The following is a 56,382-nucleotide window of genomic DNA, read 5'->3' as shown; positions in this document are numbered from 1 at the left end:
GGTGCTCGGCCAGTGGTTTCTCGCCGATTGCCGCCAGCAGTTACCGGCCCTGAGCCTGGCGCTGATGGCGCTGCTGTTGGCGCTGGCGGCGAACATCGGGGCCGGCAGCATGACCGCCGGTTTTCGCCAGACGTTCAGCGACTGGCTGGAACAACGGCTGACCGCCGAGCTTTACCTCAATCCACAAAACCCGACCCAGGCCCGGGAGCTGCACGGCTGGCTGATGCAGCAGCCGCAACTCACGGCGGTATTGCCCAACTGGCAAGTGCCGATTCAATTGCAAGGTTGGCCGGCGGATGTGTTCGGGGTGATCGATCACCCGACCTATCGTCAGCACTGGCCACTGCTCGAAGCCTTGGGCGACAAGCCCTGGGAGCAGCTGGCGACGGACGACGCGGTGATGCTCAGCGAACAGCTGGCCCGGCGTTTGAAGGTCGGCTTGGGCGATCATCTGTCGATGGCGACGCCCAATGGCCCGTGGTCGCCGCGCATCATCGGGATCTACGCCGATTACGGAAATCCCAAGGGCCACGTGCTGGTGAACATCAATCATCTGTTGCGTGGTTGGCCGCAATTGACGCCGAACCGTTTCAATCTGCGCATCGAGCCGACGTTGATTGCGCCGTTCGTACAGGCCTTGCAGGCGCGCTTTGACCTTGAAGACAGCCGCATCGTCGACCAGGCGCGGCTCAAGGGATGGTCCACGCAAGTATTCGAGCGAACGTTCGCCGCCACCGCCGCCCTCAACAGCCTGACCCTGTGCGTGGCCGGCGTGGCGTTGTTCATCAGCCTGCTGACCCAGAGTCAGAGCCGCCTCGGGCAACTGGCGCCATTATGGGCGCTGGGGGTGACGCGACAGCAATTGATGCGGCTCAACCTCGGGCAAACCTGGTTGCTGGCAGTGCTGACCCTGGCGCTGGCACTGCCGTTGGGCATTGCGTTGGCCTGGTGTCTCGACACGGTGATCAACGTTCAGGCGTTCGGCTGGCGCTTGCCACTGCGGGTGTTCCCGCTGCAATTGCTGCAGTTGATGGGGCTGGCATTGCTGGCAACGTTGCTGGCGTCGGCATGGCCGCTTTACGCGTTGTACCGCACGCAGCCAGCGGACCTGCTGAGGACTTTTGCCCATGAGGATTAAGTGCGTCGTGTGCCTGTTGGCAGTCTTGTCGAGCGGTTGCGAGCAACCGGCGCCATCGGAAAAAGGCTTTGCGGGGCTGGGCAATCAAGCGAGTGCATTCACCAAGGTGGTGCCCGGTCGAGTGTTCAGCTTCCCGGCGGATCACGGCCCTCATGACGGTTTCCGGATCGAGTGGTGGTACGTCACCGCCAACCTCAAGGACCCGCAGGGTCACGAATTCGGCGCGCAGTGGACATTGTTTCGCAGTGCCTTGAAAGCCACACCCGAGGTCAAGGGCTGGGAGAATCAGACGATCTGGCTCGGGCATGCAGCAGTGACCTCGGCGACGGCACATCATGCAGCCGAACGTTATGCCCGGGGGGGCGTCGGTCAGGCGGGCGTCAGCCTGACGCCGTTCAGCGCGTGGATCGACGACTGGGTGTTCAGCAGCCAGGCCCCTGCTGAAAACCCATTGACCGACCTGCAACTCAGTGCCCGGGACAAAGCCTTCAGTTATCGATTGCGGCTGACGTCGACCCAACCGCTGGTGTTGCAAGGTGACCAGGGGTTTAGCCAAAAATCCGAGCAAGGCCAGGCGTCGTATTACTACAGCCAACCGTTTTTCCAGGCCAGCGGCACGCTTGAGATCGACGGCAAGCCGTATCAAGTCAGCGGCCCCGCGTGGCTCGACCGCGAATGGAGCAGCCAGCCGCTGACGGCCAATCAGACCGGGTGGGACTGGTTTTCCCTGCACCTGGAGAGTGGCGAACAAGTGATGCTCTATCGCATGCGGCACAAGGACGGTGAGCCCTATTTGACTGGAACGTGGATCGATGCCCGAGGCCAGACGCAACTGCTAAGGGCCGGCGACATCCGCCTCGTCCCGCAGGACACCGCTTCGGTGGCAGGGCGCGAGATGCCGGTGCGCTGGTCGATCCGGATTCCCGACAAACACCTCGACATCGTCATCAACGCCCTCAATCCCGGGGCCTGGATGGATTTGCGCATTCCTTACTGGGAAGGCCCGGTGCGCTTGAGCGGCAGCCATAAAGGGCAGGGGTATCTGGAAATGACCGGGTATTGAGCCGGAACTCTCTGATGTTCGCGGGCCTCCTAAATCAAGAAGGCCACAGACCGGAGACTGTCATGCGCGAAGACCTCACCCCACCCGACCTTGACGCATGGCAGCGCCTGTTTGAAGACCAGGCTTACTGGCAACAATCCCCGGACGCGCATTACATGGAATTGCTGCGTCTGGCCGACGATTTGCTGGGTCAGGGCGCGGTTGACCTTCAACAGTGGCAAGACTTGCGAGCCAAAGCGGAGCAGTCCCACAAAGACTCACCGGCCATCAACGTTGCCCGGGAAGTCGAAGACCCCGAGGCATGAGGAATACGCCATGAAACCGACACCGGAATCAGAAAACCCCGACGAGCCCCGTCCACCGGGGGAAACAGAACGCGACAACGATGCCCTGCGTCCAACCGATCCGACGCGGCGCGAGGAAAGTGGCAAGGGCACCCGCAGCGGAGAGTCGACAGCGCAAGAAACCGCGAAGAATGCAGATTAGCGTCGAACTCGCGCAACAGCGTCTATGCTCATTCGCACGCGGCTTTTAACCCGGGTTCAAAGCCGTTTGTCGCCAATGATCACAGGGAATGTTCTGCCTATGAAACTTCACGCACTGACCAAAGCCATCACCCTTGCCACCTTGCTCTCTGCCACCAGCCTGAGTGTCATTGCGGCTGACATCCCGCTGTCTGCCGTCGTGGAAGCAGATCAAATCACCACCAAAGTCGTGTCGGTCGATGCCGCCAATCATCAAGTCGTGCTTGAGGGGCCTGAGGGCAATCAGGTGCATGTGCAATTGACCGAGAAGGCCAAGAACCTCGGCAACCTGAAGGCCGGCGACCAAGTGGACATTGAGGTGACCCGCGCTGTGGCGGCTTACCTCGACACCGATATCGACAAAGGCTTGCCGGGCAGCATCGAGCGAACCGGTGAAGCCCGCGCCGCGCCCGGCAGCGCCAATCCGGGGGGGGAAGCCTACCGTCAGGTACAGGTACAACTGAAGATCACCGACATCGATGTGAAGAACAATCGGGTGACCTTCGAGAACCCCAAAGGCCAGTCCAAGACGATCGATGTCGTAAGACCTGAAATGCAAGCCAAGCTAAAGGATCTGAAGAAAGGCCAGACGGTGAATGTGGTTTACACCGATATACTCAAGGTCACTACACGCAAAAGTTGAGTATCTGCTCTATCGGTTGAATGTTCCTGTACAACTTGTACAGGGATATTCACTGTTTTTAACGAGCTGGTGAGTTCAGTGAGTGATGCAAATTATATTGGAGTCGACATTTGATAAATATGTATCTGTAAATTTCATGTTTATATTCGCGGACAACTTCCAGGCGTTGATTTAATATGCGTCTCGTTCGCCCAGTGTTGCGGCTCTTTACCGGTGCAGGGATGCCGAGGCCATTGCACTGGGCGAACTCTTCTTTGCGTATGGGGCTTCTCCAATACGATCTATAAATTAGACCGGAAAAAAGCGGTTCGATAGTTATTGCACGAGCACATCAGCCTGCCGGCGAGCGCCAGTCATCGGAGCCCGAAGTACCACTTACTTCGTGGGTCCAGGTTATTTTTCGATAGGTAAAGTGCACGTCTTGTAAATGCGTGAAATGCGAATTCGCCGGATCCTGGCAGTTGTGCATGTAATCTTTGATATGGACGATGATCGCATCTTCAAGCTCGGTGGTGTAGTAGTGCTCTTGAGTCCCCTTTATCGATATGCGGTACCATTTGATCAGGACAGATGTCATCACTTCACCCGTCGTCAACGCCTGCAGTAGTAAGGGCGAAGATTTGTCGAAGACCTTCGTGATTATTACCGGTTTGTGAATGCGTAGGCCTGTTGTTTGACCAGATTGCGGATCGCGCGGCATTGTCAGTTCGTGGCTGAAACCTTGAACCATGACCTCATTTTCACGACCTTCCTGAAAGATGTTGCCAACGGAGTCAGCCGTGAAAGCACCGTCAGTGATCAAGCCTTGTGTCACGCCATTCACATACATATACGCGGGTGTAGCCATGGATGCTCTCCTTGCTAGAGTAAAGTGAGGCTCCCGAAAGGCACGTTCGCCTGATGGGGGTCTCACGATTAACAAGGTCCGTGCCATAAGCCGCGAAGCCCCTGAGGCCGCAGGTCGAGTCAATTCAGGGGAACGTTCTTTCGCTAAAACACCTCGATATCTGCGCAGGTTGCTGCGCAATACAGGTCGAATTGTGGCGCACCTTGTCGAATCGCCCGACAGACCGAATGATCCACCTCGCGCCGAGAACCTGCAGCGTGCCAAGCGGGCAGTTTTCGGCGCATCACGGCTATAAGCCACCATTGCAGTCCCGAGACGGAGTGACGACATGAAAATCCTGATGGTTTTAACGTCCCACGATCAATTGGGTAACACCGGCAAGAAAACCGGATTCTGGCTGGAGGAATTCGCGGCACCGTATTACGCCTTCAAGGATGCCGGCGCTCAGTTGACCCTGGCTTCACCCAAAGGCGGGCAACCACCGCTGGACCCGAAAAGTGACGAACCGGATGCACAAACTGAAGCCACCGAGCGTTTTCGCAAGGACACGGCTGCGCAGTCGGCCTTGGCATCCACCGTGCTGCTCAGCTCGGTCAAGGCCAGCGATTACGATGCGATTTTCTATCCCGGAGGCCATGGTCCGCTTTGGGACCTGGCCGAAGACAAGCATTCGATTGCCCTGATCGAATCTTTTTACAACGCCGGCAAACCGGTCGCGACCGTTTGCCATGCCCCGGGTGTTTTACGGCATGCCAAGAGCGCCGACGGCCAGCCCTTGGTCAAAGGCAAGAAGGTGACGGGGTTCACCAACAGTGAGGAGGACGCCGTGCAATTGACCAACGTCGTGCCGTTTCTGGTCGAAGACGAGCTCAAGGCCAAAGGCGGGATTTTTTCCAAGGGCCCGGACTGGGCAAGCTATGTGCTCACGGATGGTCTGTTGCTGACCGGGCAGAATCCGGCGTCGTCACAGGCAACGGCTGAAGCGCTATTGGCGAAACTGAAATAACCCACTCTGCGGGAGCGAGCGTGCTCGCTCCCGCAGTCAGTCCAGTGTCAGTGTACGAACGAGGCAAAACACTGCTCGATCGAGCGCCGCTGGGTCTCGGCATACAACCCCAATTCATCAATGGTCGGGCGCCCCAGGGCTCTCTCGAACGCTTGCTGATTGGAATGCACGCCATAGTGGGTCTGCGCCGCGTCCCCCAGATTTGACTGAAAAATCCCCGCCGCGCTGACCGGCAGGAAATCTTCGTACACCAACGGTTCGACTCGCAGATAACCACCGCTGACCAGATCTTCCAGTGGCAGGGTTTTCAGTTCGGCTGCTGCCAGGCCTTTTTCTGTCACAAAATAGCGAAAGTACGCCAGCTCCTGACGGCGCATGTCTTCGTAGGTGTCGGGAAATTCGCTGAAGTGTTGCGCCATCAGCGTGTTGTAACGCTTGGCATTGGCTTCATTGGGGAAATCCTTGAGTTCATCCCGCGCCGCATTGAGCAGGCGGTCATACAGCGCCCGGCCTTTGGGCGTGAGCGCAGCGCCACGTTGTTCGATCTCACCAAAACGGGCGCTGTGACTGCCGCGTGTTTGGGCTTGGTCGATGAACGCGACCGGTTCGTCGAGTGCCTTGAAACTGGTCTGGCGCAGCAGAATAGGGCACTGACGACGGGGCGGACCTTCGATTACCGCTTTGGGGGTGATGCCATGGGCAGGCATTTGTGCCTGGACGATGTCGATGTCCAGGGTACGCGGAGTCAGGTGATTGATATGCGGCCCCTTGAAAGCCACGACATCGGCGATCAGGCGATGCTGGGCGCTGAGCTTCTGATATTGCTCGGCGGTCACAGTGGCACTGTGGTGCCAGCGGAAGGTTTCCAGCGCCTGCTCGACGAATGTTACCGCCTCTTGTTCGGTGAGACCGCCCTGGGTCTCGGCGCGCTCGATCAACGTGAGCGCAGTCGGGGTGAAGATCGACCGTTTATCCAAAACCGACTGGGCGAAGGCCCGCAACTCAAGATCTTCGATCAGTTCCAGGCGCAATAGCGAGGTGAAAACACGGAACGGGCTGACCTGCAACGCTGCTTCATGCACGGCACGAAATGCCGTGGAGTGCACGGGGACGCCGGCCGGGGTCAAATCGTAATAACCCACGGGTTGCATGCCCATCACCGCGAACAGGCGGGCGAGGGTGGCCAGTTCAGCGGCCGTGCCGACCCGGATCGCACCGTGGCGCTCCAGGTCCAGGCGTTCGATTTCGCCAGTGCTGTTCAACTGCTGCGCCACTTGCGGATCGCTGTCGAGCACGTGACGGTTGGTCTGTTCCACCAATTCCATCAACGCGCCGTACAGCGGCACTTCTTCGCGGTACATGTCGGACATCGCTCTGGAAAAGCGTTGGCGGATCAGGTCAGGGCTGACGAAGCTAGGGTGGTTCATGAACAGAATTCCTGGCGCGGTAACGAGAAGGATGGATCAAAAGATCGCAGCCTTGGGCGTCGCCGACAAACGAAGTTTCTGACGAACTTCATTCTGCAAAGGACTGCATCTTCAGTGCAGTCGTTGATCCTGTGGGCTTTCCGAGCGCAGCGATGCCAAAAACTCCCGATACAGGTGGGCTGAACCGGCCGGTGCCTCGACCATGGGCATATGGCCGACGCCTTCCCAGATTTCTACCCGTAGATCAGCGATGCCTTTGCTCCAGATCGCCACACTGCTGACATCGATCAAACGGTCCTTGCGTCCCCAGAGCAGCAGGGCCGGGGCTTTGATCGAAGGGAGTTTCGGCTCCATCGGCGGGCTGGCGCGGAAGTCGCGAAAAATCTCTTCCAGTTCGTCCCGCGACTGTTCATAGCGATGGGCAAAGGCATCCAGCACCACGCGCGGCACCCATGGTGGATCGGCCATGGTCATGGCATAGAGGTATTTGAATTCTTCGCGGGAGTTGATCAGGAAAGGATTGTGGCCCCGGGCCAGATGCCGCTCCAGATCACTGGGTTCGGGCGCGGTCACGCCCGCCGGATCAATCAGGGCGACCGAAACGATGCGTTCCGGGTAAGTTGCCGCCAGCCATGCCGCCAGATACCCGCCCATCGAGTTGCCAATCACATGAACCTTGTCCACGCCGCACACATCCAGCAATTGGATGATGCGCTTGGCCTGCAACGGGATGTCATAGCCGCCGCCGGCCTTGAAGCCGGTTTCGCCATGACCGGCGATGTCGGGGATGATGACCCGATAATTGCCGACAAAATATCGGGCAAAGCGCAGCCAGATATTTTTATCGGCGCTAAAACCATGCAGCATCAACACATTGCTGGATGCTTCGTAGGGGCCACCTTGCCAGGTCGAGACGGTCATTTCGGCGATGGGCACGACAATCTTGTGCAGCTTGTACAACTTGGCTTCGGCGGCCGTGCTCAATTCATAGATCCAATAGCCGATGGCCGGGTAGCTCAACCAGCTCCAGGCGGCAAAAACCGCGATTGCGACAACCAGTAAAAGCATCAGGCGCCTTCCTTCTGACGAATCAGGACAAAATGTGATCGGCCGGTTTCAAGGTTCGGGTCAAGCGGTGGAAGCTGAAACTGAACCCCGGAAACATGGCAATCACATGACCGCTCTTGCTTTGATACCAACTGTGGCAGCCTCCCGACTTCCACACCGTGCGCTCCATTTCTCTATGGATCATTTCAGTGTAGGTACGTTCTGCTTCCGGGCGAACTTCAATGCTGCGCAAACCTTGTGCTTTTAACGTTTGAATGCAGTCGAGGATGTAGTTCATTTGCGATTCGATGATGAACAGCGCCGAGGTGTGGCCGATGCCCGTGTTCGGGCCGGTGACGATAAACAGGTTGGGAAAGTCCGGCAGGGCAGTGCCGAGGTAGGCTCGGGGGAATTCGCGCCAGACATTTCGCAGTTTCGTGCCGTTCTTGCCGCTGACCGGGTAGGAAATCACCCCGTCGGTGGCGTCATAACCGGTGGACCAGATAATCAGATCGAGATCGATGTGTTGGCCGTCCTGCATGACGATACCGGTTTCGTCGATAGCGGCGATGGCCTGTTCGCGGCTGTGCAGCGTTACGTTGCTGCGGGCCAGCGCCGGGTACAGCGTGCTCGATAGAATCACCCGTTTGCAGCCGATGGTGTAGTCCGGCGTCAGTTTTCGCCGAAGTTCGCCGTCGGGAACCTGGCGCCTGATGAAGCGCAGGGCCTTTTGCTGGACCATGTGCAACGCCGGTTTCGAGTATTTGAAGGCGATCACCCGGGTTTCAAACTGCCAGTAGATCATCCAGCGCAGCAGCTTGTAGGCCGGCCTGATGCCGAGCAACCAACGCTGGAAACGCCCGAATGTGCGGTCAGCCCGAGGCAGCACCCAATGCGGCGTACGCTGGAACACATGCAAGTGCCCGACGTCCGGGGCTATCGCCGGAATCACCTGCGCCGCGCTGGCACCGCTGCCGACAATGGCCACGCGTTTTTGCCGGTAATCGTAGGAATGGTCCCAATTGTTGGTATGAAAGGTTTTGCCCTGGAAGCGTTCCTGCCCCTCGAAATGCGGAATTACCGGTTGGCTCAAGGGACCCGTGGCGTTGATCAGAAATTGTGCGTGAAACGTGCCTTTGGCGGCAGTGTGCACGGCCCAGCGTTTGCCGGCATCGTCCCATTCGACACGCTCGACATCGGCTTGCAATTCCACTCGTTCGCGCAGGCCAAAGTGCTCGATCACATGACCGGTGTAGCGATGAAGTTCGGCCTGTTCGGCAAACATCTGCGTCCAGCGGTAGGGGGCAAAGGACAGTGAATACAGCGGTGAAGGCACATCGACGGCGGCGCCGGGGTAGGTGTTCTGGCACCAGGTGCCACCGAAGAAGTCCCGCCGCTCCAGCACACGGAAGTCGGTAATGCCGGCCTTGAGCAAATTGACGGCGGCGCACTGACCACCAAAGCCGCTGCCGATGATCAGCACTTGAAAGGTCTGCATGGGCCTCCTGTTTGCTCGTGGTTTAGCGAACGCTTCTTTCATGTATAGCCAAACGAAGCGGTATTGCGCGTGATCTTCATCAAGTGGGCGCGAACAGACTCGCACACAGCGCTCGGTTTATGCGCCGCTAGCCGGTGATGGCTATTTGACGTTGCCCTGTTAGACTCCGACAGTACCTGCACCACCGGTGTAATCAGGTTTTGTTCCGTGCGGCAGAGGTCCCAATGGGAAAGATGGGAGGAAAAGGACTTTCACTGGCCAGGAGGCTCTACACATCGCGCATCCTCGGCCTCGGGTTGGGCTTGTTATGCGTGAGTGTGGCGATGTTCCCATTGAACCCGGCGCCTTGGGTATGGGGCCTGATGTTGTTCAATGGGTTGCTCTGGCCGCACCTGGCCTACCATTGGTCGCGTCGGGTTGCGCGTCCCTACCACGCGGAACAGCGTAACCTGTTGGTGGACGCCTTTATGGGTGGGTTCTGGGTTGTCGCCATGCACTTCAATCCTTTGCCTGCCGCCACCACCCTTTCGATGATGGCGATGAATAATGTCGCCATTGGCGGTTTGCGCTTTCTGCTGACGGGGACCGCCGCGCAGGTACTCGGGATGGGCGTCGGCTGGCTGTTTTTCAGCCCCGTCGTGGTTCCCGAAACCAGCCAGATCCAGCTCTACGCCTGTTTGCCGCTGATGTGTCTTTATCCGCTGGCGCTGGGCTGGATCTGCTATCGCCAGGCTTATACCCTCGGGCGGCAAAAACGCGAGTTACTGGCCCTGAGCCGCACCGACAGCCTGACCGGATTGCTCAACCACGGCGCCTGGAAGGACCAGCTGGAAGTGGAATTCCAGCGCTGCCAGCGGCAACGCCAGGGCGGGGCGATTGCCCTGATCGACATCGACCATTTCAAAATCATCAACGACACCTACGGTCACGTCGCCGGAGACATCGTGTTGCGGCAACTGAGCAAGATGCTCAAACACAACCTGCGGGCCACGGATGTCGCCGGGCGTTATGGCGGCGATGAATTTTGCGTGATCCTGCCGGACCTGCCCCTGAGCAGTGCCGCTGCTGTCATGGAGGGCTTGCGTGATCGCTTCGCCACCCTGGGTTATGAACAGAATCCGACGTTGAAGGTCAGCCTGAGTATTGGTCTTGCGGCGTTCAATGCAGGCCACACCGACGCGACCCTGTGGCTCAATGATGCGGATCAGGCGCTGTATGAAGCCAAGAGCACGGGGCGTAATCGGGTGATCTGTTGCCGTGACGACAGGCCACGGCATGAGCTGCTCGGCTCGGTTTGATCCCCTGATCCCACTGTCGCCGCCTGACTACCGCCTGCCCATCACTCCTTGACGCTCATGAATTCCTCCGCATAGCGGATGTACTCTTCAGGCTGAGTGTAGGTGTGAGTCAGTTCGGTAGCGCTCAGGTCAGAGGCCTGGGTGAAGATCTGGCGTTGCTCGCGCAGGCTGTCGTAGGTCGCCTTGATGGCGGCGAAGTAGGCGCCGTGGCCGTCGATTACCACGCGCACGCCAAGTTCGGCCAGACGTTTGTCGTCACGCAGCAGCGGGTTGCCGTAGGTCACCAGCATCAACGGGACGCTCAGGTGTTCGGCGATTTGCTCCAGATGATCGAAATCCTTTACCCCTACCATGCAAATACCATCGGCACCGGCGCGCTGGTATTGCTTGGTGCGGCTGATGATTTCCTGCACCGGCAGGATCCCTGCGTTGGTGCGGGCAATGATTGCCATTTCCGAATCGCAGCGGGCTTCCAGTGCCGCGCGGATCTTGCCGACGCCCTCGGCGACGGTAATCAGGTCGGTGGATTTACGGCCGAATTGGGCGGGCAGCAGGGTGTCTTCGATGGTCAGGGCCGCGATGCCGGCACGTTCCAGTTCGACAATGGTACGCATCACATTCAATGCATTGCCGTAGCCATGGTCGGCGTCGGCGATGACCGGTAACTGGGCGACACGCCCGATACGGGTGGCCTGCTCGGCGAACTCACTGAGGGTGATCAAGGCAAAGTCGGGGGCGCCCAGCACTTGTAACGATGCAACCGAACCTCCCAGGATGCCTACCTCAAACCCCAGGTCGGCGGCGATGCGCGCCGACATCGGATCGAAGACCGATGCGGTGTGATAGCAGGTTTTGGACGCGAACAGCTGGCGAAAATTGTGGCGCAAATCTTGATGAGACAGCCTGGACATATGAGTTCCACCAATGGAAATGGAAGGGCTTGAGCAAAAGTGTCAACGCCGAAGTTGTAAAAGGCTATCACGCTGGCGAGTCGAGAATGATGACGAATTTGCCGTGATTGCTGCCTTTTGGTGTGTGCCATCGTCTGTTTCAAGGCAAACGCGGGTATGTCTGGGGGATGTCGGCTTGGGGTGAGCGACCAACGGCACGCCAGGCAATTGAGATGTTACGCCGCCACTGCCTGCTGCTGTTGTTTGAGCAAGGGGACGGCTCGAACAGAATCGCCGGGTCGCAATTGCAGGCGTTTGGCGGTGAGACGATCAACCACCAGACTGTGCCCTGATTGTCGAGCCCGGGCAGCAGTGATGCGACAGTTTTCCAGTCGGCGGTTGTGGATCAGCCACAGCGGCGCCTGCTCGTCCGGAGTGCCAATGGCCAAATCAAGCAATTGACTGTCGCGCACGGTGCGAATGCCGGAGGTCGGGGCTTCGATGACCGGGCCGGCGTCGAAAATGTCGATATAACCTTTGTGGTCAAAACCCTCGTCGCTGAGGATTTTCAGTGCCGCTTCGCTGTTGGCGTGAGGTTTGCCGATCACGGCTTGAGCCTGTTCTGTGAGCAGACAGGTATAAATGGGTTGGCGTGGCATCAGTTCGGCGATGAACGATTTGTTGCCCAACCCGGACAGGTGATCGGCGTGGCTGAAATCCATCTGGAAAAAGTGGCGGCCCACGCTGTCCCAGAAGGGCGAACAGCCCTGTTCGTCGGCACTGCCGCGCAGCTCGGCGATGAGTTTGTCGCCAAACAGGCTCGGGAACTCCGCGACAAACAACAGGCGACTCAGGGATAGAAGTCGACCGTGGCTGCCCAGGCGCTGGTCGGGGCGCAGGAACAACGTGCGGAGTTCCGATTGCCCGGTCATTTCATTGCTCAGGAACAAGGTCGGAATGTGTCGCTGGATCCCCAGGTCCGGGGATGAGCTGACCGTCAGACCGACCCGATAGTTGTACCAGGGTTCGCGCAGGCCAACGGCTCCCGCCACGGCACTCACGCCCACCACTTGCTGATCGTCGTCTTCGAGTACGAACAGGTAATCCGCATCGGCACGTTCGACCTGCTCGGCGAACGTTCTTTTTGCCCATCGCAATCGGTAGTTCAGTCGTTCTTCGTCGGCCGGCAAAGTCGTCATCCCTCGACCCGCAAGCCGAACCAACGCGAGCAGGGCAGGCAGGTCGGTCACCTGGGCCGGTCGAACAATCATGATGCCGCTCCTGCTTCGGGTTTGTACGGGGATCGTTGTCGGGCACCGCACACAACGATGCTCACAGGGCAATCAACCGAACCTGACGGCCCTCGGTCACCTTCAACGCTGCACACATCGCGGCATCGAGGGTCACGGGTTTTCCGGGCAGGTAGTCCAGTTCTGCAATGATGACGCGAAAGTTCTCCAGCGAATCATTGCTGACCAGGTAACGCCCTCGAGCGTCGATGAACGCACCGGGGCTGGCCTGGGTGGTTTGGCTTTGGGCGATGGACCGTATGTTGCCCGTGCGGGCCAGCAGGGTTGGACCGCCGTCGAAAAGGTCGACGTAGTGATTGGTTTCGAATCCCTCGCGCTGAAGAATGTCGAAGGCTTCCTGGCCATCGGGGTGGATCCGGCCGATGCAGTCCTGTGCGGCTTGGGGCAGCATGGGCACGTAGATCGGATATTGCGGCATCAATTCGGCGAGGAACGCCCGGCTTTCCAGGCCACACAAGCGCTCTGCTTCGACGTAGGGCAGGTCGAAGAAGTGTTTGCCCACGGCATCCCAGAAGGGTGAATGTCCCTCATCGCTGCTGTAACCGACGATTTCGGTAATCACTGTGCCGCAAAAGCGCTGGGCATGGGCGGCGATGAACAGCAGGCGCGCTCGCGACAACAGTTCGGAGGCGGCCGTTCCTGTCCATGCGCCATCAATGTGAAAACCGCGCAGCAATGTGTGGCCACTGAGGTCCTGGCACAGCGACAACGCCGGCACGCCGTGCTCGATGTTCAACTCTCGCGAGGCACTATTGAAGTGGCGATTGCGCAGGCTGTAGAACGGTTCGTCGAACCCGGCAGTCGCCAGAATCTCCGAGCATCCGATCAGAGACCGGTTTGTCAGGTCCTCGAGTACGAAGAAATAATTCTCCGGCCCGGGGTTCTGCACGTTTTGCTCGAAAGATGTGCAGGAATCGAGGATTTTATCGCGCAAGCGCTCGCTGTCGTCCGGCAAGGACGTGACGCCCACCAGGCTTTCGCGAGCAAGGCGCTGCAACTGGGGCAGGTCGGTTAACTGCACTGGGCGCAAGACCAGCATGGATGCACTCCTGTCTCAAAGGGCTGGGTGACGGGGCACCAAGCCTGACAATCACTGTCGGTTTTCCACGCATTTTTTCGGCGGTAGCCTTGTAAGGCGTCGCTCTTTTTTGTTCGTTACCGGGTATGACTACACGCATCACCGTGCCCGCTCCAGACCCTGCCATGGGGCTCGTCAGGGTGAATGGATCTTGCGTTCGTATGGGTCAGGTTCCAGACCGGAATCGATGTTCGGGGCTGGCAAAACAGGCATCCGGGCTCCTGCTGGATGTGGGCTATCGGTAATCCGTTGAAAGCAGTATTTATTTAAGCCGCACTGCATGTCTAGTTAATTTTCGTGCGGGATTTCAACGTCCAGTGACGATTTTTGATCGATGCGCATCGGGGCTTCAGGTAAGTCGATCAGGCTTGTAGGCAAACGCCCAAAGAGCAGTCAGAGATGGCTGATCCTGTAGCATGAAAGGCATCCGGCCATTACCCATTTCAAGTCAAAGGAAACAACCCCGATGCCGACTCTTACGGCACAATTGCCTCTGGCTGGCGATTAAACGCCGTTTATCCCTTCCACCCGACAGAGAAACCCCGCGTGAAGGCGACTCGTTTGACCCTGATGTGCCATGCACGAACTGTCGCACAAAAACTTGCGCGGTTTCCTACAAACGAGCCGCTGGAGATGGATTGGCAATCGGCGCGGGGTTCGCGCAGTTCTCAATTCAAGGGTGCGCCGAAGCTGTTATGCGGGCCGGAGCTGCGCACCCGACAAACCGCCGAATTGTTCGGCAGTACGATGGAGGTCGTCGCAGCCCTGAGAGATTGCGATTTCGGGCGCTGGTGCGGCGCAAGCATCAATGACGTGCAAACATCCGAACCTGAATTATTGCAGGGCTGGATTGCCGACCCGCATGCGGCCCCGCACGGTGGTGAGTCGGTGGCGCAGGTTTGTACGCGCATCGCTGAGTGGCTGACGACGCTGCAAGCAACACCTGGGCATTTCATCGCCGTTACCCATCCGTTTGTCATTCGTGCCGCTCTGAGTCACGTCCTGCAGAGCCCGGCCTACAACCTGATCGATGTCGAGCCGCTGTCGTCCATCGAGTTGCGGTTCAATGGTTGCTGGCGCTTGCGGCTGCCGGGCACTGATCCTGAAGGGGTGTCTTGATGAAAAAGATAATGGTCATCGGCATCGGTGCCGGCAACCCTGATTACATCACCGTGCAAGCGGTCAAGGCGCTGAATCGGGTCGATGTGTTTTTCCTCATGGACAAGGGCCGGAGCAAAGACAAACTGGTCGACCTGCGCCGCGACATTTGTGAGCGTTACATCAGCCATCGCGATTACCGCTTTGTCGAAGCGCCGGTTGCGGAACGCGAGCGTGGCGATGTTGACTACACTTGCAGCGTCAATGAGCTGAACCTGGTCAAGCAGCGTACCTTCGAGCGCCTGATCAATGAGCAAATGACGGACGGCCAGTGCGGCGGGTTCCTGGTATGGGGTGACCCGGCACTTTACGACAGCACCCTGCGAATCCTGCAGGCCATTCTCGCGGCAGGCACCTGCGCTTTCGAATACGAGGTGATTCCCGGCATCACCAGCGTTCAGGCGCTGGCGGCGCAGCACAAAGTGACGCTCAATCAGATCGGTCGTCCGGTTGAAATCACCACTGGCCGGCGACTGGCCGCGGGGCAGGTGAGCGACGCCGATAGCCTGGTGGTGATGCTCGATGCCCAGGACGCCTACCAACAGGTAGCGGATCAGGACACGCAGATTTATTGGGGGGCCTACCTGGGGACACCCGATGAAATCCTGATCAGCGGCAAGCTCAGGGACGTCGCGGATGAGATTGAGCGGGTCCGCAAGGCGGCCCGACAGGCCAATGGCTGGATCATGGATACCTATTTGTTGCGCAAGCCCTGAGTCCGGGCGGCACGTTTAAAAAAAAAGCACGTACATGCAATTTTTTCCTTCCCGTCATCGGCAACATTGAAGTCCTTTCAACATTGTTACGTCGGAGACCTTCGTCATGTCTGAAATCCAGTCCCGGAGCACACAGACACCTGGGTTCGATGAAGTTGTCACGTTGATCGTCAAGCATCGGATCAAGGCCGGTTCCGAAGTGCCGTATGAAGCCTGGCTGCGCAACATCGTCAAGGTTGCCGGGCAAAGCGTGGGGCACCTGGGGGTGGATGTGGTGCGTGGCAAAAGCGCGGGTCTCGACACGTACACCTGCGTGCTGCGCTTTTGCTCCACTGAAGCGATGCAGCGCTGGCTCGATTCGCCGCAGCGCCAGGCGCTGGTCGACGAAGCTGCGCCGATGCTCGCTGATGGCGACCAGACCGAGGTCAACCCGGTCAACGAGTTCTGGTTTACCCCGCAGACTGAAACCGGCTCGCCTGCACCGCGCTGGAAGCAGGCGGTGGTCACGCTGCTGGTGATCCTGCCGCACACGCTGTTGGTACCGCTGCTTTGGGGGCCGTTGCTGCAGCTCAACGCATTTCTTTCCAATTACGTGGTCGCCACGTTCCTGATCACCCTGACCATCGTGCTGTCAGTGGTGTACGTCTTCATGCCGCTCGCCACGCGCCTGTTTGCGCCCTGGCTGGAAGCCGGCCAGTCCCCTGCCAAATTGCCTTAAGGAACTGCGATGAACGCCGATCTGATTCTGTTCAATGGCCAATTTCATACGGTCGACCGCGAGAATCCGCACGCCAGTGCGGTTGCGATCAGTGACGGTCGCTTTGTAGCGGTCGGCAGCGATGCCCAGGCCATGGCGTTACGCGGTCCGGTCACGCAAGTGATCGACCTCAAGGGCCGTTGCGTGATTCCCGGTCTCAATGACTCGCACTTGCACTTGATCCGCGGGGGCCTGAACTACAACCTTGAATTGCGCTGGGAAGGTGTGCCCTCGCTGGCCGACGCCTTGCGCATGCTCAAGGAGCAAGCCGATCGCACACCAACACCGCAGTGGGTGCGCGTGGTGGGTGGCTGGAACGAGTTTCAGTTTGCCGAAAAACGCATGCCGACCCTTGATGAACTCAATCAGGCCGCGCCGGACACACCGGTGTTCGTCCTGCATTTGTATGATCGGGCCTTGCTCAACCGGGCCGCGCTGCGGGTAGCCGGGTACACCCGCGACACGCCGAACCCGCCGGGCGGCGAAATCGTTCGCGACGCTAACGGCAACCCCACCGGCATGCTGGTGGCACGTCCCAACGCGATGATTCTCTACTCGACCCTGGCCAAGGGGCCGAAGTTGCCGCTGGAGTATCAGGTCAACTCGACGCGGCAGTTCATGCGCGAACTCAATCGTCTGGGCCTGACCAGTGCCATCGACGCCGGCGGTGGTTTCCAGAATTATCCCGACGATTATCAGGTGATCGAACAATTGGCCAAGGATGAGCAACTGACCGTGCGCATCGCCTACAACCTGTTTACCCAGAAACCCAAAGAAGAGCTGGCCGACTTCCAGAACTGGACCGGTAGCGTCAAATTGCACCAGGGCGATGACTTCCTGCGTCACAACGGCGCCGGGGAAATGCTGGTGTTCTCGGCGGCAGACTTCGAAGACTTCCTCGAACCGCGCCCTGACCTGCCGCAGAGCATGGAGGACGAGCTGGAGCCAGTGGTGCGCCACCTCGTCGAACAGCGCTGGCCGTTCCGTCTGCATGCCACCTACAACGAATCCATCAGTCGCATGCTCGATGTGTTCGAGAAGGTCAACCGCGACATTCCGTTCAATGGCCTGCCCTGGTTTTTCGATCACGCCGAAACCATTACCCCGCAGAACATCGAGCGGGTGAGGGCGCTGGGCGGCGGCATTGCGATTCAGGATCGCATGGCGTTCCAGGGTGAGTATTTTGTCGAGCGTTATGGGGCCAAAGCGGCCGAAGCCACCCCGCCGATCAAACGCATGCTCGCTGAAGGTGTGCCGGTAGGCGCGGGCACCGATGCCACGCGCGTGTCGAGCTACAATCCATGGACCTCGTTGTACTGGATGGTCAGCGCACGCACCGTCGGCGGCATGGCGCTGCATGCCGAAGGCCTGTCGCGCCAGACTGCGCTGGAACTGTTCACCCATGGCAGCGCCTGGTTCTCGTCCGAGCAGGGCAAGAAGGGCCAGATCAAGGTCGGACAGCTGGCCGATATCGCGGCGTTGAGCGCGGACTTTTTCAGTGTCGACGAAGAAGCGATCAAATGGATCGAGTCGGTGCTGACCGTGGTCGGCGGCAAAGTGGTGTATGCCGCCGGCGACTTCGAAAAACTTGGCCCGGCCAGTGTGCCGGTGCTGCCGGATTGGTCGCCGGTGGTGAAAGTGCCGGGCCATTGGCGGCCAGCCTCACCCCTGCAAGCGCAGGTTCATCAGTGCAGCGGTCCGTGTGCGGTGCATTCCCACAGCCATGAACGGGCGCGCCTGTCGAATGCGCCGGTCAGCGACTTTGCCGGTTTCTGGGGCGCCTTCGGCTGCTCGTGTTTTGCTTTCTGACGAACACCCAAAAGACATTCATCCACCGAGGAGTTACCCATGAGCAACGTTCCCTACAAACGCCTGAATAAAGACGATGCCGTTGTGCTGTTGGTCGATCACCAGACAGGTCTGATCTCGCTGGTGCAGGATTTTTCGCCCAATGAGTTCAAGAACAACGTACTGGCCCTGGGTGACATCGCCAAATTCTTCAACTTGCCGACCATCCTCACCACCAGTTTCGACAGCGGCCCGAACGGCCCGATCGTGCCGGAGCTCAAGGCGCAGTTCCCCGACGCGCCGTTCATTGCGCGCCCTGGCCAGATCAACGCTTGGGACAACGAAGACTTCGTCAAGGCAGTGAAGGCTACCGGGCGCAAGCAACTGATCATTGCCGGTGTGGTGACCGACGTGTGCGTGGCGTTCCCGACGCTGTCCGCACTGGCCGAAGGCTTTGACGTGTTCGTGGTGACCGATGCTTCCGGCACCTTCAACACCACCGTGCAACAAGCCGCCTGGGCGCGCATGTCGGCGGCCGGTGCACAGCTGCTTAACTGGTTCTCCGTGGCCTGCGAACTGCAAGGCGACTGGCGCAACGACATGGAAGGCCTGGCCAACCTGCTTTCCGAACGCATCCCGAACTACCGCAACCTGATCAACAGCTACACCACGTTTACCGCGAAATAAGCAACGCCCCTGTAGGAGCGAGCAGGCTCGCTCCTACAGAAAAGCCGTTGGCAGACTGACCTTGGTATAAAGTACCGGACCGTCAACCAAGGCGTGACAATGAACCCGTTCGAAGACATGCGTATTTTTTGCCAGGTCATGGATTCTGGCAGTTTCACCGCGGCGGCCGATCAGTTGGGCTTGTCCAAGCAATTCGTCAGCCGCCGTTTGATGCAGCTCGAAGAACGCCTTGGCGTGCGTCTGCTCAATCGCTCGACCCGGCGCCTGGACGTCACACCTCTGGGCCAGAGCTACTACGAATCTGCCCTTCGCCTGCTCGCCGAAGTCGAGCAAGTGGAGCAGGGCATTGCCGGGCAAACCACCGAGCCGCGCGGCACTGTCCGCGTCAGCGCTCCGCTGTCGTTTGCCTTGGCGCATCTGGGCTGGCTGCTGCCGGAGTTTTTGCAGCGCTATCGTGACGTTACCGTAGAAATGGATTTAAGCGACCGGCCGGTTGATCTGCTCGGTGAAGGCTACGACCTGGCATTGCGCATCGGTACGCTGGAAGATTCGACGCTCATTGCCCGACGCATCGCTTCGATCGAGCGGGTGTATTGCGCCAGTCCGGCCTATTTGGCCGAGCGCGGCAGACCGGTCAAACCTGAAGATTTGCTCAACCATGATTGCCTGCCCTATGGCCACGGCCGACAGGTGCAATGGCGATTCAACGGACAGGGCAGGCCACTGGCCGTCAATGTCACCGGGCGGATGCGGGTCAATAACGGAGAGTTGCTCAGGGACGCGGCGATTGCCGGGATGGGGATTACCTATTTGCCTGCATTCATCGTCGGTTCGGCGCTGCAGGATGGCAGGCTGGTGCCGGTGCTCGATGAGTTTCGACCGCAGCCGCTGACGTTATCGGCGGTGTATCCACAGCATCGCCAGGCGTCGCGGCCGGTGCAGGCGTTGATCGGGTTTCTGCGCGAGCGGCTGGATACTGAAGATTCACGTGATCCCCTGTAGGAGCAAAGCTTGCTCGCGATAACGATGTGTCAATCAACATCACCGTTGAGTGGACCACCGCCATCGCGAGCAAGCTTCGCTCCTACACGGTTCAGTGCAAGTCAGTTCATGCGTTTGTCATCTCCGGGTTCACCGGCCGCATGCAGGCCGCGATCATCGCCCACTTCCCCGGCCCGACGAATACCGTGGTCATCGCCGATCTCGCCTGAACGATGAACGCCATTGTCATCACCCGAGCGATGCACGCCGTTGTCGTCACCTGAGCGGTGTACACCATTGTCATCACCAGAACGGTGAACGCCATTGTCATCGCCCGAACGATGGACGCCGTGATCGTCACCTGGTTCGGAATGGGTGCCGCTGCGCCCTGAGTTCGAAGCCGTGCTGCCGGAGTGTCCCGAGCCGTGGCTACCGCTGTGACCGCTACCGGCGCTGTCTCCACCATGACCACTGCCGCTTGAGCCGCCGCTGTGACCGCCGCCACCACTGCCACCGTGGCCGCCACCGTTACCACCCCCTCCATGTCCACCGCCGTTACCGCCACCGCCATGGCCACCGCCACCGCCGTTACCGCCACCGCCATGGCCTCCGCCACCGCCGCTGCCACCACCACCGCCGTGACCGCCACCGCCGCCACCACCACCGCCGCCGTGACCGCCACCGCCACCGCCGCCACTACCACCATCTCTTGCCTGAGCGCTTGATACCCCGGAAAAGCTGTCCGGGATCAGTACGGTAGACGCCGACAAAACCGCGCCAATAGCTACTGCCAGTAAAAGCTTGTTGATGTGCATGTCGTTCTCCGTCTTCTTGTTCAGATTGGAGCGTGGATGAACATTGCAACGTGCTGCCATATTCAGAAGGTGAACACGCCAGTGCGGCGATTTATTCAGTCAGTCCGTCGACAAACCAGGGAACGGGCCAACAGGCCCGTTCCAGAGGGGTCAGTGAATGCTCGAGGCCAACTCGAAAATCGGGATGTACATCAAAATCACGATCACCCCGATCAACAAACCGATAAACGTCATGAGCAACGGCTCGAACAGCCGCACGAACCATTCGATCCAGCGGCTGATTTCTTCGTCGTAGAAGTCGGCACTGCGCTCCATCATCTGGCCGAGGTTGCCGGATTGTTCGCCGGCACGCAGCAAACGCAGGGATACCGGCGTTACCAGGTGGTTCAGTTCCAGCGCCGCCGACAATGATTGCCCTTCGCGCACTCGCTCGCAGGCCTGGTCCAGGCGTACGCGGGAGGCGGGAGTCAGCAGATTGCGGACCATGCCCATGGCGGTGACGAGGGGAATGCCGCCCTGTAGCAGAATGCCCAGGGAGCGGTAGAAACGGGCCAACTCATACATGAAGATGCGCTGATGTACCGCCGGGAGCTTTTCGATCAGGCGATCCAGAGCTCGGCGAAAGGACGGCTGGCGCTGGAGCAGGGCGAGGGCAACGATGAAGGCCATGAAAGTACCAAAGAATTCGCCCTGATGTGCGTGCAGGAACATGCCGCTGCTCATGAGGATCTGCGACAGCCAAGGCAGGTTTGAGCCCAGCCCTTCGAACACCAGGCTGAAGCGCGGCACCACATAACCCATCAGGAACAACACCACGCCGCCGCCCACCACCAACAACAGCAGGGGGTAGATCGACGCACTGATGATCTTTTGGCGAACCTCGTCCATGCGTTGGCGATAACTGACATAGCGCCCCAGGGCTTCGCCCACGGCGCCGGTTTTCTCGCTGGACTGCACCAGCGCCACATACAGTGGCGGGAAAACCGCCGACAACTGGCCCAATGCCTGAGAGAACGATTTGCCTTCGTAAAGCAGGCGCACCAACTCGCTCAGGGTTTTACGGGCCTGTGGCGCGGACTCTTTTTCCGCCAGGCTTTCCAGCGCGTCGATCAGCGGCAGGCCGGCATTGAGCAGCGTGGTCAGTTCCTGGCTGAACAACACCAGGTTGAAGGTTTCGCGCTGCTTGAGGCGCAAGGCCCGCCAATGGCGCTCGGCGCGCAGGCTGACCACCCGCAGGCCCTGGTCTTCGGCGATGCGTCGCGCTTCGCTGTGCCCCGGCGCTTCCACGGTCATTGTGACCACACCGGCCTTGCCCACTGCTTTGAGGTGAAAGCGCATGGTCGCCATGTCCGTCATTGCCAACTGGTGACTTCGGCGTTTTCGCCTTCGCCGCCGGGCTGGCCATCCTTGCCCATCGACAACAGGTCGTACTCGCCGTTTTCGCCGGGATAGCGGTAGGTGTAGTTACGGCCCCACGGGTCCTGCGGCAACTTTTTCTGCAAGTACGGGCCGGTCCAGCGGGTTTCATCGCTGGGCGCGCTGACGAGTGCCTGCAAGCCCTGTTCGGTCGAAGGGTAGTGGCCGACCTCCAGGCGATAAAGATCAAGGGCTTTGCCCAGGCCTTCTATTTGCGCCTTGGCGACTTTCACTTCGGAACGCCCCAGTTGAGCGAAATACTTCGGCGCGACGATGCCGGCCAAGAGCCCAAGCACCACCAGCACCACCAACAGTTCAAGCAATGTGAACCCGCGTTGAGCACGCGGGGCAGAGACACGCGAACACTGTTTCATGATGACCTCACACAGTCGGCAGAAGGGTCGCAACAAGGGCTTATGCAATTGCCATGCAAAGGTCTGCCCGAGGTTTGCCTTCCTTCTGCAACCCCCGTAATACGGCCTCTCGCGCTTTCGGCACAGTGCTTGCGTATGGCTGATAAACGTCCGGCCATTGGGGCATTACCCCCATTTTTCGGGGCCGGGCAGGGGAGACAGAACCATGAAGAATCTCACCACAGCAATGCTCGGTTTGTTGCTGCTGACCGGCACCGTACAGGCTGATGTATTCGTCTCCGTGGACGCCAAGGGCAACTTTGTCCTGTCCAACGTCCACCGCCCCGGGCGCCAGTATGAACGGGTGATTCGTGAAGCCGAGGCGGCCGTTGTCAGCCTCGATCAGCAACCGCAAATGATCGCCGCCCGCCCCTATGCCGAACTGGTGGCGGCGGCGGCCACGGACAACCAGCTGCCGGCGGCGCTGTTGCACGCGGTGATCCAGACCGAGTCCAGCTACAACGCCAGCGCCGTATCGCCCAAGGGCGCCGGTGGGCTGATGCAGTTGATGCCCGACACGGCCCGGGAAATGGGGGTCAAGGATGTCTATGACCCCAAGGCCAACATCCAGGGCGGCGCCCGCTATCTCAAACGCCTGATGACGCTGTTCGACAACGACATCGCCCTTGCCGTCGCGGCCTACAACGCCGGCCCGCAAGCGGTGCTCAGCCGTGGCGGGGTGATCCCGCCGTTCGCCGAAACCCAACGTTATGTGCCCAGTGTCTTGCGCCAGTACCGGCGTTTGCAGGGGCTGGCAGCGGATGCGCCGCTATGAGCGAAACCCCCGGGACGGTTTTCCCCGACATTGGGGCATGGTGGCCCCGGCGAAAAAGTGGGGAATAACTGGGTGATTTCCCCCGTTGGATCAAGTGACAAACGCAAGGGACTGAAAAACAAAAGAATTTTTTATGGCATGCAGATTGCTGAAGGGGATTTGTCGAGAACTATTCCCTGTGAGCACCCACAGTGAGGCCCGAGATCATGTCCGGCATTTACCGCGTTCCACACATAATTCCCTGGTTGCTGTTGCTCGCTTCGATGCTGGGCATCGAGTTTGCCGAAGCGGCTGCGCGCTGTGAACGTAACCTGGTGGCCAACGTCGTGGCGCTGGACCAGCCCCTGATGTTCAACCGCCTGGGTGCGCAAAACGTCAATGGCATGATGTTCGCCCTGCGTCGCGATGTGGTCGATGACCATGACGTTTCATTGGCCCAGGGCGGCGCGGCGGTGCCGGGCAAGGTTTCACTGCGGCCTGACAAACGCCCGCGTCCGCTGGTATTGCGGGTCGCCGCCGGTGACTGCCTGACCATCAATCTGCAAAACCTGCTGGCCTATCAGGCCAACCCCGGTTCTCACGAAAGTGGCGAGGGCGAGGAAGAAGAGGGCAGCGGGAATCCTGGCAACACCGATCAATTCAAAGTCGACGAACAGGTCGCCGACCGCCATGTGGGCTTTCAGGTCAATGGCATGCAGGCGGTCAACAGCATTGATGACATCGCCTCTTTCACCGGGCGCAACGCCAACACCCTGATCGCGCCCGGCGCTACCCGCTCCTATACCTTGTACGCCGAGCGTGAGGGGGTGTTCGCGGCCAGTAGCCGTGGCGCGACCTTCGGTGGTGAAGGCGCGGCCGGCAACGTCGCCAATGGTCTGTTCGGTCAAGTGGTCGTGGTACCCAAGGGCGGTCGCACCTATCGCAATACCGTGACTGAAGAAGAGATGCGCCTGGCCAGTACCGGGCGCACCCCGACCGGCCAGCCGATCGTCGACTACCAGGCGCGCTACCCGCAGCGCGAGCCATGGATCCGTGAAGGCAAGGCCGGCACACCGATCATCAATATGGTCGACGGTAATGAAATCATTTCCAGCGAGAGCGACGCGATCGTGATGGGCAGCAACGCCGATGGCAGTTTCCCGCCCTCGACCTATGCGCTGGAAGCCGTTGGCAAGCGCAACCCGGCGATCCCCAACCGACTGGAGCCGTTCCGCGATTTTGCTTCGCAATTCCAGGATGAAACCGCCGCGACCCAGGCCTTTCCCGCTTACTGGGCCGACCCGGTGATGGCCCACGTGCTGGAGCCGACCCGCGATTCGTTCATGATCAACTATGGTTCCGGTGGCATGGGGGCTGAAGTCGTGGCGAACCGTCTGGGTGTCGGGCCGATGCATGATTGCCTGTCCTGTGCCTATGAGGAATTCTTCCTCAGCTCCCACACCGTGGGCGACGTGGCCATGCTGGTGGACGTTCCGGCCAACGCCGGCCTGGAAGGCATCACCCCCGGTCAAACACCGAACGCCGATCAGATCGGGGTCAAGGCCACCATGGCGCTGTACCCGTCCGAGCCATCCAACGTCAACCACAGCTACATCGGTGACTTCGTCAAATTCCGCAACACCCACAATGGCCACGAGCAGCACATTTTCCACCTGCACGGGCATCAGTGGCTGTTCAACCCCAATGACGACAACTCGGACTACGTGGATGCCCAGGGCATCGGCCCAGGTGCCGGCTACACCTATGAGATCGCCAACGGCGGTTCGGGCAACCGTAACCGGGTCGCAGGCGATGCGATTTATCACTGCCACTTCTACCCGCACTTTGCCCAGGGCATGTGGGCCATGTGGCGTGTGCATGATGTGTTTGAAGAAGGCACCAAGCTCGAAGTGTCGCAACAGGGCGCCGATGGTTTCCACAGCGAACCCTTCGCCCTGCGCAGCGGCAAACCTGCGGCAGGTGCACGGGCCTTGCCCGATGGTGAAATTGTTGCCGGCACGCCAATCCCGGCCGTGGTGCCACTGCCCGGCAAAGCCATGGCGCCGATGCCTGGCAAAGTCGCGGTTGTGCCGAAAATCGGCGAAACCCTGGTGGCCGCCAACGATGATGACGATGAAGTAGAAGGCGACGACGGCGAGCACGGCGGTAGCGGCGGCGCGCAAGCCATCGGTTCGCTGGCGCTGGTCGATCGCAGCGAAGCCAACCGCAACCCTGATGGCACCCTGAAAAATCCTGGCTATCCGTTCTGGATCGGCGGCATGGAAAGCTCGGTCGGCCAACGCCCGCCGACTCCGCCGCTGGACATGCTCGACGCCGCCACGGCACAGAGCCTGAAGTCTTCGGGCAATGCCTTGTGGGCCAACCTCGACCCTAATCAGTCCGGTGGCTGGGACGGTGGCCTGGGACGTCATTCGCTGGACGGTTTTTCCGCTGGCGGCGAGGCTGAGACCGTGACTACATCCCTGGATTTCTCCAAGGAAGTCAAACGTGCCAAACCGCTGTACTTGCCAGAAGAGGGCACGGAAGTCGAACAGGCAGCCATGGCCTTCCATGCGAAAAAAGACCACCCAAGCTACGCCTTGCTGCCGGGCAACCAGATCGTGGCGCGTAATTTCCGCACCAACGGCGCTTTGCCGGTGGCCGGCGCGCCGTACTACGAACCCTGCATGGATGACCGGCAAAAACGCCTGACCAGCAGTGCCGGCACCGGTGAGTTCGCCAGTGGCGAGCGCCTCGACGGCATGTCCTTCATCGGCGCCTCGACGTTTACCGCCGATCGTCCACGGGTCTACAAAGCGGCGAACATCCAGTTCGACGCGGTGTACAACAAGGTCGGCTATCACTTCCCGCAAGCGCGCATCCTGGCGCTGTGGGAAGACGCCTGGCCGGTGATCACCAAGCAGCGTCCGCCAGAGCCTCTGGTGATGCGCATGAACACCTTCGACTGCGTGCAGTACCAGCAAACCAACCTGGTGCCGGCCGTCTACGAGATGGACGATTATCAAGTGCGCACGCCGACCGACGTGATCGGCCAGCACATTCACTTGCCCAAGTGGGACCTGACCGCCGCAGACGGCTCGGCCAACGGCTGGAACTACGAGGACGGCGTACTTTCCCCCGGCGCCGTTCAAGAGCGCATCCTCGCCATCCGTGAGTTCAACCAGTGCGAAGGCACCGATCCGCGTGACGGCACCCCGGCGTGTCCGAAAGCCAAGAACCACCCGTTCTTCGGCCAATTCGGCCGGGCCGACTGGGTGGGAGCGCGGACGGCCATGCAACGCTGGTTTGTCGACCCCGTGGTCAACGCCAAGGGCGTCGACCGTGGCCTGGGCACCATCTTCACCCACGACCACCTCGGCCCATCGACGCACCAGCAGATTGGCCTGTACGCCACCGTGCTCGCTGAACCGGCAGGCTCGACCTGGTTCCATGCCGAAACCGGCGAGCCGTTGTACAGCGGTGCGCGGCAGGACGGCGGGCCGACATCATGGCAAGCGGTAATCTCGACCGGCGACCTGGACGGCGACGGCAAGAACGACAGCTTCCGTGAGTTCTTCCTCGAGTACAGCGACTTCCAGCACGCCTATGAAGCCGGTGTCTACGTGGGCGCCGGGCCGGACGGTAAACCGGATGCGCAAAGCTTCCCGGCCACCGCCGACAGCTTCCGCTACGCGATCAACCCGCCTGTGCGCAACAACGCCAGCACCCTGCTGGACGGCATTATCGAAGTGCAGGGTGGAATGGTGCCTGGCTGCCCGAGCCGGCCATGCCCACAAGCGATCTCGGTGGATGACCCGGGCATGTTCGTGGTCAATTACCGCAACGAACCGCTGGCCCTGCGGGTGTACGACCCGAACAAGGTCGGCCCGGACGGCAAGCGCGGCATGCAGGCCGACGGCCTCGGCGGCGACCTGGCGTACGCCATGCAAAGCCGGACAGACCGTGCGATCCCGGCGATGAACCTGGCACCGAACCTGATCACCGCAGCCACCGGCCCGACGGGCGGCACCACGCTGTTCCCGCCGCACATCAACAAGGGCGGTGCCGAGCCTGGCGATCCGTTCACCCCGATGCTGCGGACCTACACCGGCGACAACGTGCGGCTGCGGGTGCATGCCGGCGGTCACGAAGAGGAGCACAACGTCACCCTGCACGGCGTGAAGTGGTTGCAGAGCGGCTCCGGTTTCGGCACCAGCTCCAACTCCGGCTGGCGCGCGTCGCAGATGATCGGCATCTCCGAGCAAATGGGCTTCATTGCGCCGGTATCGATGCTGTCCAGTTCGGCGGCCACCACGGGTGATTACCTGTACTCGATGGATGCGTCGATCGAAGGCTACTGGAGCGGGATCTGGGGCGTGATGCGCAACTACACGGCGCAACGCAACGATCTGTTCCCGTTGCCGAACAATGCGAAACCGACCGGCATGCGCAACACCGTGGCGTTCGAGGGCATCTGCCCACGCTATGGCGCCAACCCCAATGGCATTGGCACTCGGCCAACCCCGCAACGCAACTATGAAGTGGTCGCGGCGCTGGCCAACGACATTCTCACCAATCCGTTGGGCTTGACCATCGGTGATCCGGCGGGGCTCGGCCAGCATGTCGGCGGGCCGTTGAATCCGGCGGGCGGCACCCTGGTGTTCAACTCGCGGCCGGTGAGCATTCCTCAAGTCACCGTGGTCGACCCCGAAGATGGTGAAACCATCACCATCGGCGGGCAAAGTGGGCCGCTGCATGACCCGACCGCGATCCTTTACGTGCGCAAGGCTGACCTCGACCCAACCACTGGCAAGCTCAAACCCGGTGTGCCTGTCGAACCCCTTGTGCTGCGCGCAGCGGCCGGTGACTGCATCAACATCACCCTGGAAAACCGTCTGCCAAGCGTCATGCCGGACCTGACCCAGACCGCGGTGATGCAAGGTATGGTCAAACGGGATCGCAACAGCGGCACCGGTTCGACCACCTTCAGCAACAACCTGATGCGGCCATCGAGCCACGTGGGTCTGCACGCGCAGTTGCTGGCGTACGACATCACCAAATCCGATGGCACCAACGTCGGCGCCAACCCGACCCAGACCGTGCCGCCGCGTGTCGGCAGCAGCGGTGCCTACCCGACCCGTACCTATCAGTACTACGCCGGGCACCTGGAGCGTGAAGGCAAACCGATCACTCAACTGGGGCGCAATGTCGACAACATCAACGCCACGGCGGTGGAGTTCGGCGGGTTGAATTTCACCCCGGCGGATGTGATCAAGCAGTCGCAAAAAGGCTTGGCCGCTGCGATGAGCATCCTGCCGATGGGCGCCACCTGGGTTGACGACACGCGCAAAGTGAATGCGACGGTTACTGCGCCAGGGCAAACCACCTATCGTGACTTTGCGATGGTCTGGCAGAAAGCCTTGAACACTCGCTGGGCCAACGGTCGGCCGGTGGAGGGGATTGCTGCAGAAGGGTTCGGCGTGCCGACCGATCCGCAGGATAACTCCAGCATGGCCATCAACTACAAGACCGAACCGATGTGGTACCGCTTCGGCCTGGCCCCGGATGCACCGTTCGGGCATGCCGATGGTGCGGGCTACGGCGACATGGTGAATGCGCACATGGCGTACAGCAATGCGCTGGTGGGCGGTGATCCCCAAACGCCGGTGCTCTACGCCAAGCCGGGGCAGCCGTTCCGTACGCACATCCTGATGCCTACCGGCGGCAGTCGCGGCACGACGTTCCAGCTTGACGGTCACGTCTGGTCGACCAACCCGTTCCTGTCGGAGAAGAGCGATACCGGTGGCTATCCAATGGGCACGCCTGGCGTGGGGTCGGTGAAGTTCGGCTACAACCCGATGTCGATGTACATCGGCGCCCGCGAAAGTGTGCTGCCGGCAGCTCACTTCAGCTTCATGTTGCCGAGCGCCGGGGGCGTCAACGCGATACCGGGTGACTACCTGTTCCGCGACTACGGCGCCTATGGCAACACGTCCGGGTTGTGGGGGTTGTTGCGGGTAACCAACGAGCCGGAGCCGGCGCCTGCGCCGTGAGCGAGAGAGGGAGCAAGAAATGACAACCTGTGGCGAGGGAGCTTGCTCCCGCTTGAGTGCAAAGCACTCACAAAATCTGCATTGACTGCAAACGTTTTGGGGCCGCTGCGCAGCCCGGCGGGAGCAAGCTCCCTCGCCACAAGGGTAGGTAGGCTGGATAGGCTGACAAGGATCTGAAGGGGAGTTTGTCATGAGCAGGACCATCATGTTGGCCAGTTGTGCGCTCGCTGTCGCAGGGGCATTGATCTGGTTCGGGGTATCGCGCACGACGCCACCGACCCTGCTCAGCGAAGTGGCGCTGCCCGATACCTGGACCGGCCAGACGCTTGAGCGAGACGGCGTCTCGGTGGCCTTGCAGGTACGGCCGCTGGCCGATGATGGCGTATTGCGTGAGGGTGAGTTCGCCGACGTGCAATTTCGCGTGACCGACAAGGCTTCCGGCCGACCGCTTTCGGGCGTCGCCCCCGGTGCCTGGCTGGACCCGGAAGCCGTGGCCGCCGACAAGGCCCAGGGCCGCGATCAGAGCTGCAAGGCCCGGGTCGGTGTGTTCCTCAAGTCGAACATCGGCGCGCGACCACTGCTCGACCTCAACAGCTACTTCCTCTTGGTGATGAACCGCGACGCCAGCGTTTCGGTGGTCGATCCGTCGGTGTCGGTGGGCGGCATCACCAGTACCATGGCCCGCATTGATATCAAGCAACCGCCGATGGACTGGGTCACCCCGCGGGACAACAAGCGGGTGTTTGTCTCGATGCCGGCCGCCAGTGAAGTCGCAGTGATCGACAGCGAACGATTCAAAGTGGTCGACTCAGTCGCGGCCGGCAGCAACCCGGTGCGCGTGGCCCTGCAACCGGACGAGCGCCTGCTGTGGGTCGGCAACAATGCCAAGGATGCGGAGCAATCCGGGGTCACGGTGATCGATACCCTCAGCCTCAAGACCCTCAAGCATTTGCCCACCGGTGGCGGCCATCATGAAATCGCCTTCAGCAAGGACAGTCGCTTTGCGTTCGTCACCAACCGCGACGACGGCACCGTCAGCATTATCGACATCGCCAGCCTGAGCATCATCAAACAGCTCAAGACCGGCTCGCACCCGTTGTCGGTGGTGTATTCGCCGCTGTCCGGCGCAGCCTATGTCGCCGATGGCAAGGACGGCACGGTGACCGTGGTCGATGCCAGCAGCCAGTCGGTGCGCCGGGTGATCAAGCTGAAGCAGGGGCTCGGTCCTATGGGTTTCAGCGCGGATGGCCGTTTCGGCATCGTGCTCAACACCCTGGAGAACCAGGCCTCGGTGATCGATGCGGCCAACGACGCGCTGATCCATGAAATGGATGTATCCGCCGAGCCCTATCAAGTGGTGTTCACCAAGGCCTACGCCTATGTCCGCGGACTGGCTTCGCCGAAGGTGACGATGATCAACCTGGCCTCCCTGGGCGAAGGCCGCAAACCGATCACGCAGGGTTTCGAAGCCGGACCGCAGCCGCCACGGCTGGCCGGTGACCTGCCACTGGCGGCGAGCCTGGCGGTGTCGCGGGACGACAACGCGGTGTTTGTGGTCAACCCGACCGACAACACCACGTACTTCTACGCCGAAGGCATGAACGCACCGATGTCCGGCTACCCCAACCGCGGGCAAGTGGCGCGGGCGGCGATGGTCATTGACCGCAGCCTGCGCGAGGTCGAGCCGGGGCTGTACAGCGCGCGGATCCAGTTGCCAGCGGCAGGGCGCTTCGACGTGGCGTTCCTGCTCAATCAGCCGAACATCATCCATTGCTTCAACACCGTCGTGCAGGTCAACCCGGCGCTCACTCAATCAATGGGCGCCGCGAAGGTGGAGTTCCTGCTCGACAAAACCACTGCCGCACTGGGTAGCCCCTACGTTGTGCGTTTTCGCATCGTCGAAGGCAAGCAGAAGGCAGTTCGCAGTGGGGTAAAGGACGTGCAGGTGCGCTATTTCCTGGCGCCTTCGTCCCGGCCCGAGACGGTCGCGGCACTGGATGTCGGCAACGGGGTTTATGAAGCCCCGGTGACTCTCGACCACAACGGTGCGTGGTACCTGCACGTGCGTGCAGCGTCGCTGGGGGCGAATTTCGGCGACCAGACATTTGCCAGTGTTCGGGTGATCCCCGGCGAAGCTCATTGAGAGGACATCGACATGAACCGATTAGCTCAACATGGATTGCTGACACTCTGCCTGATGGCCGTCGGTATTGGTCAGGCCCTGGCGCACTCGGCCGATGAACACGCCGGTCACGACATGGCGGCCAAAAGCGCCAGCTCGGAACGCGCCCAGGTCAAGTTCGCCGACGTGGCGCTGGTGGACCAGAACGGCAAGACCGTGCGCCTGGAAAAAGACCTGGTCGACAACAAGATCGTGGTCATGAGTTTCATCTACACCAGCTGCACCACAGTTTGCCCGGTGGTGTCCTCGATCATGGGCAAGGTGCAGAAACAGCTCGGGGCGCGGGTCGGCACCGAGGTGCAACTGGTATCGATCAGCATCGACCCGCAACGCGACGATGCCAAACGCCTGAACGACTACGCCCGTACGTTCCAGAAGGGCCCCGGCTGGAGTTGGCTGACCGGCTCACCGCAATCAGTCAACGACACGCTCAAGGGCCTGGGCTCGTTCAGCGGCGACTTCAAGAATCACCAACCCTTGATCCTTGTGGGTGACGGCAACAGTCGCCACTGGACCCGCTATTACGGCTTCACCGATCCGGCAGTGTTGAGCCGTGAAGTCGAGAAACTCAGCGGCGAGCGCAACGCTCATGCCAAACATACCGCCATCGCCATGGAGCACCAGCCATGAGAGCGTTCGTCTTGATGGTCCTGACCGCCTGCTTTTGCATGAGCAGTATCCCGGCGTTTTCCCATGAGGGGCATGAGCAACCGGAACCGGCAAGCGCGACAGCCGCGGCGCCGCCGGCGAGTGGCACGAGGGACGCAAAAACCTGGTTCACCGACACGCCGTTGCAGGACCAGAACGGCAACACACTGCGGTTTTACAGCGACGCCCTGCAAAACCGCGTGGTGCTGCTCAACGTGATTTTCACCAGTTGCAACGATGCCTGCCCGTTGATCACCCAAAAGCTCAAGGAAGTACGCGAAGTGCTGGGCGACAAGGCGGACGGCATTACCTTCATCTCCCTTACCAGTGATCCGCTGCGCGATACACCGGCGGTACTCAAGGCTTACACCTTGAAGCAGGGCGTCGATGGGCCCCACTGGCTTTTTCTTACCGGCGACAAAGCGCAAATGGACCTCGTTCTGGGACGCATCGGCCAGGTCATACCGAGCCCCGAGCAGCACTCCACCCAATTGATCGTCGGCGATGTGGCCAACAAACGCTGGAGTAAAATCCGTCCTGATGCCCCGGCCGCCGCCATTGCCCAGCGTTTGCAGTTGCTGACAATGCCCGTGGCTGGCCGTTGAGCCTGCGCCATGAAAAACGCCCTCATCCTCGGCCTGTTCATCCTCAGTGGCCTCAGTTGCGCCGCCCACGCGTTGCCGCTGACCCCGAGTGAAAGTGCGGGCAAGCGCTTGTACCGCGAGGGTGTGTCGGCGAGCGGTGAGCCGATCATGGCCAGGGTCGGCGCTTCCGGCGTGTTGTTGCCGGCCAGCAGCCTGCCGTGCGCCAATTGCCACGGCAGCGATGGACTGGGGCGACCTGAAGGCGGAGTACGGCCGCCGGACCTCAGCTGGTCGCGGCTGACCAGTACTTATGGCCAGCAGCAGATCAACGGCCGCGCTTACCCGGCGTATACCGAAGGGACATTGACCCGGGCGATCCAGGAAGGGCGAGACCCGGGCAATAATCGGCTGGACCCGGCGATGCCGCGGTTCGTGCTGTCGATGAATGACCAACGCAACCTCACGGCGTACCTCAAGCGCCTGGCCGATGATCGTGATCCGGGACTGAGCCCGGACAGTCTGCATCTTGGCACCTTGCTGCCCAGCACCGGAGCCTTGAGCGAGGAGGGTGCCACAGTGGCGGCGGTGCTGCGCGGCAGTGTCGCGCGGATCAACGAAGCCGGCGGGATCCACGGCCGACAGTTACGCCTGACCATTCTCGATCCAGGACCGGACCGTGCCAGTGCCGAGCAGGCGCTGGACCAATTGATCGAGCAGGAACAGGTCTTCGCCCTGATTGCACCGCTGGTGCCAGCGCTGGACAGTGAGCTGGTGCCGCGCCTGGAACAGGCCGGTGTGCCGCTGATAGGACCCCTGTCTTTGCAAGGCTCGGCCCAGATCAGCCGGCAGATCTTCGAGCCTCTTCCGGGGCTGCGTGAACAGATGATCGCCCTGGCCAACTATGCCGCCGCCAGTTTGCGGGTGCTGCAAGGCCCGACGCTGATCGCCTATCCGGACGAACCCGGTCAGCGTCTGGCAGCGGAAAAACTCGCGCAATACCTGCAAGACAACGCCTGGCAGAAAGTGCGCCTGCAACCCTACGAATCGGCCCAGGACGAGTTGCCCCTGGGCTCACGTTCGGTGTTTTACCTGGGCAGCAGCGGCGGTTTCAGTCGGCTGGCCGAGCGCCTGCAAACAGCGGGGCAGGTGCCTTACCTGTTCGCCGCGTCGAACCAGGTCGCGGGTGACTTGTTGCAAGTGCCCAGCGGTTTTTCCCGGCGGGTATTCCTGGCCTATCCATTCGTGCCCAGCGACTGGACGATTGCCGGCCGTTTGGCTCTGACCCAGTTGCGCGAACGGCAGAAGCTCGGCGGTGAACACGCGGTCATGCAAGTCGGCGCCTTCAGCTCGATGCTGTTGCTCAGCGAAGGCATGAAGCAGGCCGGGCGCGATGCCAGCCGCGAGAAACTGGTCAGCGCCCTGGAAGGCTTGCATGACTTCGATACCGGCCTGACCCCGCTGATCAGCTTTGGACCGGGTCGCCGCCTGGGCCTGAGCGGCGCCCATATCGTCACCGTGGATCTGCCCGACCAGCGCTTTTATCTGGTTGCACCGTACAAACCCATAGCCGCCATGCCCTGACCGGAGGCCGAACATGAAACTCAAGACTTTGTTGGTCCTGTTGACGTTATGGGTTCCCGCTGCGTTTTGCAGCAATGGTCCGGCCGTGGCACGGGTCAATGGCGAGGAAATTTCCCAGTTGCGCCTGGAGCGTTATTTCGCCGAATACCTGGAAGATCAGGGCCGTGCGCTGGGCAGCATCCGCAATCCCAAGGCCTACAAGCAATTGCGCAAGGCCGCCCTGGATGCCTTGATCGACAAGGAACTGCTCTGGCAGGAAGCCGTCAAGCGCGGCGTAGTGATCAGCGACGCCGCGGTGCAACATCAGGTCGACCAGACGCGTCAGGCCTTCGGCGGTGCCGAGGTGTTCGCCCGACGCCTGGAGGACGCCGGTTTCAATGAGGCGACCTACGTCGAATACACCCGCCGCGAGCTGGCGGCCCAGCAGATGTTTGCTGATCTGACCAAAGTCAGCGAACCGGACGAGAAGGAGGTGCAAGCGTTTTTTGCCGAGCATCGCGCCGAAATGAACCGACCTGAACAAGTGCAGGCCAGGCATATCCTGATCAAAGTGCCTCAGGGTGCGGATGCTTCCACTGTTTCATCTGCGAGACTACGCTTGGAGGCAATGCGTACGCGTATCGCTCAGGGTGAAGATTTCGCCAGCGTCGCCCGGACCGGTTCGCAAGACGCTTCGGCCAGCGATGGCGGTGATCTGGGCTACTTTGCACGCGGTCGCATGCTGCCGGAGTTCGACGCGGCAGCGTTTGCCCTGGCGCCGGGCGCCGTCAGCGAGCCGGTGCGAACGGCGGTGGGATGGCATCTGATTTATGTACAGAACCGAATGGAGGCAGCCGATGTCACACAAGAGCAAGGACTTGACATGGTTCGGGCTTACCTTGCCCGACAGAAACAGGTTCAGGCTCGTCTGCAGGTGCTGGCACAGCTGCGTTCCAGCAATCGAATCGAACGGATTGACGACGATTGAGCATTCCCCAACAGTGGGGAAAAGCATCAATGCACCTGCGTTCGCTTTTCCCCGCTTTTGGGGGGTGGGGTATGTGGACGAACAGGCATTGCTTTTAAATTCAAGGACATGAATACATAAAATTACCGGCGCTCAGCCTGGCATGAAGTGTGCGTTAGACCTATCAAGGCGCGCACTCCATCAGGCTCGGTATTCGGACCTGCGGTTTCAAGGAGTCCACCTTGTTAAACAAAGTACTGGTTGTTGACGACGAACAACTTCTTGCTGAAAACCTCCAGGGTTACCTGCAGGCGCAGGCGTTGGACGTCCGGATTGCTCACGACGGTGCACATGGAATCGCTGAAGCTGACGATTTTGCACCCGATGTGATGGTGTTCGATTACCGCTTGCCCGATATGGAAGGCTTTCAGGTGCTCGATGCCGTCCGCCATAACAGGAAGTGTCATTTTGTGCTGATCACAGGGCACCCCACCGCAGAAGTTTGCGAACGGGCCCGGCAACTGGGAGTCAGCCACATCCTGTTCAAACCCTTTCCGTTGGCGGAATTGGCCCGGGCAGTGCTGGATCTTCTAGGCAGGGGGCGAGAACCCAGAGCAGGTACGAGCGCTTCCGAAGGATTCGTCGAACGACGCCAGAGCAGGACCGAAAGTTTCCCGCTGCAGTTGTACGACGGTAGTTGGGTGCTAGCTGATCGCCGACGAAGTTCCTCGGCCGCCACAGCGCCAGACGACGAACAATTGCTCACCGGGGAGTAGTGGCGCGACAAGACGTTCCGGCCCCCGCCGAAAATGCTCGCCGCGCCGACAGGGCTCAAAGCCCCGGGCGTTGGAGAGCAAGCCATGGACCGTCTATCACTTGTCGTCGATGCTGCGCCGCTGGACTGTGTACCGACCCGGTTTACCAGTGAGCAATTGGCCCAGGCGCGTGTTCTGGCTGCCGCTTCCGGCGAACGCATGCTCGATGCCCTTGGGCAACTGTCCGAACTGGCCCCGATGCCTTTCATCCAATGCCTCGGCGCCACCTTGCATTATCCGGTGCTCGACACCGACAGCCTGTTTCAATCCAAGCCGGTGTTCGACCGGGTCACCCTGGCTCAATGCCTCAAGCGCGAATTCACCCTGCTGCATTACGACGACGCAGTCATCGGCGTGTTTGCCGACCCGTTCGACAGCGCGCGCCTGGCCTGGATCGACGACTGCCTGCATGGCGCGGCTCTGTACCTGGTGCATGCCGATGACCTGAAAGCCTACCTGGCGCGCCACGAGGAGAGTTTCCACGCGGTGGAATCGCTCAACGCCCAGAGCGACACCGGCGCCGAAATCGATAACCTGCAAAGCCTGTCCCTGACCAGCATCAGCGAAGACTCCAGTGTGGTGGTCAAGCTGGTCAACTCAACCCTGTACGACGCGCTGAAAATGCACGCCAGCGATATCCACCTGGGCACCACCGGCAGCGGTCTGGTGATCAAGTACCGCATCGACGGCGTGTTGAACAACATCAGCAAAATCCAGGGCAATGAGTTTGCCGAACAGGTGATCTCCCGGGTCAAGGTCATGGCCGAGCTGGACATCGGTGAAAAACGCGTGCCCCAGGACGGTCGCTTCAAGATTGGCATCAGTGGCCGGCAGATCGACTTTCGGGTGTCGATCATGCCCAGCATTTTCGGTGAAGATGCCGTGCTGCGGGTGCTCGACAAACAGGATCTGGCCGACAAAGTCTGCGGCGTGCAGCTGCAAGCCCTGGGCTTCGAAGAAGAGACCCTGCGCCAACTGCGCCGCCTCGCCGCCGAGCCCTACGGCATGGTGCTGGTCACCGGCCCCACCGGCAGCGGCAAGACCACCACGCTGTACGCGATGATCACCGAGATCAACCACGGCGTGGACAAGATCATCACCATCGAAGACCCGGTCGAGTACCAACTGCCGGGCGTGCTGCAAATTCCGGTCAACGAAAAGAAAGGCCTGACCTTCGCCCGCGGCCTGCGCTCGATCCTGCGTCACGACCCGGACAAGATCATGGTCGGTGAAATCCGCGACCCGGATACCGCGCAGATCGCCGTGCAATCGGCACTCACCGGGCACCTGGTGTTCACCACCATTCACGCCAACAACGTATTCGACGTGATCGGTCGTTTCACCCAAATGGAAATCGATCCCTACAGCCTCGTCAGTGCCCTCAATGCGGTATTGGCCCAGCGCTTGATTCGCCTGGTCTGCACCAGTTGCAGCAGCGCGTATGTGCCGAGCGAAGAAGAGCTGGAGACCTCGGGTCTCGATCCACAGCAGGTCGCTCACTACCAGTTCGTCCACGGCAAGGGTTGCGGTCACTGCCGCGGTACCGGTTACCGCGGGCGTAGTGCAATTGCCGAACTGCTGCACCTGGACGACGAACTGCGGCAGATGATCGTCGAGCGCCAACCCATTGCGAAAATCAAGGCGCATGCCTGCAAACGTGGCTTGCGCCTGTTGCGCGAGTCAGCCCTGGAACTGGTGCAACAAGGCCGAACCACGCTCGAGGAGATCAATCGTGTCACTTTTATCTCGTGAGCGTTATGTCGCCGTGCTCGGCGCCAGTGGTGTCGGTCTCGGCCAGCGGCGGGGCAATGAAACCCTGTGGCTTGGCAGCGTCGGCTTTATCGATGAAGGTTTCCTTGCCTGGGCCGTGGCCCTGGAAACCCTCGACCGTCTGCTGGGTGAACACACCCGTGCCGGTGCGGAGTTGGCCGTGGTGGTTTCCGGGCACTTCAGCCGTTTTTGCCTGGTGCCCTGGAGCGAGCAGATCAGCAGCCCCGATGAGCTGCGCGGATTTGCCCAGCTGTGTTTCGAAGACCTCTATGGCGCGCCGAGCCAGCCCTGGAGCCTGGTACTCTCGGCGGAACCGGCCGGCTACGACCGCATCGCAACCGCGCTGCCACAAGACTTGCTGGAGCGCCTGCGGACGCTGGCCAGTGGCCGCGGCCTGCGTCTGCGCTCGGTACAGCCATACCTGATGGCGGCGTTCAACCGCTTCGATAAGAGCTTCGATGCCGGCGACTTCCTGTTCGTCGTCGCCGAGCCGGTGCGCAGCGTGATGCTGCTGGCCCGCGAAGGTCGCTGGACGGCGGTGCGTTCGGTGGGCAGCAGCGACAGCGATGCGGCACTGACCGCGCTGATCGGCCGCGAAAGCCAATTGCAGGCCTGCGCCAGCGAACGGCCACTGAATGTCTACCTGCACGCACCGGCTCGCATCGACTCGCATCCCGACGTGCCCGGTGTGCACTTGCGCACCCTTGAAGAGGACCGGACTGCCGTACGCGATTGCCTGTACGTCATGTCCCGGGCGGTGGCCTGACATGCGCCCGCTGATGCTCGACTTTCAACCGCGCCGCCGTTCGAGCCCTCTGGGCTGGAGCCTGCTGGCCGGGGGCGTGGTGCTGGCGCTGAGCTGCATACTGATTCAGCAACACCTGAGCGGGGAGGCCGAGCAACAGCAGGGTCATCTGCAAACCGCACAACGTGTGCTCACCGGCGACACCGGCGGCAAGGTCAGCCTGACCCCGGCCGAAACCCGCGAACAGGCGCAAAACCTGGCTGAGATGCGCAAGGTTTCGCAGCAATTGCGCCGCCCATGGGAACGCCTGTTCGCCACGCTCGAATCGATGCCCCGCGACAACATCGCCTTGCTGACCCTGACCCCGGACGCCCGCAAAGGCCAGGTCAGGATCAGCGCCGAGGCGCGGGACCTGGACGCGATGCTCGACTTCCACCGCCGCCTCGAAGCCAGCGACGAGCTGTCCGATGTGTCGCTGCTCAGCCACGAAATCGTCGCCAACGTGCCGGAGCACCCGGTGCAATTCAACCTGTCGGCTACCTGGGAGATTGGCGATGCAAATCCCTAGATTGATCGTCCACGAATACCTGCAAAGCCTGGGCGCGCCGGGCCTGGCGGGACTTGGCTTGCTGGTGGTGGCACTGACCTGGGGCCTGGCCGGTTTGCTGCCGGACTGGCAGTCACTGCAGCACCTGAGCCAGCAGACCCGGGAAGCCAGTGAATATCTGGCCAAGGTCGAGGAGGGCAGCGTGGCCGCGCCGGTGGTGCCGCAGCGTCAGCTCGATGATTTCCGCAGCAAGTTGCCCTCCCAGCCGCAGGCTACCGTCGCCATCGACAAGATCTACGCGTTGGCCACCGTGGAACGCATCACCCTGGCCCGTGGCGAATACTCGCTGGGCATCGATCCGAAAACCCACCTGGCGCGCTATCAGATTCTGCTGCCGGTGCGTGGCAGCTACCCGCAATTGCGGCGCTTCCTGCACGCCTTGCTGGGGCAGTTGCCGGCGGTGGTCATCGAAGACGTGGAGTTCCAGCGCAAGAAGATCGCCGACACCGACCTCACTGGTCGGATCCGCATGACCCTTTACCTGTCGAGGTCATGATGAACAACAAGCGCGTGGTGGGTTGGGTGGCCTTTCTCGGTGTCGCCGCGGCACTGACCTGGTTGCCCGAGTTTTTCAAGCAGGCTGACGACAGTGACGTGGAAGTCGCCGCTGTTGCCACACCTGCCAAAGGCAAGGCGTCGTCTACGGCAAAAGCCTCCGCCGCGCCTGCGCCGATCAAGGACCTGAGCCCGGCCGGCGACCTGTTTGCCGCCCGCAGCTGGAAGGCTGCTCCATCACTGGCCAGTGTCACCGAAAAACCCGTCACCGTTGCTCCGGTCGTGCAGGCCCCCACTGCACCGCCGATGCCTTTCCAGTTCATTGGCCGGATGGATGATCGCACTGACCTGCAAGTGTTTTTGCAGAACGGCGAAAAAATCTACGTCGTGCGCAAGGGGGATGTGATCGACGACACATGGAAGATCGAGGGGATTTCCGATCTGGAACTGAGCCTGGTCTATTTGCCTCTGCATTTGTCCCAGACTTTGTCTGTGGGGAGCGCGCAATGAACAAATCCCGTTTGCTGATGAGCCTTTGCCTCTGTGCAGGGCTGGCCGCGTGCAGTTCGGCGCAGGTTGCCAAGGAGGAAGCCACTGACCTGATCGAACAGGGGCAGTACGAAGCCGGCCTGGCACGGATCGAGGAAGGGTTGCGCGAAAACCCTCGCGACACCGAACTGCACATTGCGCTCAACAGTGCCCGAGCCCGCGCGATCACCGCGTTGTTGACCCAGGCCGACATGGACCGTACGCAACGTGATTTCGCTTCGGCACGCATGGGTTACGGCCGAGTGTTGACCATCGAGCCGAACAACCGTCGCGCCCAGGACGCCCTGCGTCAGCTCGAACACATGCGCAGCCTCGATGAAAAGCTCGAACTGGCCCGCGGCGACCTGCGCCGGGGCGACGTGTACGGGTCCGAGCGCCAGGTGCGGCAGATCCTCGAACTGGACCCGAACAATGAAGGCGCGCTGGAGCTGCAAGGCAATATCCGCCTGGTGCAGAGCCGCAACGTGATTCCTTATCCGCAACTGCGTACTCGCCTCGACAAACCGGTGACCCTGGAATTTCGCGACGCCAACCTGAAGACCATTTTCGAAGTGCTGTCCCAGGTGGCCGGTTTGAATTTCATCTTCGACAAAGACCTGCGCCCGGACATGAAAGCGACGATTTTCGTGCGCGACGTGCGTATCGAAGATGCGGTGGAACTGCTGCTGCAACAGAACCAGCTGCATCAGAAAGTGGTGAACGAAAACACCCTGCTGATCTACCCCGACTCACCGCAGAAGCTCAAGGATTACCAAGAGCTGGTGATGCGCACCTTCTACCTGACCAGCATCGATGCCAACACCGCGCTGAACATGATCAAGACCATGCTCAAGACCCGCGACGTGTTCGTCGATGAGCGCCTCAACACCCTGACCATGCGCGACAGCGGCGACGCGATTCGCATGGCTGAGAAACTCCTGCAATCCCAGGATCAGTCGAACCCCGAAGTGGTGCTGGAAGTGGAAGTGATGGAAGTCGCCACCCAGCGCATCCTCGACCTTGGCCTTCAATGGCCGAACACCTTCGGCGTGGTCAACAGCGATGGCTCGGCGGTGACCATTCTCGATCAACTCAAGGGCATCAACTCCAGCCGCATCACGATCTCGCCGTCGCCACAGGCCAAGATCAATGCCCAGGACAAGGACATCAACACCCTGGCCAGCCCGGTCATCCGGGTGAGTAACCGCGAGCAGGCGCGCATCCACATTGGTCAACGCGTACCAATCATCAGCGCCACGTCGGTGCCGTCGACCCAAGGACCGGTGATCACCGAAAGCGTGACTTACCTCGATGTCGGTTTGAAACTGGAAGTGCAGCCGACCGTGCACCTGAACAACGAAGTGGCGATCAAGGTCGCCCTGGAAGTCAGTAACGCCACACCTCTGGAGCCGACCCGCCAAGGCACGATTCCGGTGCAGGTCGATACCCGTAACGCGCAGACCACGCTGCGCCTGCATGACGGCGAAACCCAGATCCTTGCTGGCCTGATGCGCAACGACCATGGCAGCACCGGCAACAAGATCCCGGGCCTGGGTGACATTCCTGGCCTGGGCCGGCTGTTCGGCAGCAACAAGGATGACGTCAGTAAATCTGAACTGGTGCTGTCGATCACCCCGCGGATCGTGCGCAACCTGCCGTACCAGAGCCCGTCGGACATGGAATTCCCTACCGGCACTGAAACCAGCATGCACATCCAGGCGCCGGATCGTTCGAAGGTCGGAGTCGAAGAGGTTCGCACCCAAGGCATGAGCGCACCGATCGCCACCACCGTTACCGTCGGGAAGCCTTGATCATGAACGCCTCGCAACGCGGTTTTACCCTGATCGAAGTCGTGGTGACGCTGTCCCTGATCGGCCTGCTGGCCGGCATGGCCGCACCGCTGACCGAGACCGTGGTGCGCCGGGGCAAAGAGCAGGAACTGCGTACCGCCCTGTACCAGATCCGCGACGCCATCGATGCCTACAAGCGTGCATTCGATGCCGGCTACATCGAGAAATCGCTGAACAGCAACGGCTACCCGCCGAACCTGCAAGTGCTGGTTGAAGGCGTGCGGGATGTGCGCAGCGCCAAAGGGGCCAAGTTCTATTTCCTGCGGCGCGTGCCCCACGACCCTCTGGCGCCGGTCAAGCGTGACGACGAAGGCGGCTGGGGCTTGCGCTCCTACGACAGCACCGCTGAAAACCCGCGGGACGGGCAGGACGTCTTTGACGTCTACTCCAAGGCCCGCGGCAAAGGCCTCAACGGCATCGCGTACCGGGAGTGGTGAACATATGCGCCGGCAAAAGGGCTTTACCCTACTGGAACTGATGGTGGTCATGGCAATCATCGCGACGCTGATGACCATCGCCTTGCCGCGCTATTTCAACAGCCTGGAGGCCTCGAAAGAGACCACTTTGCGCCAGAGCCTGTCGGCCATGCGCGAGGCGCTGGATCACTACTACGGCGACACCGGGCGTTATCCGGATTCCATCGAACAACTGGTCGAGCAGCGTTATCTGCGCAACTCGCCGATGGACCCGATTGTCGAGCGCAAAGACGCCTGGGTCATGGTTGCCCCCCCGGACGGCGTGGCCGGCGGGGTTGCCGATATCAAAAGTGGTGCCACAGGGAGGGCGCGTGATGGCAGCCTTTATTCCGAGTGGTAAGCCTGCGGCAGAGGACGGTTTCACCTACCTGGGGGTGCTGTTTCTGATCATGGTGATGGGCATGGGCCTGGCCAGTGCCGGCGAGTTGTGGTCCACCGCTTCGCGGCGTGATCGCGAGCGCCAGTTGCTGTGGGTCGGCACCCAGTACGCCCAGGCGCTGCGCAGCTATTACCGCAGTTCGCCTGGCCTGGCACAGTACCCGAAGGAACTCGCCGACCTGCTGCAGGACGAGCGTTTTCCCAATGCCAAACACCACATCCGCCAGCTGTACCCGGACCCGATCGGCGGCGGCGAATGGTTCCTGATGCGCGGTTTCGACGGACGCATCACTGGCATCAGCAGCCCGTCCACGGACAAACCGCTCAAACAGGCGGACTTTCCCAGTCAATGGTCGGATTTCAACGGCATGGCCAGTTACAAGGACTGGCAATTCGTGGCCGAGAAATCCTTCCTCGATGGCACATCCGGCCCGGCCAAGGGCCAGTCGCAACAGCCACAGGCGTTGCAGCCATGAACAGACTCTGCCTGGCCTTGATCCTGGTGTTGAGCACCTCTGCCGCCTCGGCTGGCGAAGAGGACGAAATGCTCGGTTTCATCATCGACGACACGATCTCGCACATCGGCCACGACTTTTACTATTCGTTCAGTGAACGCCTGCGCGCCACCAGCCCGATGGATTTCAACCTGGTGGTTCGCGAACGACCTTCGGCTCGCTGGGGCAGCCTGGTGACCGTGGAATTTCAACAGCGTTTGGTTTATCGGCGTTTCCTGCCGCCGAACACCGTCGAGCTCAAGGACGAGGCCTATGCCGCCGCCGACTGGGTACGCGGGCAGATTGTCCAGCGCAAGCTGGAAACCTTGTTGCAGGACACCACGGACCTTGAGAGGGACGAACTATGAAAATGAAAACGTTCTTGCAGCGCAGTGGCTTGTGCTTGCTCGGCCTCGGCGGTTGCGGCCTGGTCCAGGCCACGGAGTTGGTCTACACACCGATCAATCCATCGTTTGGCGGCAACCCGCTGAACGGCACCTGGCTGCTCAACAACGCCCAGGCGCAAAACGATTATGACGACCCTGACTTGAAGGACCGCGCTGCCCTGACCGGCACCTCGGCCCTGGAACGCTTCAGCAGCCAGTTGCAATCGCGGTTGCTGGGGCAATTGCTGGACAACATCTCCACTGGCAATACGGGGAGCCTGTCCACAGACGCTTTTATCGTCAACGTCCTCGACGACTCGGGGCAACTGACGATTGAAGTAACGGATCGAGCGACCGGTGAAGTGTCGGAAATCAAGGTTAATGGCCTCGCCCCTTGACGGGCATTTGGGCTGACGGGGAGCAACGGACATGAAAAAGTTGATTTTGCTAGGGATGCTGTTGGCAGCACTTCAAGGCTGCAGCCTGCGCGAGCCGATTGGCGCTGAGCAGGACACCGAAACGCCGACCCTGACACCCCGGGCGTCGACCTATTACGATTTGATCAACATGCCGCGACCCAAAGGCCGGTTGATGGCGGTTGTGTATGGTTTCCGTGACCAGACCGGACAATACAAACCGACCCCGGCCAGCTCGTTCTCCACCAGCGTCACCCAGGGGGCGGCGAGCATGTTGATGGACGCCATGCAGGCCAGCGGCTGGTTCGTGGTGCTGGAACGAGAAGGGCTGCAGAACCTGTTGACCGAGCGCAAGATCATCCGCGCATCGCAGAAAAAACCGAACACGCCGGTAAACATCCAGGCTGAACTGCCACCGCTGCAAGCGGCGAACATGATGCTTGAAGGCGGGATCATCGCCTACGACACCAACGTGAAGAGCGGCGGGGAAGGGGCACGCTACCTGGGCATCGATATTTCCCGGGAGTATCGGGTCGACCAGGTCACGGTGAATCTGCGGGCGGTGGACGTACGCAGCGGGCAGGTGCTGGCCAATGTGATGACCAGCAAGACGATCTACTCCGTTGGGCGCAGCGCCGGCGTGTTCAAGTTCATCGAGTTCAAGAAACTGCTCGAGGCCGAGGTCGGTTACACCACCAACGAACCGGCACAGTTGTGTGTGCTGTCGGCGATTGAAGCGGCGGTGGGGCATTTGCTGGCACAGGGGATCGAACGCAAGATGTGGCAGGTGGCGGGGGACAACTCCGCACCGCCGCAAAATGAGACGCTTGAGCGCTATCTGACCCAGAACAAGGTGACGCCTGAAGGTGAGGGTTCGGACGAGTAAATCGAGGCGGCCTTCGGGCTGTTGGGTTGGTGTTCTCCTGAGGGAGCTGGCTTGCCAGCGATGGCGTCCTTGAGATCGCCATCGCGAGCAAGCTTTGCTCCTACAGAGGATCTTCATTGGTCGAAAATCTCGATCACACCGGGACCCCTGTGGGAGCTGGCTTGCCAGCGATGGCGGCCTGTCAACCAACGGGAACCATTCGGGTGTACAAAAAACTGTTCTCTGGAGATCCCCTAAATGGCAGGCCACCTCACAAAATGGCTTTGATCTCCCGGCCAAACCGCTCCCGATACACCGACGGTGGCACCCCGACCACGCTGCGAAACGCCACCCGAAAGCTTTCCACCGAACGATAACCACAGCGCAGTGCAATCTGCTCGGTGTTGTGGTCGGTACTCTCCAGCAACTCCCGCGCACGGCCCAGACGTTCATGTTGCAGCCAGGTTTTCGGCGATTGGCCGCTGGCCTCGGTGAAGCGCCGCAGGAATGTGCGTTCACTCATGGCTGCTTCGCTGGCCAGGTCGCGGACCTCCAGCGGTTCATGCAAACGCTCGCGTGCCCACTGCATGACGCGGGAAAGATCGCTGCGCGGGGTGGGGCTGACCGGTGTCGGAATGAATTGCGCCTGGCCACCGGTGCGTTGCGGAGACATCACCAAGCGTCGGGCCACCGCGTTGGCCACCTGCGTACCGAAATCCCGCGCCACCAGATGCAGGCAAGCATCGATGCCGGCCGCGCTGCCGGCAGAGGTGATCAACTGGCCCGAGTCGACGTACAACACGTCCGGGTCCACCAGGATATTTGGAAAACGTTCCGCCAGTTCGCGGGTGTAACGCCAGTGCGTGGTGGCGCTTCGGCCGTCGAGCAGGCCGGTGGCCGCCAGTACGAATACGCCTGAACAGATCGACAGCAAGCGAGCGCCCCGGGCGTGGGCCTGGCGCAGGGCGGTGAGCAGTGCATCGGGCACGGTTGCGTTGCGGTCACGCCAGCCCGGAATGATGATGGTCCGTGCCTGCTCCAGCAGTTCCAGGCCGCCATCGGCCAGTACTTGTATGCCCCCCATGGCGCGCATGGGGCCTTGATCGACGGCGGCGATCTGGTGGCTGTACCAAGGAAAATCGAATTCCGGGCGCGCGAGGCCGAATATCTCCACGGCGATACCAAACTCGAATGTGCAGAGACCATCGTAGGCCAGGATCGCGACCAATCCAGGGGTGGGCTGCATTTGGCGGAAAGTTCCCGGTGAGTGTCTTGTGCGCCACTTTAGCCGCAAGTGGCCGGCAGATAAAGTCTGCTCACACCCACGACACTCAGGAGCAAACCCATGACCAGCCTGGTCCGCGCAATACCCGCCGCCCCTTCGGCCATTGCCTTCATGCATTTCAGTAACCGCCTGACCTTTGAAACCGATTGCTCTGACGTTCACGGCAGCCAAGCGGCTGGCGAGGTGGATTTTGTGTTGGTCGACGTGAGGGGGCCGCTGGCGTTCGAACGGGGCCACTTGCCTGGGGCGATCAATATTCCGGGGCGACTCCTCAACGCCGAGCACCTTGCGGCCTATCCGAAAACCAGCCTGTTCGTGGTCTATTGCGCAGGCCCGCACTGCAACGGCGCGAACAAGGCAGCAGTGAAGCTGGCGGCGCTGGGCTATCCGGTCAAGGAGATGATTGGCGGCGTGACCGGATGGCTGGATGAAGGGTTTGCGTTGAGTGTTGCGACGTCGCAACCAGTGAACCATGTGCTCGGTTGCGAGTGTTGATCCCATCCAGGAGATCGCAAACCGCGTCAGCGCTTGCAACGCAAAGCTGGCGCGGTCTTTTTCTGTATTTATTTGTCGCTTCAAAATAACTGAAGTGGCGGAAGCCGCCATAGACTGCCGGCCACTTCGGTATTTGTCAGTTACAAACTGCGACCGAACGCTGCCAATAAAAGCCTCCGCACACAGGAGTTATAAATGAAGAAGCTAGTGATGTTCGGTGCCCTGGCACTGTCGATGTTGTCCCTGACCGCCGTGGCTGCAGATGCCAAGCCGATCCGCATCGGTATCGAAGCCGGTTACCCGCCATTCTCGATGAAAACCCCTGACGGCAAGCTCACTGGCTTTGACGTGGACATCGGCGACGCGCTGTGCGAGCAGATGAAAGTGAAGTGCACCTGGGTCGAGCAAGAGTTCGACGGCCTGATCCCGGCGCTGAAGGTCAAGAAAATCGACGCAATCCTGTCGTCCATGACCATCACTGACGATCGCAAGAAGAACGTCGATTTCACCATCAAGTACTACCACACCCCGGCGCGCTTCGTGATGAAGGCAGGCACCGACATCAAGGACCCGCTGACCGAACTCAAAGGCAAGAAAGTTGGTGTACTGCGCGCCAGTACCCACGACCGCTTCGCCACCGAAGTGCTGGTGCCGGCCGGCATTGAACTGGTGCGTTACGGCTCCCAGCAGGAAGCCAACCTGGACATGGTTTCCGGTCGCGTTGATGCACTGCTGGCCGACTCGGTCAACCTGGACGACGGTTTCCTGAAGACCGACGCCGGTAAAGGTTTCGCTTTCGTAGGCCCGACCTATGAAGACGCCAAGTACTTCGGCGGCGGCGCCGGTATCGCTGTGCGCAAGGGTGATAAGGAACTGGCCGACAAATTCAACACCGCCATCGCTGAAATTCGCGCCAATGGCAAGTACAAGCAAGTGCAGGACAAGTACTTCGATTTTGACGTTTATGGCCATTAATACGCTGTAGAAAAAAGTGGCCCCGTTGACGCGCGGGCCACTTTTTTTATGCTTTCTTTCCATCGAAACGAGAAACCTGTGGGGGCGGGCTTGCTCCCACAGTGATCTGGTTGTTTCTGACAGCGGAGTTCTCCCATGCAACGCATCGATCACCCACTGCCCTGGAGCCATCTCGGTACCGAGCGCACCCTCAGTGTGTTTCGTTATGGCACGGGTACGCGCAAGGTCTACATCCAGGCCAGCCTGCACGCAGACGAATTGCCGGGCATGCGCACGGCCTGGGAACTGAAAAAGCGCCTGGCCGATCTTGAAAGCCAGGGGCAACTGCAAGGCGTGATCGAACTGGTGCCGGTGGCCAACCCCATCGGTCTCGACCAGCACCTGCAAGGCAGTCACATGGGCCGCTTCGAACTGGGCAGCGGCAAGAATTTCAACCGTTCCTTCGTTGAACTCAGCGCCCCCGTGGCGCAGTTGATCGGCGACCGTCTGGGCAGTGATGCCCAAGCGAACATCACGCTGATCCGCCAGACCATGGGTCAGGTAATCGATGGCTTGCCGGCGCCGGCGTCACAGCTGCAAGCCATGCATCGTTTGTTGCTGCGCCATGCCTGCGACGCGGACATCACCCTCGATCTGCACTGCGATTTCGAGGCGGCGATTCATCTGTATGCGCTGCCGCAACACTGGCCGCAATGGCGATCCCTGGCCGCGCGTTTGAAGGCGGGCGTGGCGTTGCTGTGCGAAGACTCCGGCGGCAGTTCGTTCGACGAGTCCTGTTCTTCGCCGTGGTTACGCCTGGCCCGGGCATTCCCCGAGGCGGCGATTCCACCGGCCAATATGGCGACCACCCTGGAGCTGGGCAGCATGGGCGACACCCGGATTGAGCAGGCACAAGCCAATTGTGAAGCGATTCTGGGCTTTCTCGCCGAACAGGGTTTTATCAAGGGACAATGGCCGCAAGCGCCGAGCGAATGCTGCGAGGGCATGCCGTTCGAGGGCACACAGTACCTGTTCGCACCGCACCACGGCGTGGTGAGTTTCCTGCGCGAAGCCGGGGAGTGGGTCGAGAAGGGCGATGCGCTTTTTGAAGTGGTCGACCCGTTGAGCGACAAACTCACAACGGTGTGCGCCGGTACCAGCGGCGTGTTGTTTGCGATCGATCGTGGACGTTATACGCAGCCGGGCACGTGGCAGGCGAAGGTGGCGGGGCGAGAGGCCATTCGGGCGGGCAAGTTGATCAACGATTAAAGCGAATGTCATCGCCAGCCACACCCGGGATGCCTCGGTCTGCTTCACAGTGTTAGGCTCTTCCCCGAATCCTGCGCACTGTGAAGGAAGGCTTATGTTGAAGATTCTCGCTCTGCTCACGCTGCTGGCGTCCGCCGCTGTCCACGCTCAAACCCCGTTGCAAACCGATCTGCCGCTCAAATACCTGGAACAGTCCACCGTCGATTCCCGCGATCAACCGCTGGTGATTTTTCTCCACGGTTACGGCAGTAACGAGCACGATCTGTTCGACATCAAGGATCAATTGCCCACGCAATACACCTACCTGTCGGTGCGGGCGCCGATGGTGATGCAGGAAGGCAGTTACCAGTGGTTTCGCAAGAAAGGCGAAGGTGCCTACAACGGCGAGACCGATGATCTGAAGTCCAGCGGCCAGTTGCTGCTGGATTTCGTCGCACAGGCGACGAAGAAATATCAAACAGATCCGGACAAGGTGTTCCTGGTGGGATTCAGCCAGGGCGCGATCATGTCCTATGAGGTTGCCCTGCGCCATCCCGACGCGGTGGGTGGGATTGCCGCGTTGAGTGGGCGAATTCTGCCGGTGTTGCGGTCGGAATTGATACCGGATGAAAAACGCCAGTCGCTGGCGATTTTCATCGGTCATGGCACGGCCGACAAGCGTCTGCCCTACAGCGACGGCACCGAAGCCAACAGCTTGTTGCAGAGCATTTCACTCGAACCGGAGTTTCACGCCTACCAAGGGGTTGGTCACACCATCAGCGCCGAAGAGATCGCGGATTTGAGCGCCTGGTTGCAGCGCCTCAACCCCTGAGGTTTATTTGCCGCTGACGATTTGCTTGATCAGCGTCTCGTGGGCGGCCATGTCGCCAGGGCGGGAAATGACCTGGACCACGGTCATGCGCCCGCCGGATGCAGCCATCAGTGTGGTGTTGAGGGTTTGGCCGCCGCCCTGGGTGGCGGTGCTGTCGACCTGACGAAGGCCCAGGCCGGTACTCTTCAGGGTCAGGCTTTTCTCACTGAGCTTGTTGTAATCCGGCAACGCCTTGCGCTGTGCCGAGTCGAAATCGGCGGCCGTGCCATCCAGAAATTCGCCGTCGTTGTCCTTGACCTTGACGCCTTCCGGCAGGTTGTTTTCTGCGGCGATCACTACCGTCTTGGTGGCTTCGTTGGCGTACATGGTGCCGCTCGCACCGGTAGGGCTGGCCGGTAGCGGATTGGCGACGAAACCCTTGGGCAAGGTGAACGTGAACTTGCCGCCGAGCATCGAGACCTTTTGCACCTGTGCCGCTTCCTTGGCAGGTGCCTTGGCAGCCTGTGCACTCAAAGCCCCCAGGCTGGCAGCTGCTGCCAGCAACAGGACAACGGCTTTTTTACTCAACAGTGACATTCGCAAATCTCCAGGGATGGTCGCGCGGTGGGGGGCGATCATCCCATGGAGGTTGCCAGGTATTCCAGTGCGGGGTAACAGACGGTCGCAGGCCAGGTACCTGGAACTTCTAATCGTTCGAAAGGGTTGACGGTGTCGCGCTGGGCGGCGTTTTGACCAGCAGGCGTCTGGTGACGCCGAGCATGGCCACCGATACGGCAACACCGACGACGAAGCCCATCAGGCCCATGGTGGGCAAGGTCAGCGTCACGACCAGGCAAAACGCCGAAAACGAATACATACCGGTGGCCGTCGCCTGCAGCAACACCGCAGTAAATGCCGGGCCGCGGGTTTGTTGGGAGAACACCGCCATGACACTGCCGAGTACGGGGAACACGGCGAGCAGTCCGCTCCAGCGATCACCGACCGTACTGGCCAGCCACGTAACGGCCAAGGTGAGCAAGGCACCGGCAACCATGCGCAACAGCAGTTTGTCGGACTTCGGTGCCGGGCCCGTCAGGATGGGCTGCACCGATGGAAACAGGTAAGGCGCAACCAAAAGAGCGGTCGCGGCGGCGAGCACCGATAACAACAGCGACGGCGGAATCAGCGAAAGCACCACGGCGATCACCGCCCACACCATCAATGAAACCGTCAATGCCAGCGGCCACCCCGTCCGTTGACAGACCTGCGCATAGGTCACGCAAAAGGCGATCATGGCGAACATGGCCGACAAGGCTGCCATGGCCGACTGAGCGGCAAACGCTTCGCCTTGTTCAAGGGCGAGGAAAAACAGGATCGGCCCAACCACCACCGGCAACCCGGACAACCAACCCGCCACGCTTGGCCCCCAGCGTTTACCGGCCAGGGATATCAGCAGCAGGAAACCAGGGATCACCAGCAGTTTGAGCATCAACACGCGCACATCTCCGACCTGTGTGAGACAGCAACGGTAACATCGCACTGGGCGGATTGCTCTATAGATGTTTGGTTTTTGTATACAAAACACAGGCCAGCCAGAGCGTTTTGTCTACATGTCCACGGGTTATCGGCAAAAAAACGGGATAAAAAAACCCGGTGCGACGTGAATCGCACCGGGTGTGTTGCCAGGCTGCGACGGATCTTCGTGGGTCCCCGTGCAGTCTGATGAACGCTTTAAGCTCGCTCGAGCGCCAAGGCCACGCCCTGACCACCACCGATGCACAGGGTGGCGAGGCCTTTCTTGGCGTCACGCTTGAGCATTTCGTGCAACAGGGTCACCAACACCCGGCAACCCGAGGCACCGATAGGGTGGCCGAGGGCAATGGCGCCTCCGTTGACGTTGACCTTGTTCAAGTCCCATTCCAGGTCCTTGGCCACGGCCAGCGATTGCGCGGCGAAGGCTTCGTTGGCTTCGATCAGGTCCAGTTGCTCGATGGACCATCCGGCCTTGTCCAGGCAACGGCGAGTGGCCGACACCGGGCCGATGCCCATGATCGCCGGGTCGACACCTGCGTTGGCGTAAGCAGCGATTTTCGCCAGTACCGGCAGGCCCAATGCCTTGGCTTTGGCCGCGCTCATCAGGATCACGGCCGCAGCGCCATCGTTGAGCGACGAAGCATTGCCGGCGGTCACCGAACCGTCCTTCTTGAAGGCCGCCTTGAGTTTGCCCAGGGATTCGGCGGTGGTGCCGGCCCGTGGCTGCTCGTCGGTGGCGAAGGACAGTGGATCACCCTTGCGCTGCGGAATCAGGATCGGCGTGATTTCATCGACGAAGCGCCCGGCTTCGATGGCGGCCACGGCTTTCTGTTGCGAGGCAGCGGCGAACGCGTCCTGCTGCTCACGGCTCAGGCTGTACTTCTCGGCCAGGTTCTCGGCAGTGATGCCCATGTGGTAATCGTTGAACGCATCCCACAGGCCGTCGCTGATCATGGTGTCGACGATTTGTGCGTGACCCATGCGCAGGCCGGTGCGCGCACCGGGCATCACGTAGTTGGCCAGGCTCATGTTTTCCTGGCCGCCGGCGATGATCACGTCGGCGTCGCCGCAGCGAATCGCCTGGGCGCCCAGGTGCAGGGCTTTAAGACCCGAGCCGCAGACCTTGTTCAGGGTCATGGCCGGTACGGCGAAGGGCAGGCCGGCCTTGATCGAGGCTTGGCGCGCAGGGTTCTGGCCGGCGCCGGCGGTCAATACCTGGCCCATGATCACTTCATCGACTTGCGCAGGGTCCAGGCCGGTTTGTGCCAGCAACTGACGGATCACCGCAGCGCCCAGGTCGACCGCGGACACATTGGCCAGCGAACCCTGGAAACTGCCGATCGCGGTACGCGTGGCGGCAACAATGACGACTTCTTGCATGGAATGATTCCTCACTGGGCAGCGAACTGCATTTCCGGTACGTGATCCGGGACGATCAGTTTACCAGCGGTTTTGGCGACGATTTCCTCGACGCTGACGCCAGGTGCGCGTTCCTTGAGGACAAATGCGCCATTTTCGATTTCCAGATAGGCGAGGTCGGTCAACACGCGCTTGATGCAACCGGCACCGGTCAGCGGCAGGCTGCATTTGGACAACAGCTTGGACTCACCGTCCTTGGACGCATGGGTCATGATGACGATGATGTTGTCTGCGCCAGCCACCAGGTCCATGGCGCCGCCCATGCCCTTGACCAGTTTGCCCGGGATCATCCACGAGGCAATGTTGCCTTCGACGTCTACTTCGAAGGCGCCGAGTACGGTCAGGTCGACATGACCACCGCGGATCATCGCGAACGATTCGGCCGAGGAAAAGATCGAAGCGCCGATACGCGCGGTCACGGTTTGCTTGCCGGCATTGATCATGTCGGCATCGATGGTTTCTTCAGTGGGGAAAGGCCCCATGCCCAGCAGCCCGTTTTCCGACTGCAGCATGACTTCCATGCCTTCGGGAATGTAGTTGGCGACCAGGGTCGGAATGCCGATGCCCAGGTTCACATAGAAGCCGTCCTGCATTTCGCGGGCGACGCGTTGAGCCATTTGTTCGCGGGAAAGTGCCATTGTCGTTATTCCTTCATTCGGTCCGGGGGCTGGGGATCACTTACGCACGGTGCGCTGTTCGATGCGCTTCTCGAACGTGCCGCAGATGATCCGGTCGACGTAGATGCCAGGGGTGTGGATCTGTGCCGGGTCCAGCTCGCCGGGTTCGACGATTTCTTCGACTTCGACCACGGTGATCTTGCCGGCGGTAGCGGCCAGCGGGTTGAAGTTCTGGGCGGTGTGACGATAGATCACGTTACCGAAATGGTCGGCTTTCCAGCCTTTGACGATGGCGAAGTCACCGGTGATGGACTCTTCCATCAGGTACTTGCGGCCATGGAATTCGCGCACTTCCTTGCCTTCGGCGACCGGGGTGCCGACGCCGGTGGCGGTGAAGAATGCCGGGATGCCAGCGCCACCTGCACGCATTTTCTCGGCGAGGGTGCCTTGCGGAGTCAGGATGACTTCGATTTCGCCTTTGAGCAGTTGTTCTTCGAACAGCTTGTTTTCGCCGACGTAGGACGCCACCACCTTGCTGATCTGGCGGTCGGTCAACAGCACGCCAAGGCCGAAACCATCGACGCCGCAATTGTTGGAGACCACGGTGAGGTTGCGTGTGCCCTTGCGCTTGATCTCGGCGATCAGGTTTTCAGGGATCCCGCACAGGCCAAAGCCGCCGGCGATCACGGTCATGCCGTCTTCAAGACCTGCCAACGCTTCCTCGTAGGAACTCACACGCTTGTCGAAACCTGCCATATGCACCTCTTTTATTCTTTGTGGGCGGCTGGCTAGCCGAATGGGAAGAGTGTCTCGCTGAAGTATTCATTTGTTAAGTTGATTTTTGCGGTTGATTGATAGATAAAACTCACCAATCAATCCTGTAGGCGCAGGGCTTGCCGGTGATAGCGAACTCCAGGAGGCCATCGCGCGCAATCCAAGCGCCTACAAAAGCACTTGCGCTCATCACTGGAGCACTCAGCCTATGACAGTCAAGCAGATCCGCGCTTTCCTGGCGGTAGCCCAGAGCCTCAGTTTCGCCGTGGCCTGTGAACGCCTGCACCTGTCGCAGTCGGCACTGAGCCTGACCATCAAGGCCTTGGAGGAAGGCCTGGGTGGCCGCCTGTTTACGCGCAACACGCGTAATGTCGCGCTGACTGCCGAGGGCGAATCGCTGGTGCCGCTGGCACGCCGCCTGATTGCCGATTGGGACAATGCCGAAGATGAATTGCGCCAGCGATTCACCCTTCAGCGCGGTCGCGTGACCCTGGCAGCCATGCCGTCGTTTGCCGGCAATCTGTTGCCACCGATCCTCAAGACATTCCGCGCCCGTTATCCGAAAGTCAACGTCACGGTCAACGACGTGATCAACGAGCAAGTGCTGGAAATGGTCCGCGACCGCCAGGTGGAACTGGGGGTCGCGTTCGAGCCGCCGCAGAATTCGTCGCTGCAATTCACCCCGTTATACATCGACCGCTTTGTCGCGGTGGTACCCCGTGATTCACCGTTGGTCGAGTTGGACGAAATCGATTGGCAAACGTTGCTCAAGGAACCGTTCATCACCTTGCAACGACCATCGACTGTGCGGGTGATGCTTGAAGAACACTTGCAGGCGCGGGGCATGAAGCTGCCGGTGGAATTTGAGAGCCATCAACTGGCAACGGTCGGGCGGATGGTTGCCAGCGGCTTGGGCGTCAGCGCGGTGCCGGCGTTGTGTGCAGGGCAGATGCGCGAGCTGGGTGCGCATTGCATTACCTTGCGCGATCCGGTGGTGGAACGGGCGCTTGGCGTGCTGACGTTGCCCGGCGGCGAGTTGTCGGCGGCGGCGCAGGCGTTGTTTGATGTGCTCAAGGCACAGGATTATGTGTAGGAGCAAAGCTTGCTCGCGATAGCGTCGTCCCGGTCGATATCGAAGGCGCATGTGCAGGCGCTATCGCGAGCAAGCTTTGCTCCTACAGAGGGGCGGGGTGTTTCGGGGAAAGGCGTTGGGCCAGAAGGGGTAGAAGCTGTTCGCATGAAGCTTCTATTTTCAAGTCGAGGATGTCATCCGCCCGAGTCTTGCCCAGGTTGATCGCAATCAGCGGCTTGCCTTGATCCGCCACCGCCCGGCACAAGCGAAACGCCGAGTACGCCATCAACGACGAGCCGATCACCAGCAATCCCGCTGCCTTTTCCACCGCGGCCATGGCCTTGGCTGCCGTGGCCTGGGCGACATTCTCACCGAAAAACACCACGTCGGGTTTCATCCGCTCACCCTGGCAATGCGGGCAGTGCGGCACCTGAAAACGTGCTTCGAACGCCGGGTCGAGCAGGGTATCGCCGTCCGGAGCCTGAACCGCGTCAACACCGGCGAGATACGGGTTCTGGGTTTCCATCAGATTCTGGATCGAATCCCGTTCGCTGCGCATTCCACAGTCCAGGCACAACACCCGGTGCAGGCTGCCATGCAGTTCGATGACGTCGTGGCTGCCGGCCTGGTCGTGCAAGGTATCGACATTCTGCGTGATCAAGCCGCTGATCCGCTGTGTGCTCTGCAAGCGGGCGAGTGTCTCGTGGGCCACATTCGGCTGCGCCTGACGCACCCGCGGCCAGCCGAGCATCGCCCGTGCCCAATAGCGCCGACGGGACTCGGGGGCGGAGAGAAACTCCTGATACATCATCGGCTGGCGGCCACGCCGCACACCCTGGTTGTCGCGATAGTCCGGAATGCCTGAGGGGGTGCTGATGCCGGCACCCGTCAGGACGGCGAACGGCTGATCGGCCATCAGTTGCTGGAGACGGTCAAGTTGTTCGCGGGTCAGGCTGTCGAGCATGTCGGGAGAACCTGTAGATACTCTGTTCACGGTCAAGCTTTCGCGAGATGTTTTTCGCTAAAAAGCTTGGCCGTATTAAATTCTTCTCCGGAACGCATGCACGCCCAAAATTCTTCTCCGGAACGCATGCACGCCCA

General features: G+C 60.6%; 55 protein-coding genes (1 of these 55 only partly in view). 38 read left to right on the top strand and 17 right to left on the bottom strand.

What is annotated here, in order from left to right:
* The 5 genes from ASD60_RS13980 to ASD60_RS13965 all read left to right on the top strand — a co-directional run.
* Window positions 1-1,138 carry the final stretch of an ABC transporter permease gene (locus ASD60_RS13980; RefSeq protein ID WP_056854571.1) on the top strand. The gene continues 1,334 nt to the left of window position 1, outside the view, so only the last 1,138 of its 2,472 coding nucleotides appear in the window; its start codon lies off the left edge, out of view; the stop codon is at window positions 1,136-1,138.
* Window positions 1,128-2,201, top strand: coding sequence for a lipocalin-like domain-containing protein (locus ASD60_RS13975; protein WP_056854570.1), 1,074 nt, complete (start codon window positions 1,128-1,130; stop codon window positions 2,199-2,201). Before ASD60_RS13980 ends, ASD60_RS13975 begins: the two co-directional genes overlap by 11 nt.
* A 62-nt stretch (window positions 2,202-2,263) precedes the next feature.
* Window positions 2,264-2,506: a hypothetical protein gene (locus ASD60_RS13970; RefSeq protein ID WP_056854569.1), complete on the top strand. Its 243-nt coding sequence runs from the start codon at window positions 2,264-2,266 to the stop codon at window positions 2,504-2,506.
* 10 nt (window positions 2,507-2,516) lie between these two features.
* On the top strand, window positions 2,517-2,687 hold the full coding sequence (locus ASD60_RS29170; RefSeq protein ID WP_177336583.1) for a hypothetical protein: 171 nt from the start codon (window positions 2,517-2,519) through the stop codon (window positions 2,685-2,687).
* Window positions 2,688-2,786: 99 nt separating this feature from the next.
* Window positions 2,787-3,368 (top strand): hypothetical protein, encoded by a 582-nt coding sequence (locus ASD60_RS13965; RefSeq protein WP_056854568.1) that lies wholly within the window; start codon window positions 2,787-2,789, stop codon window positions 3,366-3,368.
* A 331-nt stretch (window positions 3,369-3,699) separates the two neighbouring features.
* Here the strand turns inward: ASD60_RS13965 and ASD60_RS13960 are convergent, their stop codons facing one another.
* On the bottom strand, window positions 3,700-4,215 hold the full coding sequence (locus ASD60_RS13960) for an Hcp family type VI secretion system effector (protein WP_056854567.1): 516 nt from the start codon (window positions 4,213-4,215) through the stop codon (window positions 3,700-3,702).
* A gap of 328 nt (window positions 4,216-4,543) precedes the next feature.
* Between ASD60_RS13960 and ASD60_RS13955 the strand changes: the two genes are divergently transcribed.
* Window positions 4,544-5,221 (top strand): type 1 glutamine amidotransferase domain-containing protein, encoded by a 678-nt coding sequence (locus ASD60_RS13955; RefSeq protein ID WP_056854566.1) that lies wholly within the window; start codon window positions 4,544-4,546, stop codon window positions 5,219-5,221.
* 47 nt (window positions 5,222-5,268) lie between these two features.
* On the opposite strand, the gene hglS is transcribed toward ASD60_RS13955, so the two are convergent.
* The 3 genes from hglS to ASD60_RS13940 form a co-directional block, all read right to left on the bottom strand.
* On the bottom strand, window positions 5,269-6,648 hold the full coding sequence (gene hglS, locus ASD60_RS13950) for a 2-oxoadipate dioxygenase/decarboxylase HglS (protein WP_056854565.1): 1,380 nt from the start codon (window positions 6,646-6,648) through the stop codon (window positions 5,269-5,271).
* A 111-nt stretch (window positions 6,649-6,759) separates the two neighbouring features.
* A complete protein-coding gene (locus tag ASD60_RS13945; protein WP_056854564.1) occupies window positions 6,760-7,716 on the bottom strand; it encodes an alpha/beta fold hydrolase in 957 nt (318 codons plus the stop codon).
* A gap of 22 nt (window positions 7,717-7,738) precedes the next feature.
* Window positions 7,739-9,193, bottom strand: coding sequence for a flavin-containing monooxygenase (locus ASD60_RS13940; RefSeq protein WP_056854563.1), 1,455 nt, complete (start codon window positions 9,191-9,193; stop codon window positions 7,739-7,741).
* A gap of 224 nt (window positions 9,194-9,417) precedes the next feature.
* Here ASD60_RS13940 and ASD60_RS13935 point away from each other — a divergent pair, with 224 nt between their 5' ends.
* On the top strand, window positions 9,418-10,491 hold the full coding sequence (locus ASD60_RS13935; RefSeq protein ID WP_056854562.1) for a diguanylate cyclase: 1,074 nt from the start codon (window positions 9,418-9,420) through the stop codon (window positions 10,489-10,491).
* Window positions 10,492-10,532: 41 nt separating this feature from the next.
* Here the strand turns inward: ASD60_RS13935 and ASD60_RS13930 are convergent, their stop codons facing one another.
* The 3 genes from ASD60_RS13930 to ASD60_RS13920 form a co-directional block, all read right to left on the bottom strand.
* The gene (locus tag ASD60_RS13930) at window positions 10,533-11,402 is read right to left on the bottom strand and encodes an isocitrate lyase/PEP mutase family protein (protein ID WP_056854561.1); all 870 of its coding nucleotides are present in this window, start codon (window positions 11,400-11,402) and stop codon (window positions 10,533-10,535) included.
* Window positions 11,403-11,617: 215 nt separating this feature from the next.
* Complete coding sequence (gene astA, locus ASD60_RS13925; protein WP_056854560.1) at window positions 11,618-12,652, bottom strand: arginine N-succinyltransferase; 1,035 nt, start codon at window positions 12,650-12,652, stop codon at window positions 11,618-11,620.
* Window positions 12,653-12,713: 61 nt separating this feature from the next.
* Entirely contained in the window at window positions 12,714-13,730 is a 1,017-nt protein-coding gene (locus ASD60_RS13920; protein WP_056854559.1) for an arginine N-succinyltransferase, read from the bottom strand.
* 585 nt (window positions 13,731-14,315) lie between these two features.
* On the opposite strand from ASD60_RS13920, the gene ASD60_RS13915 reads away from it, so the two are divergent.
* The 6 genes from ASD60_RS13915 (at window position 14,316) to ASD60_RS13890 (ending at window position 19,877) form a co-directional block, all read left to right on the top strand.
* Window positions 14,316-14,888, top strand: a complete 573-nt coding sequence (locus tag ASD60_RS13915) for a histidine phosphatase family protein (protein ID WP_056854558.1) — start codon at window positions 14,316-14,318, stop codon at window positions 14,886-14,888.
* Window positions 14,888-15,643, top strand: a complete 756-nt coding sequence (gene cobF / locus ASD60_RS13910) for a precorrin-6A synthase (deacetylating) (protein WP_056854557.1) — start codon at window positions 14,888-14,890, stop codon at window positions 15,641-15,643. The genes ASD60_RS13915 and cobF overlap by 1 nt, the downstream gene beginning before the upstream one ends.
* A 106-nt stretch (window positions 15,644-15,749) precedes the next feature.
* A complete protein-coding gene (locus ASD60_RS13905) occupies window positions 15,750-16,361 on the top strand; it encodes an antibiotic biosynthesis monooxygenase (protein WP_056854556.1) in 612 nt (203 codons plus the stop codon).
* Window positions 16,362-16,370: 9 nt separating this feature from the next.
* The gene (locus ASD60_RS13900) at window positions 16,371-18,209 is read left to right on the top strand and encodes an amidohydrolase (protein ID WP_056854555.1); all 1,839 of its coding nucleotides are present in this window, start codon (window positions 16,371-16,373) and stop codon (window positions 18,207-18,209) included.
* Window positions 18,210-18,248: 39 nt separating this feature from the next.
* Window positions 18,249-18,875 carry an isochorismate family cysteine hydrolase YcaC gene (gene ycaC, locus ASD60_RS13895; RefSeq protein WP_056854554.1) on the top strand — a complete coding sequence of 209 codons (627 nt, stop codon included), beginning with the start codon at window positions 18,249-18,251 and terminating at the stop codon, window positions 18,873-18,875.
* Between the two features lie 99 nt (window positions 18,876-18,974).
* Window positions 18,975-19,877 carry a LysR family transcriptional regulator gene (locus ASD60_RS13890; RefSeq protein WP_056854553.1) on the top strand — a complete coding sequence of 301 codons (903 nt, stop codon included), beginning with the start codon at window positions 18,975-18,977 and terminating at the stop codon, window positions 19,875-19,877.
* Window positions 19,878-19,978: 101 nt separating this feature from the next.
* Here ASD60_RS13890 and ASD60_RS13885 read toward each other — a convergent pair whose 3' ends face one another.
* The 3 genes from ASD60_RS13885 to gspG all read right to left on the bottom strand — a co-directional run bounded on the left by ASD60_RS13885 (window position 19,979) and on the right by gspG (window position 22,461).
* Window positions 19,979-20,671 (bottom strand): hypothetical protein, encoded by a 693-nt coding sequence (locus ASD60_RS13885; protein WP_082557591.1) that lies wholly within the window; start codon window positions 20,669-20,671, stop codon window positions 19,979-19,981.
* A gap of 150 nt (window positions 20,672-20,821) precedes the next feature.
* On the bottom strand, window positions 20,822-22,009 hold the full coding sequence (locus ASD60_RS13880) for a type II secretion system F family protein (RefSeq protein WP_056854885.1): 1,188 nt from the start codon (window positions 22,007-22,009) through the stop codon (window positions 20,822-20,824).
* 14 nt (window positions 22,010-22,023) lie between these two features.
* Window positions 22,024-22,461, bottom strand: a complete 438-nt coding sequence (gspG, locus tag ASD60_RS13875; RefSeq protein WP_056854551.1) for a type II secretion system major pseudopilin GspG — start codon at window positions 22,459-22,461, stop codon at window positions 22,024-22,026.
* Between the two features lie 205 nt (window positions 22,462-22,666).
* On the opposite strand from gspG, the gene ASD60_RS13870 reads away from it, so the two are divergent.
* From ASD60_RS13870 to ASD60_RS13775, 20 genes are all read left to right on the top strand, one after another.
* Entirely contained in the window at window positions 22,667-23,275 is a 609-nt protein-coding gene (locus ASD60_RS13870) for a lytic transglycosylase domain-containing protein (protein ID WP_056854550.1), read from the top strand.
* 206 nt (window positions 23,276-23,481) lie between these two features.
* A complete protein-coding gene (gene mnxG, locus ASD60_RS13865; protein ID WP_056854549.1) occupies window positions 23,482-29,307 on the top strand; it encodes a manganese-oxidizing multicopper oxidase MnxG in 5,826 nt (1,941 codons plus the stop codon).
* A gap of 190 nt (window positions 29,308-29,497) precedes the next feature.
* The gene (locus ASD60_RS13860; RefSeq protein ID WP_056854548.1) at window positions 29,498-31,450 is read left to right on the top strand and encodes a YncE family protein; all 1,953 of its coding nucleotides are present in this window, start codon (window positions 29,498-29,500) and stop codon (window positions 31,448-31,450) included.
* A gap of 12 nt (window positions 31,451-31,462) precedes the next feature.
* Complete coding sequence (locus tag ASD60_RS13855) at window positions 31,463-32,119, top strand: SCO family protein (protein WP_056854547.1); 657 nt, start codon at window positions 31,463-31,465, stop codon at window positions 32,117-32,119.
* Window positions 32,116-32,742 (top strand): SCO family protein, encoded by a 627-nt coding sequence (locus ASD60_RS13850; RefSeq protein ID WP_056854546.1) that lies wholly within the window; start codon window positions 32,116-32,118, stop codon window positions 32,740-32,742. Before ASD60_RS13855 ends, ASD60_RS13850 begins: the two co-directional genes overlap by 4 nt.
* 9 nt (window positions 32,743-32,751) lie before the next feature.
* Window positions 32,752-34,302: a cytochrome c/ABC transporter substrate-binding protein gene (locus ASD60_RS13845; protein ID WP_056854545.1), complete on the top strand. Its 1,551-nt coding sequence runs from the start codon at window positions 32,752-32,754 to the stop codon at window positions 34,300-34,302.
* A 13-nt stretch (window positions 34,303-34,315) separates the two neighbouring features.
* Window positions 34,316-35,269, top strand: coding sequence for a peptidylprolyl isomerase (locus ASD60_RS13840; RefSeq protein WP_056854544.1), 954 nt, complete (start codon window positions 34,316-34,318; stop codon window positions 35,267-35,269).
* A gap of 221 nt (window positions 35,270-35,490) precedes the next feature.
* Window positions 35,491-36,024, top strand: a complete 534-nt coding sequence (locus ASD60_RS28355; protein WP_082557590.1) for a response regulator — start codon at window positions 35,491-35,493, stop codon at window positions 36,022-36,024.
* An 84-nt stretch (window positions 36,025-36,108) separates the two neighbouring features.
* A complete protein-coding gene (locus ASD60_RS13830) occupies window positions 36,109-37,815 on the top strand; it encodes a GspE/PulE family protein (RefSeq protein WP_056854542.1) in 1,707 nt (568 codons plus the stop codon).
* Window positions 37,796-38,599: a hypothetical protein gene (locus tag ASD60_RS13825; RefSeq protein WP_056854541.1), complete on the top strand. Its 804-nt coding sequence runs from the start codon at window positions 37,796-37,798 to the stop codon at window positions 38,597-38,599. The genes ASD60_RS13830 and ASD60_RS13825 overlap by 20 nt, the downstream gene beginning before the upstream one ends.
* A 1-nt stretch (window position 38,600) precedes the next feature.
* The gene (locus ASD60_RS13820) at window positions 38,601-39,146 is read left to right on the top strand and encodes a PilN domain-containing protein (RefSeq protein WP_056854540.1); all 546 of its coding nucleotides are present in this window, start codon (window positions 38,601-38,603) and stop codon (window positions 39,144-39,146) included.
* Window positions 39,133-39,681 (top strand): GspMb/PilO family protein, encoded by a 549-nt coding sequence (locus tag ASD60_RS13815; protein ID WP_056854539.1) that lies wholly within the window; start codon window positions 39,133-39,135, stop codon window positions 39,679-39,681. The genes ASD60_RS13820 and ASD60_RS13815 overlap by 14 nt, the downstream gene beginning before the upstream one ends.
* On the top strand, window positions 39,681-40,190 hold the full coding sequence (locus ASD60_RS13810; protein WP_056854538.1) for a hypothetical protein: 510 nt from the start codon (window positions 39,681-39,683) through the stop codon (window positions 40,188-40,190). The genes ASD60_RS13815 and ASD60_RS13810 overlap by 1 nt, the downstream gene beginning before the upstream one ends.
* A complete protein-coding gene (locus tag ASD60_RS13805) occupies window positions 40,187-42,019 on the top strand; it encodes a type II secretion system protein GspD (RefSeq protein WP_056854537.1) in 1,833 nt (610 codons plus the stop codon). Before ASD60_RS13810 ends, ASD60_RS13805 begins: the two co-directional genes overlap by 4 nt.
* A gap of 2 nt (window positions 42,020-42,021) precedes the next feature.
* A complete protein-coding gene (locus ASD60_RS13800) occupies window positions 42,022-42,495 on the top strand; it encodes a type II secretion system protein (protein WP_056854536.1) in 474 nt (157 codons plus the stop codon).
* Window positions 42,496-42,499: 4 nt separating this feature from the next.
* On the top strand, window positions 42,500-42,874 hold the full coding sequence (locus ASD60_RS13795) for a type II secretion system protein (protein ID WP_056854535.1): 375 nt from the start codon (window positions 42,500-42,502) through the stop codon (window positions 42,872-42,874).
* Window positions 42,849-43,388 (top strand): type II secretion system protein, encoded by a 540-nt coding sequence (locus ASD60_RS13790; protein WP_056854534.1) that lies wholly within the window; start codon window positions 42,849-42,851, stop codon window positions 43,386-43,388. Before ASD60_RS13795 ends, ASD60_RS13790 begins: the two co-directional genes overlap by 26 nt.
* Window positions 43,385-43,774 carry a curli production assembly/transport protein CsgE gene (csgE, locus tag ASD60_RS13785; protein WP_056854533.1) on the top strand — a complete coding sequence of 130 codons (390 nt, stop codon included), beginning with the start codon at window positions 43,385-43,387 and terminating at the stop codon, window positions 43,772-43,774. The genes ASD60_RS13790 and csgE overlap by 4 nt, the downstream gene beginning before the upstream one ends.
* A 2-nt stretch (window positions 43,775-43,776) precedes the next feature.
* Complete coding sequence (locus tag ASD60_RS13780; protein ID WP_442966003.1) at window positions 43,777-44,190, top strand: curli assembly protein CsgF; 414 nt, start codon at window positions 43,777-43,779, stop codon at window positions 44,188-44,190.
* A gap of 31 nt (window positions 44,191-44,221) precedes the next feature.
* Window positions 44,222-45,094: a CsgG/HfaB family protein gene (locus tag ASD60_RS13775; protein WP_056854531.1), complete on the top strand. Its 873-nt coding sequence runs from the start codon at window positions 44,222-44,224 to the stop codon at window positions 45,092-45,094.
* A 250-nt stretch (window positions 45,095-45,344) separates the two neighbouring features.
* Here ASD60_RS13775 and ftrA read toward each other — a convergent pair whose 3' ends face one another.
* The gene (gene ftrA / locus ASD60_RS13770) at window positions 45,345-46,319 is read right to left on the bottom strand and encodes a transcriptional regulator FtrA (RefSeq protein ID WP_056854530.1); all 975 of its coding nucleotides are present in this window, start codon (window positions 46,317-46,319) and stop codon (window positions 45,345-45,347) included.
* Between the two features lie 99 nt (window positions 46,320-46,418).
* On the opposite strand from ftrA, the gene ASD60_RS13765 reads away from it, so the two are divergent.
* From ASD60_RS13765 to ASD60_RS13750, 4 genes are all read left to right on the top strand, one after another.
* Window positions 46,419-46,853, top strand: coding sequence for a rhodanese-like domain-containing protein (locus ASD60_RS13765; RefSeq protein ID WP_056854529.1), 435 nt, complete (start codon window positions 46,419-46,421; stop codon window positions 46,851-46,853).
* Between the two features lie 195 nt (window positions 46,854-47,048).
* Complete coding sequence (locus ASD60_RS13760) at window positions 47,049-47,828, top strand: ABC transporter substrate-binding protein (RefSeq protein ID WP_056854528.1); 780 nt, start codon at window positions 47,049-47,051, stop codon at window positions 47,826-47,828.
* Between the two features lie 135 nt (window positions 47,829-47,963).
* Window positions 47,964-49,076, top strand: a complete 1,113-nt coding sequence (locus ASD60_RS13755) for a succinylglutamate desuccinylase/aspartoacylase family protein (RefSeq protein WP_056854527.1) — start codon at window positions 47,964-47,966, stop codon at window positions 49,074-49,076.
* Between the two features lie 94 nt (window positions 49,077-49,170).
* Window positions 49,171-49,887 (top strand): alpha/beta hydrolase, encoded by a 717-nt coding sequence (locus ASD60_RS13750; protein WP_056854526.1) that lies wholly within the window; start codon window positions 49,171-49,173, stop codon window positions 49,885-49,887.
* A 3-nt stretch (window positions 49,888-49,890) separates the two neighbouring features.
* On the opposite strand, the gene ASD60_RS13745 is transcribed toward ASD60_RS13750, so the two are convergent.
* The 5 genes from ASD60_RS13745 to ASD60_RS13725 form a co-directional block, all read right to left on the bottom strand.
* Window positions 49,891-50,463 carry a hypothetical protein gene (locus ASD60_RS13745; RefSeq protein ID WP_056854525.1) on the bottom strand — a complete coding sequence of 191 codons (573 nt, stop codon included), beginning with the start codon at window positions 50,461-50,463 and terminating at the stop codon, window positions 49,891-49,893.
* Between the two features lie 109 nt (window positions 50,464-50,572).
* Window positions 50,573-51,361 (bottom strand): hypothetical protein, encoded by a 789-nt coding sequence (locus ASD60_RS13740; protein WP_056854524.1) that lies wholly within the window; start codon window positions 51,359-51,361, stop codon window positions 50,573-50,575.
* Between the two features lie 236 nt (window positions 51,362-51,597).
* Window positions 51,598-52,779, bottom strand: coding sequence for an acetyl-CoA C-acetyltransferase (locus ASD60_RS13735; RefSeq protein WP_056854523.1), 1,182 nt, complete (start codon window positions 52,777-52,779; stop codon window positions 51,598-51,600).
* A gap of 11 nt (window positions 52,780-52,790) precedes the next feature.
* Window positions 52,791-53,456, bottom strand: coding sequence for a CoA transferase subunit B (locus ASD60_RS13730; RefSeq protein WP_008153883.1), 666 nt, complete (start codon window positions 53,454-53,456; stop codon window positions 52,791-52,793).
* A 36-nt stretch (window positions 53,457-53,492) separates the two neighbouring features.
* Window positions 53,493-54,191, bottom strand: coding sequence for a CoA transferase subunit A (locus ASD60_RS13725; RefSeq protein WP_056854522.1), 699 nt, complete (start codon window positions 54,189-54,191; stop codon window positions 53,493-53,495).
* Between the two features lie 226 nt (window positions 54,192-54,417).
* Between ASD60_RS13725 and ASD60_RS13720 the strand changes: the two genes are divergently transcribed.
* Entirely contained in the window at window positions 54,418-55,302 is an 885-nt protein-coding gene (locus ASD60_RS13720) for a LysR family transcriptional regulator (RefSeq protein WP_056854521.1), read from the top strand.
* Between the two features lie 82 nt (window positions 55,303-55,384).
* On the opposite strand, the gene ASD60_RS13715 is transcribed toward ASD60_RS13720, so the two are convergent.
* On the bottom strand, window positions 55,385-56,245 hold the full coding sequence (locus ASD60_RS13715; RefSeq protein WP_056854520.1) for an NAD-dependent protein deacetylase: 861 nt from the start codon (window positions 56,243-56,245) through the stop codon (window positions 55,385-55,387).
* Window positions 56,246-56,382: the final 137 nt, after the last annotated feature.

The sequence above is a fragment of the Pseudomonas sp. Root562 genome (genome assembly GCF_001427125.1).
In the GTDB taxonomy this organism is placed as follows: domain Bacteria; phylum Pseudomonadota; class Gammaproteobacteria; order Pseudomonadales; family Pseudomonadaceae; genus Aquipseudomonas.
This window is presented reverse-complemented; position numbering and strand designations above follow the sequence as displayed.

What these genes read in the sequence shown, in the direction of transcription:
- ASD60_RS29170 (WP_177336583.1), top strand. Translation starts at nt 2,517, where the DNA reads ATGAAACCGACACCGGAATCAGAAAACCCCGACGAGCCCCGTCCACCG.
- ASD60_RS13880 (WP_056854885.1), bottom strand. Translation starts at nt 22,009, where the DNA reads ATGCGCTTTCACCTCAAAGCAGTGGGCAAGGCCGGTGTGGTCACAATG.
- ASD60_RS13970 (WP_056854569.1), top strand. Translation starts at nt 2,264, where the DNA reads ATGCGCGAAGACCTCACCCCACCCGACCTTGACGCATGGCAGCGCCTG.
- ASD60_RS13735 (WP_056854523.1), bottom strand. Translation starts at nt 52,779, where the DNA reads ATGCAAGAAGTCGTCATTGTTGCCGCCACGCGTACCGCGATCGGCAGT.
- mnxG (WP_056854549.1), top strand. Translation starts at nt 23,482, where the DNA reads ATGTCCGGCATTTACCGCGTTCCACACATAATTCCCTGGTTGCTGTTG.
- ASD60_RS13845 (WP_056854545.1), top strand. Translation starts at nt 32,752, where the DNA reads ATGAAAAACGCCCTCATCCTCGGCCTGTTCATCCTCAGTGGCCTCAGT.
- ASD60_RS13800 (WP_056854536.1), top strand. Translation starts at nt 42,022, where the DNA reads ATGAACGCCTCGCAACGCGGTTTTACCCTGATCGAAGTCGTGGTGACG.
- ASD60_RS13960 (WP_056854567.1), bottom strand. Translation starts at nt 4,215, where the DNA reads ATGGCTACACCCGCGTATATGTATGTGAATGGCGTGACACAAGGCTTG.
- ASD60_RS13850 (WP_056854546.1), top strand. Translation starts at nt 32,116, where the DNA reads ATGAGAGCGTTCGTCTTGATGGTCCTGACCGCCTGCTTTTGCATGAGC.
- ASD60_RS13955 (WP_056854566.1), top strand. Translation starts at nt 4,544, where the DNA reads ATGAAAATCCTGATGGTTTTAACGTCCCACGATCAATTGGGTAACACC.
- ASD60_RS13935 (WP_056854562.1), top strand. Translation starts at nt 9,418, where the DNA reads ATGGGAAAGATGGGAGGAAAAGGACTTTCACTGGCCAGGAGGCTCTAC.
- ASD60_RS13830 (WP_056854542.1), top strand. Translation starts at nt 36,109, where the DNA reads ATGGACCGTCTATCACTTGTCGTCGATGCTGCGCCGCTGGACTGTGTA.
- ASD60_RS13715 (WP_056854520.1), bottom strand. Translation starts at nt 56,245, where the DNA reads ATGCTCGACAGCCTGACCCGCGAACAACTTGACCGTCTCCAGCAACTG.
- ASD60_RS13940 (WP_056854563.1), bottom strand. Translation starts at nt 9,193, where the DNA reads ATGCAGACCTTTCAAGTGCTGATCATCGGCAGCGGCTTTGGTGGTCAG.
- csgE (WP_056854533.1), top strand. Translation starts at nt 43,385, where the DNA reads ATGAACAGACTCTGCCTGGCCTTGATCCTGGTGTTGAGCACCTCTGCC.
- ftrA (WP_056854530.1), bottom strand. Translation starts at nt 46,319, where the DNA reads ATGCAGCCCACCCCTGGATTGGTCGCGATCCTGGCCTACGATGGTCTC.
- ASD60_RS13855 (WP_056854547.1), top strand. Translation starts at nt 31,463, where the DNA reads ATGAACCGATTAGCTCAACATGGATTGCTGACACTCTGCCTGATGGCC.
- ASD60_RS13790 (WP_056854534.1), top strand. Translation starts at nt 42,849, where the DNA reads ATGGCAGCCTTTATTCCGAGTGGTAAGCCTGCGGCAGAGGACGGTTTC.
- ASD60_RS13745 (WP_056854525.1), bottom strand. Translation starts at nt 50,463, where the DNA reads ATGTCACTGTTGAGTAAAAAAGCCGTTGTCCTGTTGCTGGCAGCAGCT.
- ASD60_RS13810 (WP_056854538.1), top strand. Translation starts at nt 39,681, where the DNA reads ATGAACAACAAGCGCGTGGTGGGTTGGGTGGCCTTTCTCGGTGTCGCC.
- ASD60_RS13750 (WP_056854526.1), top strand. Translation starts at nt 49,171, where the DNA reads ATGTTGAAGATTCTCGCTCTGCTCACGCTGCTGGCGTCCGCCGCTGTC.
- ASD60_RS13905 (WP_056854556.1), top strand. Translation starts at nt 15,750, where the DNA reads ATGTCTGAAATCCAGTCCCGGAGCACACAGACACCTGGGTTCGATGAA.
- ASD60_RS13795 (WP_056854535.1), top strand. Translation starts at nt 42,500, where the DNA reads ATGCGCCGGCAAAAGGGCTTTACCCTACTGGAACTGATGGTGGTCATG.
- ASD60_RS13870 (WP_056854550.1), top strand. Translation starts at nt 22,667, where the DNA reads ATGAAGAATCTCACCACAGCAATGCTCGGTTTGTTGCTGCTGACCGGC.
- ASD60_RS13890 (WP_056854553.1), top strand. Translation starts at nt 18,975, where the DNA reads ATGAACCCGTTCGAAGACATGCGTATTTTTTGCCAGGTCATGGATTCT.
- ASD60_RS13780 (WP_442966003.1), top strand. Translation starts at nt 43,777, where the DNA reads ATGAAAACGTTCTTGCAGCGCAGTGGCTTGTGCTTGCTCGGCCTCGGC.
- ASD60_RS13755 (WP_056854527.1), top strand. Translation starts at nt 47,964, where the DNA reads ATGCAACGCATCGATCACCCACTGCCCTGGAGCCATCTCGGTACCGAG.
- gspG (WP_056854551.1), bottom strand. Translation starts at nt 22,461, where the DNA reads ATGAAACAGTGTTCGCGTGTCTCTGCCCCGCGTGCTCAACGCGGGTTC.
- ASD60_RS13965 (WP_056854568.1), top strand. Translation starts at nt 2,787, where the DNA reads ATGAAACTTCACGCACTGACCAAAGCCATCACCCTTGCCACCTTGCTC.
- ASD60_RS13900 (WP_056854555.1), top strand. Translation starts at nt 16,371, where the DNA reads ATGAACGCCGATCTGATTCTGTTCAATGGCCAATTTCATACGGTCGAC.
- ASD60_RS13920 (WP_056854559.1), bottom strand. Translation starts at nt 13,730, where the DNA reads ATGCTGGTCTTGCGCCCAGTGCAGTTAACCGACCTGCCCCAGTTGCAG.
- ASD60_RS13820 (WP_056854540.1), top strand. Translation starts at nt 38,601, where the DNA reads ATGCGCCCGCTGATGCTCGACTTTCAACCGCGCCGCCGTTCGAGCCCT.
- ASD60_RS13930 (WP_056854561.1), bottom strand. Translation starts at nt 11,402, where the DNA reads ATGTCCAGGCTGTCTCATCAAGATTTGCGCCACAATTTTCGCCAGCTG.
- ASD60_RS13840 (WP_056854544.1), top strand. Translation starts at nt 34,316, where the DNA reads ATGAAACTCAAGACTTTGTTGGTCCTGTTGACGTTATGGGTTCCCGCT.
- ASD60_RS13815 (WP_056854539.1), top strand. Translation starts at nt 39,133, where the DNA reads ATGCAAATCCCTAGATTGATCGTCCACGAATACCTGCAAAGCCTGGGC.
- ASD60_RS13860 (WP_056854548.1), top strand. Translation starts at nt 29,498, where the DNA reads ATGAGCAGGACCATCATGTTGGCCAGTTGTGCGCTCGCTGTCGCAGGG.
- ASD60_RS13885 (WP_082557591.1), bottom strand. Translation starts at nt 20,671, where the DNA reads ATGCACATCAACAAGCTTTTACTGGCAGTAGCTATTGGCGCGGTTTTG.
- ASD60_RS13730 (WP_008153883.1), bottom strand. Translation starts at nt 53,456, where the DNA reads ATGGCACTTTCCCGCGAACAAATGGCTCAACGCGTCGCCCGCGAAATG.
- astA (WP_056854560.1), bottom strand. Translation starts at nt 12,652, where the DNA reads ATGATTGTTCGACCGGCCCAGGTGACCGACCTGCCTGCCCTGCTCGCG.
- ASD60_RS13720 (WP_056854521.1), top strand. Translation starts at nt 54,418, where the DNA reads ATGACAGTCAAGCAGATCCGCGCTTTCCTGGCGGTAGCCCAGAGCCTC.
- hglS (WP_056854565.1), bottom strand. Translation starts at nt 6,648, where the DNA reads ATGAACCACCCTAGCTTCGTCAGCCCTGACCTGATCCGCCAACGCTTT.
- cobF (WP_056854557.1), top strand. Translation starts at nt 14,888, where the DNA reads ATGAAAAAGATAATGGTCATCGGCATCGGTGCCGGCAACCCTGATTAC.
- ASD60_RS13760 (WP_056854528.1), top strand. Translation starts at nt 47,049, where the DNA reads ATGAAGAAGCTAGTGATGTTCGGTGCCCTGGCACTGTCGATGTTGTCC.
- ASD60_RS13945 (WP_056854564.1), bottom strand. Translation starts at nt 7,716, where the DNA reads ATGCTTTTACTGGTTGTCGCAATCGCGGTTTTTGCCGCCTGGAGCTGG.
- ASD60_RS13775 (WP_056854531.1), top strand. Translation starts at nt 44,222, where the DNA reads ATGAAAAAGTTGATTTTGCTAGGGATGCTGTTGGCAGCACTTCAAGGC.
- ASD60_RS13765 (WP_056854529.1), top strand. Translation starts at nt 46,419, where the DNA reads ATGACCAGCCTGGTCCGCGCAATACCCGCCGCCCCTTCGGCCATTGCC.
- ASD60_RS13725 (WP_056854522.1), bottom strand. Translation starts at nt 54,191, where the DNA reads ATGGCAGGTTTCGACAAGCGTGTGAGTTCCTACGAGGAAGCGTTGGCA.
- ASD60_RS13975 (WP_056854570.1), top strand. Translation starts at nt 1,128, where the DNA reads ATGAGGATTAAGTGCGTCGTGTGCCTGTTGGCAGTCTTGTCGAGCGGT.
- ASD60_RS13805 (WP_056854537.1), top strand. Translation starts at nt 40,187, where the DNA reads ATGAACAAATCCCGTTTGCTGATGAGCCTTTGCCTCTGTGCAGGGCTG.
- ycaC (WP_056854554.1), top strand. Translation starts at nt 18,249, where the DNA reads ATGAGCAACGTTCCCTACAAACGCCTGAATAAAGACGATGCCGTTGTG.